This is a genomic window from Mycobacterium sp. ST-F2, assembly GCF_001905655.1.
Classification (GTDB): Bacteria; Actinomycetota; Actinomycetes; order Mycobacteriales; family Mycobacteriaceae; genus Mycobacterium.
Genome location: NZ_JMHT01000033.1, coordinates 1 through 46,794 on the forward strand (window position 1 = coordinate 1; position 46,794 = coordinate 46,794).

At 66.7% G+C, this 46,794-nt stretch carries 47 protein-coding genes, 1 other RNA gene and 1 pseudogene; 14 read left to right on the forward strand and 35 right to left on the reverse strand.

Features of this window, described 5'->3' with window-relative positions:
- Positions 1 to 669: pseudogene (locus EB75_RS13740) on the reverse strand (DDE-type integrase/transposase/recombinase); the annotation flags it as partial.
- Between the two features lie 203 nt (positions 670 to 872).
- Entirely contained in the window at positions 873 to 1,214 is a 342-nt protein-coding gene (locus EB75_RS13745) for a transposase (RefSeq protein ID WP_217267698.1), read from the reverse strand.
- 189 nt (positions 1,215 to 1,403) lie between these two features.
- Between EB75_RS13745 and EB75_RS13750 the strand changes: the two genes are divergently transcribed.
- Both EB75_RS13750 and EB75_RS13755 read left to right on the forward strand, forming a co-directional pair.
- The gene (locus EB75_RS13750) at positions 1,404 to 2,651 is read left to right on the forward strand and encodes an IS481 family transposase (RefSeq protein ID WP_073695948.1); all 1,248 of its coding nucleotides are present in this window, start codon (positions 1,404 to 1,406) and stop codon (positions 2,649 to 2,651) included.
- A gap of 132 nt (positions 2,652 to 2,783) precedes the next feature.
- Positions 2,784 to 4,022, forward strand: coding sequence for an HNH endonuclease (locus EB75_RS13755; RefSeq protein ID WP_073695949.1), 1,239 nt, complete (start codon positions 2,784 to 2,786; stop codon positions 4,020 to 4,022).
- A gap of 115 nt (positions 4,023 to 4,137) precedes the next feature.
- Here the strand turns inward: EB75_RS13755 and nuoN are convergent, their stop codons facing one another.
- From nuoN to EB75_RS13835, 16 genes are all read right to left on the reverse strand, one after another.
- Complete coding sequence (gene nuoN, locus EB75_RS13760) at positions 4,138 to 5,670, reverse strand: NADH-quinone oxidoreductase subunit NuoN (protein WP_073695986.1); 1,533 nt, start codon at positions 5,668 to 5,670, stop codon at positions 4,138 to 4,140.
- Between the two features lie 5 nt (positions 5,671 to 5,675).
- Positions 5,676 to 7,226 (reverse strand): NADH-quinone oxidoreductase subunit M, encoded by a 1,551-nt coding sequence (locus EB75_RS13765; protein WP_073695950.1) that lies wholly within the window; start codon positions 7,224 to 7,226, stop codon positions 5,676 to 5,678.
- On the reverse strand, positions 7,220 to 9,103 hold the full coding sequence (gene nuoL, locus EB75_RS13770) for an NADH-quinone oxidoreductase subunit L (protein WP_073695951.1): 1,884 nt from the start codon (positions 9,101 to 9,103) through the stop codon (positions 7,220 to 7,222). Before nuoL ends, EB75_RS13765 begins: the two co-directional genes overlap by 7 nt.
- A gap of 2 nt (positions 9,104 to 9,105) precedes the next feature.
- A complete protein-coding gene (nuoK, locus tag EB75_RS13775; RefSeq protein ID WP_073695952.1) occupies positions 9,106 to 9,405 on the reverse strand; it encodes an NADH-quinone oxidoreductase subunit NuoK in 300 nt (99 codons plus the stop codon).
- Positions 9,402 to 10,112: an NADH-quinone oxidoreductase subunit J gene (locus tag EB75_RS13780; protein WP_073695953.1), complete on the reverse strand. Its 711-nt coding sequence runs from the start codon at positions 10,110 to 10,112 to the stop codon at positions 9,402 to 9,404. The genes nuoK and EB75_RS13780 overlap by 4 nt, the downstream gene beginning before the upstream one ends.
- A complete protein-coding gene (gene nuoI / locus EB75_RS13785) occupies positions 10,109 to 10,711 on the reverse strand; it encodes an NADH-quinone oxidoreductase subunit NuoI (RefSeq protein ID WP_073695954.1) in 603 nt (200 codons plus the stop codon). Before nuoI ends, EB75_RS13780 begins: the two co-directional genes overlap by 4 nt.
- Positions 10,701 to 11,915: an NADH-quinone oxidoreductase subunit NuoH gene (gene nuoH / locus EB75_RS13790; protein WP_502689373.1), complete on the reverse strand. Its 1,215-nt coding sequence runs from the start codon at positions 11,913 to 11,915 to the stop codon at positions 10,701 to 10,703. The genes nuoI and nuoH overlap by 11 nt, the downstream gene beginning before the upstream one ends.
- Before the next feature lie 11 nt (positions 11,916 to 11,926).
- Positions 11,927 to 14,311, reverse strand: a complete 2,385-nt coding sequence (locus EB75_RS13795) for an NADH-quinone oxidoreductase subunit G (protein ID WP_073695956.1) — start codon at positions 14,309 to 14,311, stop codon at positions 11,927 to 11,929.
- On the reverse strand, positions 14,308 to 15,609 hold the full coding sequence (gene nuoF / locus EB75_RS13800) for an NADH-quinone oxidoreductase subunit NuoF (protein WP_073695957.1): 1,302 nt from the start codon (positions 15,607 to 15,609) through the stop codon (positions 14,308 to 14,310). Before nuoF ends, EB75_RS13795 begins: the two co-directional genes overlap by 4 nt.
- The gene (gene nuoE, locus EB75_RS13805) at positions 15,606 to 16,328 is read right to left on the reverse strand and encodes an NADH-quinone oxidoreductase subunit NuoE (RefSeq protein WP_073695958.1); all 723 of its coding nucleotides are present in this window, start codon (positions 16,326 to 16,328) and stop codon (positions 15,606 to 15,608) included. Before nuoE ends, nuoF begins: the two co-directional genes overlap by 4 nt.
- Positions 16,325 to 17,653, reverse strand: a complete 1,329-nt coding sequence (gene nuoD / locus EB75_RS13810) for an NADH dehydrogenase (quinone) subunit D (RefSeq protein ID WP_073695959.1) — start codon at positions 17,651 to 17,653, stop codon at positions 16,325 to 16,327. Before nuoD ends, nuoE begins: the two co-directional genes overlap by 4 nt.
- The gene (locus EB75_RS13815) at positions 17,653 to 18,327 is read right to left on the reverse strand and encodes an NADH-quinone oxidoreductase subunit C (RefSeq protein WP_073695960.1); all 675 of its coding nucleotides are present in this window, start codon (positions 18,325 to 18,327) and stop codon (positions 17,653 to 17,655) included. The genes nuoD and EB75_RS13815 overlap by 1 nt, the downstream gene beginning before the upstream one ends.
- Entirely contained in the window at positions 18,324 to 18,881 is a 558-nt protein-coding gene (locus tag EB75_RS13820; RefSeq protein WP_029119553.1) for a NuoB/complex I 20 kDa subunit family protein, read from the reverse strand. Before EB75_RS13820 ends, EB75_RS13815 begins: the two co-directional genes overlap by 4 nt.
- Before the next feature lie 11 nt (positions 18,882 to 18,892).
- Positions 18,893 to 19,267: an NADH-quinone oxidoreductase subunit A gene (locus tag EB75_RS13825; RefSeq protein ID WP_043400785.1), complete on the reverse strand. Its 375-nt coding sequence runs from the start codon at positions 19,265 to 19,267 to the stop codon at positions 18,893 to 18,895.
- A gap of 204 nt (positions 19,268 to 19,471) precedes the next feature.
- Positions 19,472 to 19,864: an Rv3143 family two-component system response regulator gene (locus tag EB75_RS13830; RefSeq protein WP_073695961.1), complete on the reverse strand. Its 393-nt coding sequence runs from the start codon at positions 19,862 to 19,864 to the stop codon at positions 19,472 to 19,474.
- Between the two features lie 4 nt (positions 19,865 to 19,868).
- Positions 19,869 to 21,209: a glycosyltransferase gene (locus EB75_RS13835; protein WP_073695962.1), complete on the reverse strand. Its 1,341-nt coding sequence runs from the start codon at positions 21,207 to 21,209 to the stop codon at positions 19,869 to 19,871.
- A 69-nt stretch (positions 21,210 to 21,278) separates the two neighbouring features.
- Here EB75_RS13835 and EB75_RS13840 point away from each other — a divergent pair, with 69 nt between their 5' ends.
- On the forward strand, positions 21,279 to 21,926 hold the full coding sequence (locus EB75_RS13840) for a TetR/AcrR family transcriptional regulator (RefSeq protein ID WP_073695963.1): 648 nt from the start codon (positions 21,279 to 21,281) through the stop codon (positions 21,924 to 21,926).
- Here EB75_RS13840 and EB75_RS29970 read toward each other — a convergent pair whose 3' ends face one another.
- From EB75_RS29970 to EB75_RS13890, 11 genes are all read right to left on the reverse strand, one after another.
- Positions 21,927 to 22,268 (reverse strand): DUF6285 domain-containing protein, encoded by a 342-nt coding sequence (locus tag EB75_RS29970; RefSeq protein WP_286150190.1) that lies wholly within the window; start codon positions 22,266 to 22,268, stop codon positions 21,927 to 21,929.
- Positions 22,265 to 23,236 (reverse strand): phosphotransferase family protein, encoded by a 972-nt coding sequence (locus tag EB75_RS13845; protein ID WP_286150191.1) that lies wholly within the window; start codon positions 23,234 to 23,236, stop codon positions 22,265 to 22,267. Before EB75_RS13845 ends, EB75_RS29970 begins: the two co-directional genes overlap by 4 nt.
- Positions 23,233 to 24,471, reverse strand: a complete 1,239-nt coding sequence (locus EB75_RS13850; RefSeq protein WP_073695964.1) for an acyl-CoA dehydrogenase family protein — start codon at positions 24,469 to 24,471, stop codon at positions 23,233 to 23,235. Before EB75_RS13850 ends, EB75_RS13845 begins: the two co-directional genes overlap by 4 nt.
- Positions 24,472 to 24,489: 18 nt before the next feature.
- The gene (locus EB75_RS13855) at positions 24,490 to 25,101 is read right to left on the reverse strand and encodes a TetR/AcrR family transcriptional regulator (protein WP_073695965.1); all 612 of its coding nucleotides are present in this window, start codon (positions 25,099 to 25,101) and stop codon (positions 24,490 to 24,492) included.
- 2 nt (positions 25,102 to 25,103) lie between these two features.
- Positions 25,104 to 26,009, reverse strand: a complete 906-nt coding sequence (locus EB75_RS13860) for a hydroxymethylglutaryl-CoA lyase (RefSeq protein ID WP_073695966.1) — start codon at positions 26,007 to 26,009, stop codon at positions 25,104 to 25,106.
- The gene (locus EB75_RS13865; RefSeq protein ID WP_073695967.1) at positions 26,006 to 27,211 is read right to left on the reverse strand and encodes a CaiB/BaiF CoA transferase family protein; all 1,206 of its coding nucleotides are present in this window, start codon (positions 27,209 to 27,211) and stop codon (positions 26,006 to 26,008) included. The genes EB75_RS13860 and EB75_RS13865 overlap by 4 nt, the downstream gene beginning before the upstream one ends.
- Positions 27,208 to 28,395, reverse strand: coding sequence for an alpha/beta hydrolase family protein (locus EB75_RS13870; RefSeq protein WP_073695968.1), 1,188 nt, complete (start codon positions 28,393 to 28,395; stop codon positions 27,208 to 27,210). Before EB75_RS13870 ends, EB75_RS13865 begins: the two co-directional genes overlap by 4 nt.
- Positions 28,395 to 29,486 (reverse strand): homogentisate 1,2-dioxygenase, encoded by a 1,092-nt coding sequence (locus tag EB75_RS13875; RefSeq protein ID WP_073695969.1) that lies wholly within the window; start codon positions 29,484 to 29,486, stop codon positions 28,395 to 28,397. Before EB75_RS13875 ends, EB75_RS13870 begins: the two co-directional genes overlap by 1 nt.
- Positions 29,487 to 29,573: 87 nt before the next feature.
- Positions 29,574 to 29,960 carry a nitroreductase/quinone reductase family protein gene (locus tag EB75_RS13880; RefSeq protein WP_073695970.1) on the reverse strand — a complete coding sequence of 129 codons (387 nt, stop codon included), beginning with the start codon at positions 29,958 to 29,960 and terminating at the stop codon, positions 29,574 to 29,576.
- Between the two features lie 26 nt (positions 29,961 to 29,986).
- On the reverse strand, positions 29,987 to 31,144 hold the full coding sequence (locus EB75_RS13885; RefSeq protein WP_073695971.1) for an acyl-CoA dehydrogenase family protein: 1,158 nt from the start codon (positions 31,142 to 31,144) through the stop codon (positions 29,987 to 29,989).
- Positions 31,145 to 31,178: 34 nt separating this feature from the next.
- Positions 31,179 to 31,769, reverse strand: coding sequence for a TetR/AcrR family transcriptional regulator (locus tag EB75_RS13890; RefSeq protein ID WP_073695972.1), 591 nt, complete (start codon positions 31,767 to 31,769; stop codon positions 31,179 to 31,181).
- A gap of 289 nt (positions 31,770 to 32,058) precedes the next feature.
- Between EB75_RS13890 and EB75_RS13895 the strand changes: the two genes are divergently transcribed.
- Positions 32,059 to 33,048: an esterase family protein gene (locus tag EB75_RS13895; RefSeq protein ID WP_073695973.1), complete on the forward strand. Its 990-nt coding sequence runs from the start codon at positions 32,059 to 32,061 to the stop codon at positions 33,046 to 33,048.
- 75 nt (positions 33,049 to 33,123) lie between these two features.
- Here the strand turns inward: EB75_RS13895 and EB75_RS13900 are convergent, their stop codons facing one another.
- From EB75_RS13900 to hisN, 3 genes are all read right to left on the reverse strand, one after another.
- The gene (locus tag EB75_RS13900; protein ID WP_073695974.1) at positions 33,124 to 34,335 is read right to left on the reverse strand and encodes an acyl-CoA dehydrogenase family protein; all 1,212 of its coding nucleotides are present in this window, start codon (positions 34,333 to 34,335) and stop codon (positions 33,124 to 33,126) included.
- Positions 34,336 to 34,381: 46 nt separating this feature from the next.
- Positions 34,382 to 35,788: an acyl-CoA dehydrogenase family protein gene (locus EB75_RS13905; RefSeq protein WP_073695975.1), complete on the reverse strand. Its 1,407-nt coding sequence runs from the start codon at positions 35,786 to 35,788 to the stop codon at positions 34,382 to 34,384.
- A 324-nt stretch (positions 35,789 to 36,112) separates the two neighbouring features.
- Entirely contained in the window at positions 36,113 to 36,922 is an 810-nt protein-coding gene (gene hisN / locus EB75_RS13910; RefSeq protein WP_073695976.1) for a histidinol-phosphatase, read from the reverse strand.
- Between the two features lie 23 nt (positions 36,923 to 36,945).
- Between hisN and EB75_RS13915 the strand changes: the two genes are divergently transcribed.
- A complete protein-coding gene (locus tag EB75_RS13915; protein ID WP_073695987.1) occupies positions 36,946 to 37,263 on the forward strand; it encodes a hypothetical protein in 318 nt (105 codons plus the stop codon).
- A gap of 37 nt (positions 37,264 to 37,300) precedes the next feature.
- Here the strand turns inward: EB75_RS13915 and EB75_RS13920 are convergent, their stop codons facing one another.
- Positions 37,301 to 38,689: an FAD-dependent oxidoreductase gene (locus EB75_RS13920; RefSeq protein ID WP_073695977.1), complete on the reverse strand. Its 1,389-nt coding sequence runs from the start codon at positions 38,687 to 38,689 to the stop codon at positions 37,301 to 37,303.
- A gap of 150 nt (positions 38,690 to 38,839) precedes the next feature.
- Between EB75_RS13920 and prfB the strand changes: the two genes are divergently transcribed.
- From prfB to EB75_RS13955, 7 genes are read left to right on the forward strand one after another with little or no spacing between them, the layout of a single operon-like run.
- The gene (prfB, locus tag EB75_RS13925; RefSeq protein ID WP_073695978.1) at positions 38,840 to 39,955 is read left to right on the forward strand and encodes a peptide chain release factor 2; all 1,116 of its coding nucleotides are present in this window, start codon (positions 38,840 to 38,842) and stop codon (positions 39,953 to 39,955) included.
- Positions 39,948 to 40,949 carry a mechanosensitive ion channel family protein gene (locus tag EB75_RS13930; RefSeq protein WP_073695979.1) on the forward strand — a complete coding sequence of 334 codons (1,002 nt, stop codon included), beginning with the start codon at positions 39,948 to 39,950 and terminating at the stop codon, positions 40,947 to 40,949. The genes prfB and EB75_RS13930 overlap by 8 nt, the downstream gene beginning before the upstream one ends.
- On the forward strand, positions 40,946 to 41,491 hold the full coding sequence (locus EB75_RS13935) for an Rv3103c family proline-rich protein (protein WP_073695980.1): 546 nt from the start codon (positions 40,946 to 40,948) through the stop codon (positions 41,489 to 41,491). Before EB75_RS13930 ends, EB75_RS13935 begins: the two co-directional genes overlap by 4 nt.
- Positions 41,492 to 41,545: 54 nt before the next feature.
- A complete protein-coding gene (ftsE, locus tag EB75_RS13940; protein WP_020102687.1) occupies positions 41,546 to 42,235 on the forward strand; it encodes a cell division ATP-binding protein FtsE in 690 nt (229 codons plus the stop codon).
- A complete protein-coding gene (ftsX, locus tag EB75_RS13945) occupies positions 42,236 to 43,132 on the forward strand; it encodes a permease-like cell division protein FtsX (RefSeq protein WP_073695981.1) in 897 nt (298 codons plus the stop codon). It abuts the gene before it with no gap.
- Positions 43,133 to 43,134: 2 nt separating this feature from the next.
- Positions 43,135 to 43,635, forward strand: a complete 501-nt coding sequence (gene smpB, locus EB75_RS13950; protein ID WP_073695982.1) for an SsrA-binding protein SmpB — start codon at positions 43,135 to 43,137, stop codon at positions 43,633 to 43,635.
- Positions 43,632 to 44,477, forward strand: a complete 846-nt coding sequence (locus EB75_RS13955) for an EamA family transporter (RefSeq protein WP_174557668.1) — start codon at positions 43,632 to 43,634, stop codon at positions 44,475 to 44,477. Before smpB ends, EB75_RS13955 begins: the two co-directional genes overlap by 4 nt.
- A gap of 8 nt (positions 44,478 to 44,485) precedes the next feature.
- Here the strand turns inward: EB75_RS13955 and EB75_RS13960 are convergent, their stop codons facing one another.
- On the reverse strand, positions 44,486 to 44,893 hold the full coding sequence (locus tag EB75_RS13960; protein WP_073695984.1) for a VOC family protein: 408 nt from the start codon (positions 44,891 to 44,893) through the stop codon (positions 44,486 to 44,488).
- Between the two features lie 20 nt (positions 44,894 to 44,913).
- Complete coding sequence (locus EB75_RS13965; protein WP_073695985.1) at positions 44,914 to 45,348, reverse strand: helix-turn-helix transcriptional regulator; 435 nt, start codon at positions 45,346 to 45,348, stop codon at positions 44,914 to 44,916.
- 83 nt (positions 45,349 to 45,431) lie between these two features.
- Here EB75_RS13965 and EB75_RS13970 point away from each other — a divergent pair, with 83 nt between their 5' ends.
- The gene (locus EB75_RS13970) at positions 45,432 to 46,286 is read left to right on the forward strand and encodes a maleylpyruvate isomerase family mycothiol-dependent enzyme (RefSeq protein WP_073695988.1); all 855 of its coding nucleotides are present in this window, start codon (positions 45,432 to 45,434) and stop codon (positions 46,284 to 46,286) included.
- A 92-nt stretch (positions 46,287 to 46,378) separates the two neighbouring features.
- Positions 46,379 to 46,750, forward strand: a transfer-messenger RNA (tmRNA) gene (ssrA, locus tag EB75_RS13975).
- Positions 46,751 to 46,794 lie beyond the last annotated feature (44 nt).

Genomic DNA, 46,794 nt, shown 5'->3' on the forward strand with positions numbered 1-46,794 from the left:
ACCGAGAGCGTCAACCCGTATAGCAGCGGCGGAAAACCTGGGGCGGTTCAGGGCGTCGCCGTCGCCGATGTAGCCGCGGTAGAGGTGTTCGTATTTGAGGGTGCCGAAGAACCGTTCGATGACGCCGTTGGTTTGTGGGGATTTGATTCGTGTTCGGACGTGGCGCAGTAGTGGGTCGTCCTGGTCGGTGAATAGCGCTTGGAAGTCTTTGCCGCGGTAGCAGGGCCCGTTATCGGTGACGATGGCGATTGGCGCGGGCGTCTGGCCGATGACGGTGTCCTCGGCGTCCAGGACGTCCATGAGGCCGCGATCGGCGCGCAGGTCGTCGAGTTCGAGGATGCGTTGGGCTTCTTCGATCGCCAGTTGCACGCAGCGCACGGCGTCGATGCCGCGGCTGGTGGGGGTGACGGTGATGGCCAGGCAGTACTTGGTGGCGTAGTCGATGACGGCACTGATCCGCCAGATGCCCCCGTTTGTGGTTTCGAATTCGGAGAAGTCGGTCTGCCAAACCCGGTTACGTTCGGTGGGCGGATCGCGGAACACTTTGCGTCGTAGCATTGCCCAGGATTTGCGGTCGGCCCGAAACCCTTGGGGTAGCAATAGGTCTCGTCGTTTGAGTGCGCGGTGCACCGAGGAGTTGGTGACCTGGTGCCCGTCGGCGCGCATCATCGCGGCGATCTTGCGGTAGCCCCACGCCGGCCACGCTTGAGCGTATTTGGCTGCCAGGGCCTCGATGCGATCGACTACCGGCGCCGGCCAGGGCCCCTTCGATGAGGCGCCGGCGCGCAGTCGGGCCAGCCGTCGGCGGTAGGTACGTTCGGGGATACCGGCTAGGGCAGCGAACCTCGAAACCGGCAGTCCCGCCGCCTCTCTCAGGGTTTCGAGGTCTTGGAAGGGACTCGATCGGCCAATGCTGCTCCGCGCTGCCAGATGCGCAATTGGACCGTTGCTTCGGCCAGCGCGAGTTTGAGTTGTTCGTTTTCGATCAGCAGCCGACGCTGCTCAGGGGTGCCCTTGGCGCCGGCTGGGCCGCTGGGAACCTCTTGCAGCCGCTGCGCTCCGGCTTCGAGGAACTGGTGCTTCCATTTGGTCACCAGCGTCGTGGACACCCCGGCACGGCGGGCCGCCTCAGCGCCGGTCATCTCGCCAGCGAGCACCGCCAGTACCAGGCGAGTCTTCTCCTCGGCGGGGATCTTCGTTCGTCGTGACCGCACCATCGCGAAACCTCTTCTGGCTGGGATTCTGATTTATCCACAGAGCACGATTCATTCACAATCTGTGCCTGCCAGAAAGTTTGAAGCAGTAGTGTTATGTCTCAGGACATCGGTGACAGTTCTGCATCAGGACATCGGTGACACTTCTGATGGTCTTGGTGGTGACACTTGGGCCCGCAGGCTCGGGCGGTGGCTGTTCATGAACCCATCGATCCTCGTGTCCGTCTCGCCATCGCGCAGTGGCCCGATGACGCGCCCCGTGGGGCGGTCTCGACATTCTGTGCCGAGCACGGCATTTCCCGGAAGTCGTTCTACGCCTTGCGTAAACGGGCCACCGAAGACGGGCAAGCCGCGGTACTCGAGCCCCGGACCCGACGGCCGAAGTCGAGCCCATCGACGCTCGCTGATGAGGTCAAAGAACAGGCCATCAACGTTCGTGCCGCACTCGAGCAGTCCGGGCTGGACCATGGGCCGATCAGTATGCACGAGAAGATGCGGGCGATGGGCCTAGAAGAGGTCCCGTCCACAGCGTCACTGGCACGGATCTTCCGTGACGCTGGTGTGGCCCGTCTGGAGCCGAAGAAGAAGCCTCGTTCGGCGTGGCGCCGGTTCGTCTACCCGGCCCCGAATGCGTGTTGGCAACTCGACGCCACTGGATACGTGCTCAGCGGTGGACGCACGTGTGTGATCTTCCAGCTCATCGACGACCATTCCCGCTTCGCGGTCGCCTCGCACGTGGCCTGGGGCGAGACCACCGAGGCAGCGATCACCGTGTTTGACAAGGCCGTCGCCGCTCACGGGGTGCCCCAACGACTGCTGTCCGACAACGGACTGGCACTCAATCCTTCGCGCCGCGGATTCGCCGGCCAACTCGTCAATCATGTTGCGGCACTGGGAGTTCAGGCCATCACCGGCAAACCCTACAAACCGACCACCCAAGGCAAAAACGAACGATTCCACCAAACGCTGTTCCGCTACCTGGACAAACAGCCCCTGGCCGAGAGCATCGAGGAGCTACAGGCCCAGGTCGACGCGTTCGACCGCATCTACAACACCGAGCGCCCGCATCAGGGGCTGCCCGGGCGCGTCACCCCGCTGACCGCGTGGGAAGCGACCGCCAAGGCCGACCCGCCCCGGCCCCAGCCCGAGCCGCCCCTGCTCATCGCAGCCGCAGTCAAACAGTTCCAGCCCGCGCCAGCGCTACCGGCCAGCACCAGCGTCAGGACGCTGACCACTGCCGGCACATTCATGCTCGCCGGGGTCATCTACAAAGTCGGCGGCCAATTCGGCCTCCACGAGGTCCTGGTCGCCACCGACGGCGACAAGATCATCGTCGCCGACCTCGACGGCGAAATCCTCATCGAGCACACCCGGCCCGAACCCGGAGTGACCTACGTCGGCAACGGAAAACCCCGAGGCCCGCGCCAAGACCGATGAAATGTCACCGATGTCCTGATACACCAACTGTCACCGATGTCCTGATGCAGAACTGTCACCGATGTCCTGATACATCACAGTTTGAAGCAGTAGAACCCTTGTTATTCGAACAGTTGTTCGATACACTTGGGTATGGGGATCACAGGGGAACTCACCACCAGCCTCGACATTCTCCGCGACTTGGTCGTCACCGACGCCATGACCGGGGATGAGGTGTTGGAGGCGCTGCGGGGTGTATTGACGGTACGGAATGTGGCCGACCATCTGGCGGCGGCGATGACTGGCACGGTGGATCGGTTGGGGGTGGCGGCCGGGCAGGGGCGTACGCCGCGGGAGTTGTTGATGACTCTGGGGTGTGCGCCTTCGGTGGCAGAGCGGCTGGTGCGGGTCGCGGGGGCATTGCCGCTGTTGCCGACCCTGGGCGCGCACGCTGCCGATGGGGCGATCTCGGGTGAGCATGTTGATGCGATCGTCAAGGGCATCAACCACATTCGGGCCCGCTCACCCGGCCCCGTGGACGAGGCCGCGCAATTCTCGCAGGTGACCGACCTGTTGGGCCAGTTCTTCTCCGGAGCCACTCCGGCGGCGATCGGGGAGCGGGCCCGCCGGTTGGGAAACCGGGTTGCCGCGGCCGAGGGCGGGTTGCCGGCGGCCGAGGACCGCTCCATCAACACCGTCGATCACCGCGTGACCAGCGACGGACGAGTACAGGTGCGTGCCGATCTGGATGCTGAAGTCGGCGCGAAATACGCGGCGGCGATGGAGGAACTGTCGGCCCCGCGGCCCGAACCGGATGGCAGCCCCGACGCCCGCTCCGCGGGGCGCCGGCGAGCTGATGCGCTGGAGACACTGTTGGATATCGCGGCCCGTGGTGGCGATGTCGCGTCCGCGCCGCGCACCCAGCTGTTGGTAACGGTGCCCGCAGATGCGCCGGACTTGGCGCAGTTGGAGTTCATGGGCTCCATCACCGCCATGACCCTGGAACGCCTCTGCTGCGACACCACCGTCACTACCGTGATCGTGGACGGTGAGCAGGTGCCGCTGGACATGGGACGGGAGAAACGCCTCTTCCCGCCTCATCTGCGCAAAGCGCTGTATCTGCGTGATCAGTGCTGCATCAAATGCGGGGCGCCGCCCGGGCGAACGCATGCGCATCACATCGTGCACTGGACCCATGACGGCGAGACGTCACTGAGCAACGGGTGCCTGTTGTGCCCGGCGTGCCACGCCAACATCCACCACGACGGGTGGGACGTCGTCATGGGCCTGGACAAACATCCCTGGCTCATCCCACCGGCCACCGTAGACCCGCACCGACGACCGATCCCGGCCTACAACCGTCGCACCATGCGACTTGATGCGGCCGCCTAGAGCGGCCTCAAAACTCTTGCGCACCTTGAAAACTCGATAGTGATAACCCATCGCGGGCTTGCTGCCTCGGCGGAGCTGAAGCAGCAAGCCCGCGCACCGGCGGTTGGTCGACAGCTCACCGCAGGAACTGACCCGCGTGGTTGGCCAGGTCCAGCACCGGTTGCGGCACGGCTCCGAGCGCCAGCGTCACAAAGGCGGTGAGCCCGATCATCGCGGTGCTCAGGCTGCCCGACTGCACTTCCGGGCCGTCCTCGACCGGATCGGTGAAGAACATCAGGACGATCACCCGGACGTAGAAGTACGCGGCGACGGCACTGACGATGACACCGATGACGACCAAGGATGCGGCGCCGCCCTCGGCCGCGGCCTTGAAGACCGCGAACTTGCTGACGAAGCCACTGGTCAGCGGAATGCCGGCGAAGGCCAGGAGGAACAGCGCGAACACCACGCCGAAGAACGGATGCCGTCGGCCCAGCCCGGCCCACCGGCGCAGGTCGCCTTCCTCGTCGCCGTCGGCGCGGCGCACCACGCTGACCACCGCGAAGGCCCCGAGCGTGCTGAATCCGTAGGCGAACAGGTAGAACAACGACGCCGAGAGCCCACTCTCGTTCAGTGCGACCACGCCGGTGAGGATGAAACCGGTATGTGCCACCGACGAATACGCCAGCATGCGCTTGACGTCGTTCTGCGCGATGGCGATCACCGTGCCCACCGCCATGGACAGCACCGCGATGACCGACAGCACCGGGCGCCAGTCGTTGGCGAGCGTGGGCAGTGCCACGTAGCAGACCCGCAGCAGGGCGCCGAAGGCGGCGATCTTGGTGGCCGACGCCATGAACGCCGTCACCGGCGTGGGTGCGCCTTGATAGACGTCGGGCACCCACGAATGGAACGGCACCGCACCGACTTTGAACAGCAGACCCACGCACAGCAGCGCGATGCCGATGAGCGCCAGGGAGGCAGGCCCGCGGCCGGCCGCGATTCCCGACAGTCTGAGACTGCCCGAATAGCCGTACAGCATCGCGGCGCCGAAGAGGAAGAAGGCCGACGAAAATGCGCCCAGCAGAAAGTACTTCAGCGACGCTTCCTGCGAGAGCAACCGGTTTCGCCGGGCCAGCCCGCACATCAGGTAGAGCGGCAGTGACAGCACCTCGAGCGCGACGAACATGGTCAGCAGGTCGTCGGACGCGCCGAACAGCATCATGCCGCCGAGCGCGAACATCGCGAGGGGGAAGACTTCAGTCTGGGTCACACCGGCCTTGAGCGCCACCTGCTCGGCGGCGCTGCCGGGCACCGTCGCGGCCTGCGGCGTGAACGCGGCCAACCCGCTGCCGTCCGAAACACGTTGCGCCATCAGCAGGGTTGCCAGCACGCTGACCCCGAGCAGGGTGCCCTGCAGGAACAGCGCCGGACGGTCGATAGCGATGGCCCCGAGGACCGCGGACCGACCGACCGGTGAATTCAGATGCAGGGCTTGGCAGACCACGGCGATCAAGGCCACCGCCTGGCCGCCGATACTGAGCACGACCTGGGCGCGGTAGCGTGCCGAGCGCGGGGCGAAGGCCTCCACCAGCACGCCTGCCAGTGCGATGCCGAACACGATGAGCATCGGCGACAGCAGGCCGTACTCGACAGACGGCGCGGGGATCGGCGTCACCGGGCGACCCCCTGGGCCGTGCTCGACGAGGTGTGTCCGACAGCGGGATTGATGATGTCCAGGGCGGGCTTGGGATAGACGCCCAGTACGAGCAGCAGGGCGACCAGGGGCACCACCACAGCCAGTTCACGTGGCACCAGGTCGCGCAGTGTGTCATTGCCGTCGGCCACGGGGCCCGTCATCATCCGCTGGTACATCCACAGGATGTAGAGCGCCGAGAGCACCAGGGCGGTGGCCGCCACGGCGGTGACGGCCGGATAGTGGATGAAGGTGCCGACCAAGACCAGGAATTCGCTGATGAACGGCGCCAGGCCGGGTAGTGACAGCGTCGCCAGACCGGCGACCAGGAACGTGCCGGCCAGGATCGGCGCGACGGTCTGCACACCGCCGTAATCCGCGATGGCCCGAGAACCCCGGCGGGACACCAGGAACCCGGCGATCAGGAACAGTGCGGCGGTCGAGATGCCGTGGTTCACCATGTACAGCGCGGCACCGGACTGCGCTTGCTCGGTCATCGCGAAGATGCCCAGGATGATGAAGCCGAAGTGCGATATCGACGTGTACGAGATCAGGCGCATGACGTCGGTCTGGCCGATGGCGACGATGGCTCCGTAGACGATGCCGATGACCGCGAGCGCAATGATCAACGGCCGGAACGTCGCTGCGGACTGCGGGAAGAGCTGCAGGCAGTACCGCAGCATGCCGAACGTGCCCACCTTGTCGACGACGGCCATCATCAGCACCGCGGTGGCGGGGGTGGCGTGCACGGCCGCGTCGGGCAGCCACCGGTGCAACGGCCACAGCGGCGCCTTCACCGCGAACGCGAACATGAAGCCACCGAACAGCGCGTTGGCCAGGCCCGGGCTGATGCTCAGGGTGCCGTTGCGTGCGGCGTCGGCAACGGCCCGGAAGTCGAACGTGCCGTGGGCGAATACGGGGGTGTTGGCGGTGGCCACATACAGCCCGATGACGGCCGCCAGCATGATCAGCCCGCCGAACAGGTTGTACAACAGGAACTTCACCGCCGCCTTGGAGGCCGCCGGCCGGTCCGCGCCGAAACCGCCGATGAGGAAGTACATCGGGATCAGCATGGCTTCGAAGAAGACGTAGAACAGCAGGATGTCCAGCGATACCAGGGAAATCAGCACCATCGACTCGACGGCGAGGATCAACGCGAAGTAGGCGTGCGTCGACTTTGCTTGCGCGCCGGCGTCGTTCGTGTCGCCGTCGTTCCACCCGGCGACGATCAACAGCGGCACCAGGATCGCGGTCAACGCCACCAGAACCAGTGCCACGCCGTCCACGCCGAGGATGTATCCGGTACCGAACGACGGTATCCACGGATGGTCTTCCACGAATTGGTAGTGCGCCCCGGCCGGGTCGAACCGCATGGCCAGCGCCAGCGCGATGACCAGTACCACCAGCGACACTGCGAGGGCGGCCCAGCGCGCGAAAGCCCGTGCCGCGGAAGGCAACAGGATCACTGCTGCGCCGCCGGCCATCGGGACGGCCCACAACGCCGTCAGCCACCACATTCCGGTCACCACACCCTCACCGTGAGAATGGCGGCCGCAATCAATGCCGCTCCGGCCAACATGGACAGTGCGTACGAGCGGGCGAACCCGTTCTGCCAGCGCCGCAGGTCCTGCGATCCGCTGCGTACCAACGCCGCCAGTTCGCGGGTGACGCCCTCGACGGCGACGTCGTCGAAGTCGACCAGGTCTTTGGTGAGCCGTCGGCCCGGCACCATCAGCGCCCGCTCGTTGAACGCATCGCCGTAGAGGTCGTTGCGCGCCGCGACCGTGAGTCCGGAGACGTTGACCGGCGCGGTGACGGGGATGGGTTGTAGCGCATACATCCGGTACGCGATCGCGACGCCCACGCCGACCACCGCCAGCGTGACCACGGTGAGCAGCCAGGCGGGGATGGCATGGTCAGGCTCCTGGTAACCGACGACCGGCTCCAGCCAGTGCTCGAGCCTGCCGCCTACGGCGAGCAGCGCGCCCGCGCCGATGGATCCCGCGGCGAGCAGCACCATGGGCCAGCCCATGACCGACGGTGATTCATGGGGATGCGTCTCGGCGCGCCAACGCTTTTCCCCGAAGAACGTCATCAGCATGACGCGGGTCATGTAGAACGCGGTGATCCCGGCGCCGAGGAGGGCTGCACCACCGAACAGCAGGCCCCTGGCACCGCCGGCCGCGAAGGCCGTCTCGATGATCGGGTCTTTCGAGAAGAACCCGGACAGCGGTGGAATACCGATGATCGCGAGATAGCCCATGCCGAACGTCGCGAACGTTACCGGCATGGCGGTCCGCAGCCCGCCGTAGCGACGCATGTCGGTCTCGTCGTCCATGGCGTGCATCACCGAACCGGCGCCGAGGAACAGTCCGGCCTTGAAGAAGCCGTGAGCGAGCAGATGCAGGATCGCGAGCGCATAGCCGGCCGGGCCGAGCCCCGCGGCCAGCATCATGTAGCCGATCTGGCTCATGGTCGACGCCGCAAGAGCTTTCTTGATGTCGTCCTTGGCGCAGCCGATCACGGCGCCGAACAGCAGCGTCACCGCACCGACGATGGCGACCGCCAGCCGGGCGTCAGCCGATTCGTTGAAGAGCGGCGCGGAACGCACCACCAGGTACACGCCGGCGGTGACCATGGTGGCCGCGTGGATGAGTGCCGACACCGGCGTCGGGCCTTCCATGGCGTCGCCGAGCCAGGACTGCAGCGGCACCTGGGCGGACTTGCCGCACGCCGCCAGCAGCAACAGCAGACCGATGAGAGTGGCAGTGGTCGCGGCGAGATGTGGCGCCTGTGCGAAAACACCCGTGTACGAGAGGGTTCCGGTGTGGGCGAACATGGCGGCCAGCGCCAGCGCCAGCCCGATGTCCCCGACGCGGTTGACGACGAACGCCTTCTTCGCTGCCGTCGCCGCCGACGGTTTGTGCGACCAGAACCCGATCAACAGGTATGACGCCAGGCCGACGCCTTCCCATCCGACGTACAGACCTAAGTAGTTGTCGGCCAGGACCAGCAGCAGCATGGCCGCCACGAACAGATTGAGATAGGCGAAAAAGCGGCGCCGCGCCGGGTCGTGCGCCATGTAGCCGATCGAATAGATGTGGATCAGCGCGCCGACTCCGGTGATCAGCAGGACGAAGCAGACCGACAACTGATCCAGGCGTAACCCGAAGTCGACCTGGAGTTGCGCGACCGGAACCCAGGAGAACAGCGTCTGGTGCACCATCCGGAAGTCGTTGGCACGCCCGGCCATTGCCACGAACTGCGTCGCGCCCACGAGGAAGGCGCCGACCACCGTGGCGCAGCCGAGGAGATGACCCCACGCGTCGGTGGCCTTGCCGCCGAGCAGCAGGATCGCCGCACCGGCCAGCGGCAGCGCGATCTGAAGCCACAGAGATGTCGTCATGGTCACTGCTTCAGCAGGCTCGCGGCGTCCACCGACGCCGACCGCCGGGTCCGGAAGATGGTCATGATGATCGCCAGGCCCACCACCACCTCACACGCAGCCACCACCATGGTGAAGAACGCCACCACCTGGCCGTCGAGTTCGCCGTGCATCCGGGAGAACGTGACGAACGCCAGATTGGCGGCATTGAGCATCAATTCGACGCACATGAACATGACGATGGCGTTGCGGCGCACCAGCACACCGGCCGCGCCGATGGTGAACAGCATCGCCGAGAGATACAGATAGTTGGTGGGATTCATGAGACGTTCCCATCGTTCGTGGAGACGCTGCGTCGCGGCAGGATGGCACTGACGGACATGTCGGCGTCCGAGCCGTCGGGCAGTTTCGCCGGGATGTCGACGGCGTTGTGCCGCGCGTACACCCCGGGGTTGGGTCGCGGCGTCGGATGCCCGCCGCCGGCGAACCGTTCGATCGCCAGCTCGCGCTGGGTCTTTCGGCGCTCGAATCGCTCGCGATGGGTCAGCACCATGGCACCCAGCGCGGCGGTGATGAGCAGTGCGCTGGTGGTCTCGAAGGCCCACAGGTAGCGGGTGAAGATGAGCGCCGCGAGGCCCTGGACGTTGCCGGCCCGGTTGGCGTGCTCCAAGCCGACGAAACTTGCACCGAGGCTGCCGATCCCGGCGATCACCGCGATCCCGAAGCCGATGCCGGCCACCATGGCGGCGATGCGTTGTCCCCGAATGGTTTCCACCAGCGAGTCCGCCGAGTCGACGCCGATCAGCATGAGGACGAACAGGAACAGCATCATGACCGCGCCGGTGTAGACCACCACCTGTACGACGCCGAGGAACAGGGCGTCCTGGGCGATGTAGAGGACGGCCAGACTGATCATGGTGCTGGCCAGGAACATGGCCGAGTACACCGCTTTGGGTGCGGCCACCATGGCGACGGCGCCCAGCACTGCGACCGTGCCGAGCACCCAGAACGTCACGGCTTCTCCGGTCACTTGGCCGCCTCGCGCCGGGTCAGGCCGTCCGCGGCGGGCCGCGAAAGACCTGACGCCGTGATGTTGCCGCGGTAGTAGTCCTCATCGGTGCTGCCTTCCGCCATCGCGTGCGGCGGTGGGGTCATGTCGGGTTTCAGCGGCGCCAGGAGCTTGTCCTTGCCGTAGATCAGGTCGGACCGGTTGTCGTCGGCCATCTCGTAGTCGTTGGTCATGGTGAGCGCACGGGTGGGGCAGGCCTCGATACACAGCCCGCAGCCGATGCACCGCAGATAGTTGATCTGGTACACGCGGCCGTACCGTTCGCCGGGCGAAAATCGTTGTGACTGTGTTATTTCCCCCGTCGCTTCGCTCGTCCCGTCCGTGTTGTCTGCACCCTCGACGAAGATCGCGTCAGCGGGGCACGCCCACGCGCACAGCTCGCAGCCGATGCACTTCTCGAGGCCGTCGTCGTAGCGGTTGAGTTGATGGCGGCCGTGATAGCGCGGTGCCACAGGGCCGGGCTGCTCGGGATACTGCTCGGTGACCGGTTTCTTGAACATGGTCCCGAAGGTGACGCCGAAGCCGGCGATGGCGTCGATGAATTTGGGCCTACCGGGCATGGTGAACCTCCTTGGCCGGGATGGGCGGCACCGGGAACGCGCCGGGCTGTGGTTCGACGGCCGGCACACGGGTGCGAGCCGACTTGCGCCGCACGGTATTCCACAGCGCACCGGCGATGGCGACCACGGCGATGGCGCCGGCGAAGGCCAGCACGACGGGCCAGCTGTCGTGCCCCTGCAGCCGCAGCGTCCGCACGATGCTGACGATCATGATCCACGCCAGAGAGATCGGGATGAGCACCTTCCAGCCCAGCGCCATGAACTGGTCGTAGCGCAGACGGGGGAGCGTGGCCCGCAGCCACATGAACAGGAAGAGGAAGGCCCACACCTTGCCGACGAACCACAGCAGCGGACACCAGCCGGTGTTGGCTCCGGGAATGAGACTCAGCGGCCATGGGGCCTGCCAACCACCGAGGAACAGCGTGGTGGCCAGCGCCGACACGGTGGTCATGTTGACGTACTCCGCGAGCATGAACATCGCGAACTTCAGCGACGAGTACTCGGTGTGGAATCCGCCGACGAGCTCGCCCTCGGCTTCGGGTAGGTCGAACGGTGCCCGGTTGGTTTCGCCGACCATGGAGACCACGTAGACCAGGAACGACGGCAGCAGCAGGAAGACGTACCAGCGGCCCTGCTGCGACGCGACGATCTGTGACGTCGACATGGTGCCGGCGTAGAGGAACACCGCGGCGAACGACAGCGCCATCGCGATCTCGTACGAGATGACCTGCGCGCTGGACCGCAGCCCACCGAGCAGGGGATACGTGGAGCCGGAGGCCCAGCCCGCCAACACGATTCCGTACACCCCGATCGAGGTAACGGCCAGGATGTACAGCACCGCGACCGGCAGGTCGGTCAACTGCAGCGGGGTCTCGTGGCCGAAGACGTGGACCAGTGGCCCCATCGGGATGACGGCGAACGCCATGATGGCGGGGATGACGGAGATGATCGGTGCCAGAAGGTAAATCGGTTTGTCGACCCCGGCGGGGACCAGCCCCTCTTTGAGGGCGAGTTTGACGCCGTCGGCGAGGCTCTGCAGCAATCCGAAGGGGCCCACCCGGTTCGGTCCGATGCGCATCTGCATCCAGCTGAGCACCCGGCGTTCGAGCAGGATCGCGACGAGCACCGTCAGCACCAGGAACACGAAGATGCCAAGGGCTTTGGCGAGCACCAGCCACCAAGGGTCGTGGCCGAAGGACGACAGGTCGGGGTAGTTCATGACGTGGTCCCGTCATTCGCCGCACTGATCGAGACGACCGCGCCGGGGGCGACGCCGAGTGTTCGATGCACGGTCGAGCCGGGGGAGTTGAGCGGCAGCCACACCACGCCGGTCGGCATGTCGGTGATCTCGAGCGGCAAGGTGATGCTGCCCTGCTCGGTGCTCACTGTGACCGTGTCGCCGGCACCGACGCTCGCGGCGGTATCAGGCGACAACCGCGCGACCACCGGGCGGGCGGTGGCTGCCAGATTCGGCTCGCCGTCCTGCATCCGGCCGTCATCCAGCAGCATCCGCCAGCCGGCGAGAACCGCCTGTCCGGGTCCCGGTACCGGGTTCGGGAGTGCGTCGAAATCCGGTGCGGCGGGCCGCGGTCCGGTCCAGCATCCCAGCCGGTTCATCTCGTCGCGCACCGCAGCGACGTCGCGCAGCCCGAGGTCGATGCAATGCTCGTCGGCGAGTGCGGCCAGCACCCCCATGTCCGCGCGGGTGGCCGGCGGCAGCGCCGCACCGAAAAGCCGGTGCCGCCCTTCCCAGTTGACGAAACTGCCGGCCTTCTCGACCACCGGCGCCACCGGAAACACCACATGCGCCAGGTCGGTGACCGCACTGCGACGCGTCTCCATGCTGACGACGAACTTCGCGGCACCCAGGGACCGCTGTGCCAGCTCAGGATCGGGAAGGTCGGCCAGCTCGACACCGGCGACCAGGACAGCTTCGAGGTCGCCGGTGGCTGCGGCGGCCAGGATCGCGGTGGTGTCGCGGCCCAGGGCTTCGGGCAGTTCGTCCACATGCCAGGCGACGGCAACCTCGGTACGTGACGGCAGATCCGTCACCAAGCGCCCGCCGGGCAACAGATTCGGGGCCGCGCCGGCCTCCAGCGCGCCGCGCTCACCGGCCCGCCGCGGCACCCAGCCGACGGCTGCGCCGGTGCGCTCGGCCAGCCGGGCGACGGCGGAGTAACCGCCCGGAACGCCGGCCAGCCGTTCACCGGTGAGGATGACCGAGCCGGGCGGCAACACCTCGATGGCGTCGAGAGCGCGGTGTTCGCGGCCGGGTGCGGCGGAGATGAGGGTGCCACCCATCTTCTCCAGGCCCCGGCTCGCAAAAGGCGCCACCGCAACAACTTTCAGGCCGTGCTTGCGGAAGGCCTTGCGTAGCCGCAGGTATACGATGGGTGATTCGTCTTCCGGCTCGAACGCGACCAGCAGCACGACGGGCGCTTTTTCCAGGTCGGCGTACGTCACCCGCATCGGCTGACCCGCGACGGCGGCTGCGAGGAACTGCGCTTCCTCGTCGCTGTGCACCCGGTTGCGGAAGTCGATGTCGTTGGTGCCCAGCACAATCCGCGCGTACTTGGCGTACGCATAGGCGTCTTCGGTGGTCAGCCGTCCACCGACCAGGACCCCGGTCCGCGGGCCGGCCGCCGCCAGGCCGCGCACCGCGACCGCAACCGCTTCGGGCCAGGACGCGGGACGCTGAGTGCCGTCGTCTTCCCGGATCAGCGGTGTGGTGATGCGGTCACCCTGCGTGGCGTACGCGAAGGCCCAGCGGCCCTTGTCGCAGTTCCACTCCTCGTTGACCTCAGGATCGTCACCGGCCAAGCGGCGCAGCACCTTTCCGCGCCGGTGATCGGTGCGCTGCGCGCAGCCCGACGCGCAGTGTTCGCACACACTGGGCGAGGAGACCAGGTCGAACGGGCGGGCCCGGAACCGGTACGCAGTGCCGGTCAGCGCACCCACGGGACAGATCTGCACGGTGTTACCGGAGAAGTACGAGTCGAACGGATCCTCCCCGCCGATCCCCACCTGCTGGAGCGCACCGCGTTCCAGGAGTTCGATGAACGGATCACCGGCCACCTGATTCGAGAACCGGGTGCAGCGCGCGCACAGTACACAACGTTCGCGATCCAGCAGGACCTGAGCCGACAGGTTGATGGGCTTGGGGTAGGTGCGCTTGACATCCTGGAAGCGAGAATCGGTGCGGCCGTTGGACATCGCCTGGTTCTGCAGAGGGCATTCGCCGCCCTTGTCGCAGACGGGGCAGTCGAGCGGATGGTTGATCAGCAACAGTTCCATCACGCCGTGCTGGGCCTTGTCGGCCGCCTCGGAGGTCATCTGGGTGCGTACCACCATGTCGGGGCTGACCGTGGTGGTGCACGACGCCAACGGTTTGCGTTGACCTTCGACCTCCACGAGGCACTGCCGGCAGGCGCCGACCGGGTCCAGCAGGGGGTGGTCGCAGAACCGGGGAATCTGCACCCCGATGAGCTCGGCCGCACGAATCACCAACGTGCCCTTGGGCACACTGATCTGCTGGTCGTCGATGGTCAGCGTGACCATCTCGACCGCGGCCGCGTCCTTCGCCGGCTCAGTGACCGTCACGCGCCCGCTCCTTCCGTGGCGAAGACCGTGGCGGCGTGCGGATCGAAGGGGCAGCCGCCGGTGAGGTGGGCGACGTACTCGTCGCGGAAGTACTTGAGCGAGGACGTGATCGGGCTGGCCGCACCGTCGCCGAGGGCACAGAACGACTTGCCGAGGATGGCGTCGGAGATGTCGAGCAGCTTGTCGAGGTCGGAGGCATCGGCCTGGCCGTTCTCCAGCCGGGCATAGATCTGGGCCAGCCAGTAGGTGCCCTCGCGGCACGGCGTGCACTTGCCGCACGATTCGTGCGCGTAGAACTGGGTCCACCGCCGCACCGCACGCACCACGCACGTCGTCTCGTCGAAGATTTGCAGCGCCTTGGTGCCCAGCATCGAGCCGACCCCGGCCATGCCTTCGTAGTCCAGCGGGATGTCCAGGTGTTCGGGTGTGAGCATCGGCGTCGACGATCCACCCGGCGTCCAGAACTTCAACTGGTGCCCGGCCCGCACCCCGCCGGCGTACTCCAGGAGTTCCCGCAACGAAATCCCCAGGGGCGCCTCGTATTGCCCCGGCCGTGTGACATGACCGGACAGTGAGTACAACGTGAAGCCCGGTGACTTCTCCGATCCCATCGACCGGAACCAGTCGACGCCCCGGCGGATCACCGACGGCACGCTGGCGATCGACTCGACGTTGTTGACCACGGTCGGGCAGGCGTACAGGCCGGCGACCGCGGGAAACGGCGGCCGCAACCGGGGCTGGCCGCGCCGGCCCTCCAAGGAGTCGAGCAGCGCGGTCTCCTCGCCGCAGATGTACGCGCCCGCCCCGGCGTGGACCACCAGATCGAGGTCGAAGCCGGTGCCGGCGATGTCGGTGCCGAGGTAGCCGTTCGCGTAGGCCTCGGCCACGGCGCCCTGCAGCCGGCGCAGGACCGGCACCACCTCACCGCGCAGGTAGATGAACGCGTGCCGGGCCCCGATGGCGTACGACGCGATGATCGCGCCCTCCACCAACGCATGCGGTGACGCCATCATCAACGGAATGTCTTTGCAGGTGCCCGGTTCGGATTCGTCGGCGTTGACCACCAGGTAGTGCGGGCGGCCGTCGTCGGGCGAGATGAACGACCACTTGGTCCCGGTCGGAAAACCCGCGCCGCCGCGGCCCCGCAGTCCCGAATCCTTCACCAGCGCAATGACTTCGGCGGGCTGCATCCGTAGCACCGCGCGCAGCGCCTGGTAGCCGCCCTGCCGGACGTAACTCTGCAGCGTCCACGACTGCGGTTGATCCCAATGTCTGCTCAGCACCGACGCCAGGGTCATTCCGGCGCCTCCATCCCGCGCTCCTGCGCGACGCGCAACCCGGCCAGCGTGGCGGCGCCCGGCTCGGAGTCGTTGCTGCCGGGGCGTTCGTCGGGGAACCCGGCCAGGATGCGCGCGGTCTCCTTGAACGTGCACAGCGGTGCGCCGCGGGTCGGGGTCACCGGGGTGCCGGCCCGCAGCGCGTCGACGAGATCGCGTGCAGATCCGGGGGTTTGGTTGTCGAAGAACTCCCAGTTCACCATCACCACCGGGGCGTAGTCGCAGGCGGCGTTGCACTCGATGTGCTCCAGTGTGACCCGGCCGTCGGCGGTCGTCTCGCCGGCGCCGAGCCCCAGGTGTTCTTCCAGGGTCTCCAGGATGGCGTCGCCGCCCATGATCGCGCAGAGTGTGTTGGTGCAGACGCCGACCAGGTATTCGCCTGTCGGCGTGCGGCGGTACATCGAATAGAACGTCGCCACCGCGGTGACTTCGGCGGTACTGAGGTCCAGTTGCGCTGCGCAGAAGGAGATTCCGGCGGGCGTCAGGTAGCCGTCCTCGGATTGGACAAGGTGCAGCAGTGGCAGCAGCGCGGACCGCGCGCTGGGATAGCGGGCGATGATCGCCGCCGCATCGGTGGTCAGCCGCTGCGTCACCTCGTCCGAATAGGACTGCGGCCCTTGGCCGATGGGCGGTCCCGGCTCGTCAGGGCGCGGTCCGAGGCGGAGTTCGATGGCCGTCACCTGTCCACGCCTCCCATCACCGGATCGATCGACGCCACCGCTGCGATGGCGTCGGCGACCATGGATCCCTCGCACATCACCGACACCGCCTGCAGATTCGTGAACGACGGGTCGCGGTAGTGCACCCGGTACGGCCTGGTGCCGCCGTCGGAGACCATGTGCACGCCCAGCTCGCCGCGCGGCGACTCGACCGCGACGTACACCTGCCCGGCCGGCACCCGGATGCCTTCGGTGACCAGTTTGAAGTGGTGGATCAGTGCCTCCATCGACGAGCCCATGATCTTGGCGATGTGCTCCTTCGAATTGCCCAGACCGTCCGGGCCGACCTTCAGGTCGGCGGGCCAGGCCAGCTTCTTGTCGGTGATCATCACGGGACCGGGCCCCGTCCGACCCAGCCTTTCCACGCACTGCTCGATGATCTTGATGGACTCCCGCATCTCGCGGACGCGAATCATGTAGCGGCCGTAGGCGTCACACTGGTCATCGGTGATGACGTCGAAGTCGTAGGACTCGTATCCGCAGTACGGCTGCGATTTGCGCAGGTCATGTGGCAGCCCTGTCGACCGCAGCACCGGGCCGGTGATGCCCAGCGCCATGCATCCGGTCAGGTCCAGGTAGCCGACGCCCTGGGTACGCGCCTTCCAGATGTAATTCTCGTTGAGCAGGTTCTCCATGTCGCGCAACCGTTTCGGCAACAGTTGCAGCAGTTCCCGCAGCTGAGGCAGCGCGCCGTCGGGCAGGTCGGCGGCGAGCCCGCCGGGACGGATGTAGGCGTGGTTCATCCGCAGGCCGGTGATGGTCTCGAAGATCGACAGCACCAGTTCGCGTTCCCGGAACCCGAAGAACATCGCCGACATGGAGCCCAGTTCCATGCCGCCGGTGGCCAGCGCGACCAGGTGGGACGAGATCCGGTTGAGCTCCATGAGCATGACCCGGATGACGTTGGCGCGCTCCGGGATGTCGTCGGTGACGCCGAGCAGTTTCTCCACGCCGAGGCAGTACGCCGTCTCGTTGAAGAACGGGGACAGGTAGTCCATGCGGGTCACGAAGGTGACGCCCTGCGTCCAGGTCCGGTACTCGAGGTTCTTCTCGATTCCGGTGTGCAGGTAGCCGATTCCGCACCGGGCTTCGGTGATGGTCTCGCCGTCGATCTCCAGGATCAGCCGCAGGACACCGTGCGTCGACGGATGCTGCGGCCCCATGTTGACCACGATGCGCTCGCCGGCGACAGCACTCTCGCGCGCTGCGGCCACGACGTCGGCCCAGTCTTGACCGCCGACGGTGACCACACGTTCGCGGCCATCGGCTTCGTTGTCGACAGTCATCAGTTGTAGGCCCGCCGCTCGTCCGGTGGTGGGATTTTCGCGCCGTGGTACTCGACCGGGATACCGCCGAGCGGGTAGTCCTTGCGCTGCGGATGGCCCACCCAGTCGTCGGGCATCTCGATGCGGGTCAGTGCGGGATGGCCATCGAAGATGAGGCCGAAGAAGTCGTAGGTCTCCCGCTCGTGCCAGTCGGTGGTCGGATACACCGAATACAGCGATGGCACATGCGGATCGGCGTCCGGGGCGCACACCTCGACACGGATGCGACGGTTGTGGGTGATGGACATCAGCGGGTAGACGGCGTGCAGCTCGCGGCCGGTGTCCTCCGGGTAGTGGACTCCGGAAACGCCCAGGCACAGTTCGAATCTCAGCTCGTCGCGCAGCGTCTGCGCCACCGCCACCAGGTGCTCGCGGCGCACCTCGAGCGTCAGCTCGTCACGGAACACCACGATGCGTTCGATCGCGGCGGCGAACTGGTCCTGGCCGAGCGCGGCCGCCAACGTGTCGACGACGTCATCGAAGTAGCCACCGTACGGGGGTGGCGAACTGCCGGGCAGCGCCACTTCCTGCACCAACCGGCCGTAACCCGACGTGTCGCCGCTGCCGCGTACACCGAACATGCCGCGCCGCGTCCCGATCACCTCGGGCCCCCTCTGGTCGGGCGTGTCGGTCATGACCGCAACAGTCCCTTCAGTTCGATGGTGGGCCGCGCCTGCAGCGCTGCTTCCTCGGCCGCGGCGATGGCCTCGGCCCGGTTGACGCCCAGAGGCATCTCCTGAATCTTGGCGTGCAGCTTGAGAATTGCGTTGAGCAGCATCTCGGGCCGGGGCGGACACCCCGGCAGATAGATGTCGACGGGCACGATGTGGTCGACGCCCTGCACCACCGCGTAGTTGTTGAACATGCCACCGGAGGACGCGCACACGCCCATGGCCAGCACCCATTTGGGCTCGGCCATCTGGTCATACACCTGACGCAGCACCGGTGCCATCTTCTGGCTGACGCGGCCCGCGACGATCATCAGATCAGCCTGGCGCGGCGTGGCGGAAAACCGTTCCATGCCGAAGCGCGCGATGTCGAAACGGGGGCCGGCGGTGGCCATCATCTCGATGGCGCAGCAGGCCAGCCCGAACGTAGCGGGCCAGAGCGACCCCTTGCGGACATATCCCGCGACCTTCTCGACGGTGGACAGCAGGATGCCGCCGGGCAGGCGTTCTTCGAGTCCCATGGATCCAGTCCTCAGTCCCAGCTCAGCCCGCCACGGCGCCAGATGTACGCATAGGCGACGAACACGGTCAGCATGAACAGCAGCATCTCCACCACCGCGAATACCCCGAGCGATTCGAAGGAAACGGCCCAGGGATACAGAAAGACGATCTCGATATCGAAGACGATGAACAGCATGGCGGTCAGGTAGTACTTCACCGGGAAGCGCTGACCCGTCGTCTCATGTCCCGGGGAGCCCGGCGCCATCGGTTCGATGCCGCATTCGTAGGCCTCCAGCTTCGCCCGGTTGTACCGGCGGGGACCGATGACCAGTGCGATTCCGACCGAACCCACCGCGAACGCGGCGGCGATCGCGCCGAGTACCAGGATGGGGATGTAGACGTTCATGCGTGCGCCATGCCCTCTGTGGCTCCCTCGTCGAGCTGTCGATGTGAGCTGGCCCACAGCTTAGCCTGGTTAACGGAACGGCCGCCGCATTTTGGCTAGGATCATGATCAGTTCCTGGACGTTGCCTACGCTATTGACGACACACCGCCGCTGGCGCGAAGAGTGAACGGCCGCAGGCCATTTCGTGCTGGTTAACGCAGCGTTTCAGCGCTGCGGAGACAGCACCGCCACCACTGCCTCGCCCAGCCGGATCGGGTCGATCGGGTGGGGAACCGCCGCCTCTGCGCGCGACCAGGAGGCCAGCCAGGCGTCGTCGGGGCGGCCGGTGAGCACCACGATCGGCGGGCAGTTCGCGACCTCGTCCTTGAGCTGCTTGGCCAGGCCCATCCCGCCGGCGGGGGTGGCCTCACCGTCGAGGATGGCCAGGTCGATCCCGCCGGCGTCGACCGAACTGACCACGACTGGTGCTGTCGCGACGTCGAGGTAGGTCAGGTCCGGCAGGTCGGGATGAATGCGGCGGCCCAGCGCAGTGCGCACCTGATCGCGCGTATTGGGATTGTCGCTGTACACCAGGATCTTCAGGGCGGGATCGGCCACCTGCTCAGGCTACGACCGAATTACCTTCGGGCGAGCCGTTTCGTGGCCGATCCACGGGTGTACTTGGCGGGCAAGGCGATTGCGTCAGCGTATCGACGACCGTCGCCAGGCCGGCGAATCCCGGGGCAGCGGCGATGTCAGCGGCGATGCGCCGGCTGGCCAGCCGGTAGCGGGGTTCGTTCAGCACCGCGTGGATGGCGCGGCGCAGCGCGCGCGGGCTGGGGTGTTCGCTGCGGATCCGGCGCCCGACGCCCGACCAGGCCACTCGGGCGCCGACCTCGGGTTTGTCTTCTTTGCCGCCGGTGGCGACGATCGGTACGCCGTGACGCATCGCGTAGTGGACACCGCCGTAGCCGCCGTTGGTGACGTAAACCGATGTGCGAGGCAGGAGTTCGTCATAGGGGAGAAAGACTGCCGCGCGGGCGTTCGCCGGCAGCGGCGGCAGGGTGTCCAGCGGCCGGCCTCCCGTGGCCACCACCACGAGGACGTCGTCGTCGGCCAGGGCCTCCAGAGTGGGCGTAATGGTCTGGGAGTAATCGAGGTTGGCGACCGTGCCTTGCGTGACATGGACGACGGGCCGGGAGCCGTCGAGATCGGCCCACCAGTCCGGCAGGGGAAACTGCGAGCTGTGCCCGGTCAGTGGTCCGATGAAATGCAGGGTCTCGGGCGCGTCCGACAGCGGGTATTCGAAAGACGGCACGCTGAACTGGACGTAGGCGTCGGCCCGGCGGCACCAGTCGGTCATGGCCCCCGGCATGTCCCTGCCGTGCAGCTGACGGTGAATCTCGTTGCTTGCCCGATTCGGCTGACGCAGCACGTGACGGGTCACCGCACTCAGCACTGCATTGCGCGGCCGGTTCAGGACGCGGGCGGGTGCCAAGCCAGCGCCGAATGGCGCCGTGTCGCGGCTTGCGATCCACAGCGGCAGGACCCCACCCACCACGACGGGCGGGCGGGAGGCCCGCGGGTGTCCGAGGAGGTACGCGGCGCCGAGGAAAGCCGGATCCACCACGACGGCGTCGACGCGCTTGGTGGCAATTGCCTCGACCACCGCCTCGTACTGGGCTCTGGAGGGGCCGACGAAGAACCGCTCGATATCGAACGCGACTGCCTTGACGCCCCTCAGCTGGGCGCGTTCTGGAACGTCGCCCAGGACGGATTCATCGAGGTCGGCTTCGGCCGGTAGGGGGAGGAAGGATGCGCCTGCGGCGGTGACTTTGTCCGCGAACCGTGTACCGGTGAGGAATCGCACGTCGTCACCCCGACCGGCGAAGCCCTGGGCTGCGGCCAGCAGCGGATTGACGTGTCCCTGCCCGGGCGTGCTGGCGATGAGGATCGAGGACACTGTGCCTCCTGATGCTATTTCTGCCTATGTCACGTAGTATTCATTACCGTGCCACCCAAGTCAATAGCGATGAAGTCGACCCGGACGTATCAGTCCGCGCTCCGCCGTGAGCAGGCCGAGGCAACCAGAAACCGCATTCTGCAGACGGCCGCCGAGCTGTTCGCTGCCGACGGTTATGCCCGCACCACCTTGGCAGCTATTGCGGCCGCGGCAGGAGTCTCGGCGGAAACCGTTCAGGGACAAGGACCCAAGGCGGCGCTGCTGATCGCCGCCATTGAATACGCGGCGGTGGGCGCGGTCGGTGAAGACAATGTGCTGAACCTCGACATCGGCCGCGCGTTGGTCGCCATCGACGACCCGGCGCACGCGCTGGACGCCCTCGTTGCGGGGGTGGTTGATCTCAACGGGCGTGTCGCGCGCCTGCATCTGGCGCTGATCGGCGGAGCCAATTCAGAGCCGAAGCTGCACGAGTATCTGGCGGAGTCGTTCGTCGGCATCACTGCGCAGGCGCGCCGGATCCTCGGGGTCTACCGTGAGCGTGGCTGGCTCCGCGATGACGTTTCGTTCGACGAGATCGTGGAAACGATGACGGTCCTGGTCAGCGTCGAGACGTACCTCCACATCACCGACCGCGGCGGCCGCAGTGTCGACCATTACCGGCGATGGCTGCGCCGTATGCTTGCGAACACGGTATTCGTTGTGCCGCAGGGGAACTGACTACTCCTGCTCGTAGCCCGGGTGGGCCACGTCGAGCCGGTGCCGCACGAGGTTCCGCAGCACGGATTCGAGCTCAGGGCTGCGGTGGTCGAAGTCACCGTGGCGAATGGCTGTGGCGAGTTGCTGCTCGTCGGCGAAGCCCAACAGGCTGGGTTCCGCACTGTCCTGTCGCAGTTCCCGTTCGACGATCCGCAACGCGTTGGCAGCGACGCGGGCATGGAAGTTGACGGCGCCGGCGTCGGCGAGCCGACTATTTGGTCCAGTGGCGTCGCGTACTTCTTTCTCCAGGAACTCGGCCACCGCAGCGACCAATTCTGCGGCGGTGGGACGGTAGTGGCTCATCGCGCCTCCAACAGGCCGAGCAGGTCCCATTCGGTTTCGCACACCCGGCGGCCGATGGTCGCGAGCTCCACAGACCGGGTCTGTCCCGAGAGGTGGCGCTCGGCCTGGTACCGGCAGATGATGCCCCAGCGCAAGGTCGCCGACACCAGCCACCAATGAAAGGTCTTGCGGTCCACGGTGATCGCGCCGGCGCGCTCATAGGCGGCGAGAAAGTCTTCGATGCTGCCGAGGCCGCCCGCGTCCAGCGCGCGTGGCGCACCGAAGCGCCAGGCCCGAACGCAGAACCAGGCCAGGTCCTCGACGCGCGAGCCGAGGTGGGTGAGCTCCCAATCCAGCACCGCCGCCAGTCGGCTGCCGTCGACGATCAGGTTGCCCATCCGGAAGTCGCCGTGCACCAGCACCGGATCACCGACGTCCGCCGGCTGATTACGCTCCAACCAGCGGAACGCCCATTCGAAAGTGGCTGTGGTGTCGCCGATCTCATCGAGCTCGCGTCGCCACGAGTCCAGCTGGTCCTCACTCGACAATCCGATGCCGGTGGGATCGGCGCGGTGGATGGAAGCCAGAGCTTCGGCGCATTGCTGGAGAAGAGTGGCCCGGCCCAAGTCGTCGAGTGCCCGCTGAATCTTGCGGACGATGGTCTCGCCGGCCACGAAATCACACACCAGGAACGGATTGCCCAGGGCCTCAGCCGAATTGCTGGCGGCCAGCACCTGCGGAACCGGAGCGCCTGCGGCAGCGGCCCGGGACAGCGCGGCGGCCTCCAGTTCCATTCCGGCGTGGATCTCGTCGGGCGGCCCGACCCGCAGAATCAGCCGGCGGGAGCCGGTGGCGGTGGTCGCCGAGAACGCCCATGTCGCGCGGCTGGCCCCGCCGGTCAGCTCCCGCAGGTTCTCGACATCGACGTCACCGAGGCTGGGTTTGAGCGCCGCGGCGAGCGCTCGGGCCAATTCTGGGGCGTCGATCACTTGCGCCCGAACTTCAGCATCCGTTGCGCCACCCGGCGAATCTGAATCTCCTCGGCGCCTTCGGTGATCCGGTAGCGGCGGTGGTGCCGGTAGATGTGCTCGAACGGTTCGTGCCGGCTGTAACCGATGCCGCCGTGGATTTGCATGGCCCGGTCCGCAGCCTCACACACCAACCGGTTGGCGCGGTAGTTGGCCATCGACACCTTGTCGGAGACCTCCATGTGGTGGTCGCGATCCAAATGCCAGGCGGCGTAATACACCAGCAGCCGGACCATCTGGGCCTCGGTCTGCAGCTCGGCCAGCGGCCACTGCACGGCCTGGTTCACCGCAAGCGGCTTGCCGAACACCACGCGCTCGCCGGCGTACTGCGCGGCACGGTCGATGCAGTACTGCGCGGCGCCCAGACTGCTGGCGGCCTGCCGAATGCGGTTCTCGTGCAGGAACGTCTGGCCGACCTCCAAGCCGTGGTCCACCTCGCCGAGCACCGCATCATCCGGAACCCGAACATCTTTCAGCTCGACCTCGCCGTGATCGCTCGGCATGTTGAACGTCCACCAGTAGTAGGGGACGGTGAATCCCGGGGCGTCGGTGGGGACCAGGAACGCCGTGATGCCGACCGCTTGACCGGGCTCACCCGAGGTGCGGGCGAAAATCAGGTCGTGGGTCGCGCGGTGCACTCCCGTGTTCCAGCGTTTGCGGCCGTTGATGATCCAGCCGTCTCCGTCCCGGACCGCGGTGGTCTCCAGCCAGGTGGCGTCACTGCCATGATCGGGTTCGGTGAGCCCGAACGCCATGGACTGCTCACCGGTGATCATGGCCTCGACCCACTCGGCTTGCTGTGTCGCGGTGCCGAACCGGCTCATCATGATGACCTGCGGGAAGTTCCCGACGATCGACGACTCGTCCTGCAGGTCGTTGTGCAGCCCGAGGCCCTTGTTTGCCAGGTGTTCCCGGATGACGGCCATGTCCAGGTTGGTGCCGTCGCGGCCGCCGAACTCACTGGGCAGGCCGTACCGCAGCCAACCCGCGGCGTCGGCGCGGCGGCGCATCTCGTCGAGCAGGTCCTCCCATGCCCTGGTGGGCACACCGCCGTTCTCCAGGTCGGTGCGGGCGAATTCGCGACGTCGGTCGAAGTACTGCAGGTTCTCCCGTTCCAGTGGCTTGATCTCTGCCTCGATGAAGGCGTCCATCTCGGCCAACAGGCCCGGAAGATGTTCCGGTACAGCGAAATCCACGGTGATCTCTACTTTCGGTCAGAAGCCGTACAGGGTTTTCTTCCAGATTGTCGACAATGTGGCAATGGCGTCCTCATCGCTGATCTGCAGCCCGGAGCCCGGGTTGCCGACCACCACGACGGTGAAGTTCTCGAACAGCAGCGAAATCGCCGCGGCGATGTGTTCGGGATTGAGGCCCTGCGCGTAGCCCTGGTCTGCGGCGTGGCGCACCGAGTCGGCGACCATGTCCATGCCGAATCGGCGGAATTCGTTCTGCACCTTGGCGAATCGGGGCTGCGTGGCACCCAGCTGGGCGACGGCGATCATGATGCCGATGTTCTGCTTGAAGAGGTTCCAGTACCCCGTCACGACGGTGGTGAAGTACTCGGTGTCCTCGGGGGACTCCGGTAGCGGCACACTCATGCCCGACGGGGTGACGATGTCGTGCAGGAACGACTCGGCCAGCGCGGCCAGCAGGTCTTCCTTGTCGTCGAAGTAGCGGTAGAACACCGCCGACGACTTGCCTGCGGCCGAGGTGATGTCGGCGAGTGTCGTGCCATGAAAACCGCGCTCGGCGAACAGTTTCCGCGCGGCCAGTGCGATGGCCTCGCGGGTCTGGCGGCCCTTGGCGGTCAGGATGTCGGCAGGCATGCTCAGCCGAGCAGCCGGTCGCCGGCACGCAGGAGTGCGCTGGGCAGTTCGTGGCCGACGACGCGCTGTGCCACTGCGGCCGCCTCGATGGCCAGGTCCAGGCTGATGCCGGTCTCGATGCCGCTGTCCCGCAACAGGTAGACCAGATCCTCGGTGGCGATGTTGCCGGTGGCGCCCGGTGCGAATGGGCAGCCGCCCAGTCCGCCGACGGAGGCGTCGAGTCGGGTCACGCCGGCTTGCACCGCCGCGTACGCGCTGGCCAGGCCGGAGCCCCGGGTGTTGTGGAAATGGGCGCCGAGCGGCAGGTCGCCGATCACCGGCCGGACCCGCGTGATCAGATCGGTGACGCGCCGTGGGGTGGTGGTCCCGATGGTGTCGGCGATGGCGACCCGATCTGCCCCGAATTCCCCTGCTGCTGCCGCGATTTCGATCACCCGCCCTGGGTCGGTCGGCCCGTCGAACGGGCAGTCCCAGGCAGTGGCGATGATGACCTCGGCACTCGCGCCGCTGTCGTGGGCCAGACCGACGATGTCGGCGATCAGTGCCGTGGAGTCAGCCGTCGACCGTCCGACGTTCGCCTGGCTGTGGCTGTCGGCGGCGGACACGACGTATTCGAGGGACCGCATGCCGGCGGCCAGCGCGCGGCCCGCCCCACCCGGCCCGGCCACCAGTGCCGAGAATTCGATATCCGGAAATGTGGCCAGTGCCGCAGCCACCTCGGGAGCGTCGGCCAGCGCGGGCACCTTCGACGGCGACACGAAGGCCGTCGCCTCGACTTCCCGCACGCCGGTGGCGACGATGGCTTCGAGCAGTTCGAGCTTGGCGGACAACGGGATCGGGTCTTCGAGCTGAAGGCCGTCGCGCAGGCAGACCTCACGGATGGTGACGTAGGTGGGGAGGTCGGTCACAACACGCCCTCCTCGCGCAGCGCCGCCAACTGCGCGGCGTCGAGACCGAGGAGCCTGCCGTACACCTCGTTGTTGTCCTGGCCCGGCCGCGCCGACCCACCGTTGCGGATGGTGCCCGGGGTCTCCGACAGCACCGGAACGACGCCGGGACCCTTCACGTTGCGCTGCACCCGCTCGTCCCAGTGGTCGGCAATCATGTTGCGTGCCTGCAACTGCGGGTCCTGCACCACCTCGGCGACGGTGTTGATGGGCCCGCTGATCACCCCGGCATCCGACAATGTGGCGATGATGTCCTGGGGCTCACGCTGCGCGGCCCAGTCGCCGATGAGCTTGTCGAGCTCGTCCTGGTTGCGGCCGCGCGACAGATGGTCGACGAACCGCTCGTCGGTCGCCAGCTCGGGGCGGCCCATGGCCTGGCACAGCCGCCGGAACACGGTGTCCTGGTTGGCCGCGATCACCACCCAGCTGCCGTTTGCGCTCTGATAGATGTTCGACGGCGCGATGCCTTCCAGCCGAGTGCCGGACGGCCCGCGGACCACACCGCCGACGTCGTAGTCGGGAATCGTGGATTCCTGGATGGCCAAACAACTTTCGGTGAGTGCCGTATCCACGACCTGACCCTCACCCGTGACACTGCGCCGGTACAGCGCGGCCAGTGCACCTTGCGCGGCGAACATCCCGGCAAGGCTGTCGCCCAACGACAGGGCCAGCCGCGGGGGAGGACCGCCCGGGAAGCCGTTCATGTGCCGGAGCCCGCTGGCGGCCTCGGCGACCGACGCGTAGCCGGCCTTCCCGGCGTCCGGCCCGGTCTGCCCGTAGCCCGACACTCGCACCAGGATGATGCCCCGATTACGTTCGCGCAGAACGTCGTAGCCCAGGTTCCACTTCTCCAGGGTGCCCGGCCGGAAGTTCTCCACGATCACATCGGACTGCTCGACCAGATCGAGGAACAGCTCCCGTCCGCGTTCGGTGCGCAGGTCGAGCGTTACGGCTTTCTTGTTGCGCGCGTGGACCGTCCAGAAGAACCGGTGCCCGTCGAGTTCGGCCTGACCCCACGTCCGCAGCGGATCGGGGGACGACGGCAACTCGATCTTGAGCACCTCGGCGCCCATGTCGCCCAGCAGCCGCCCAGCGAACGGCCCCGAGATCAGGGTGCCGAGTTCGAGGACTCTGATGCCGTCGAGAGCACCGGTAGCGCTCATGCGGAGAATCCCTGCCGGTGCAGCCAATCGGTGCAGATGCCGACTGCCTGACGCAGGGTGCCGCGCTGATCCGGGCCGGAGTAGTAGTGGTTGGCGCCGGGAATCTCGTGCATCTCCTTGTCCGGATGCCCGATGGCCTCGTACAGCCGCCGCGTGTGGCTGGGGGTGCAGGCGTCGTCGGCGAGGTTGCCGATCACCAGCGTCGGCACCGCGATGTCCGGACCCGCCTTGACGGCGTCACCGTTGGCGTCGTCGTAACTCCACTGCGACAGCCAGCTGCGCAACGTACAGAATCGGGCGAGGCCGACGGGGCTCATGTTCACCACTCGAGGATCCCCCAGATAGCACTGTCCCGGGGTGCGTTCGTTGGGATCGACCGTTGGATCGAGCCAGCGCGGGTCGGCCATGGTGCCGTGGACGACGAACGCGAACTCGTCATCGGGTCGTCCCGCTGCCTTGAGTTCCGCGAGTTTATCCTTGACCCACTTGGTGATTCGCCGGTTTCGGGCGACCTGCGCGTCGTGGTACCGCTGCAGGAACTCCGGGGTATAGGGCGGCTGGTTCGGGTTGTCCGGGTTGTAGAGATCGAGTTCCGGATCGCGCTGTGACGGGTCGTTCTCGTCGAGGATCGACGCGTCCATCCACTCGGTCATGGTCCCGTGGCGACTGATGTGGGCGGCCAGCAGCATCAGACCGTCCGCCGGGATCAGGCCCAGCTTGGTCAGATCCGGCCCGTCGCCGGACGGGCTCGCCGTGACGGTCGGGTGCTGAGCCTGCTGCTGGTAGAACACCGACAACGACCCGCCGCCGCTCCACCCGGCCAGCACCACCTTGTCGTAGCCCAGCCGGTTCTTGGCGTCCTTGATGCACTCACCGAGGTCCTCGACCACCTTCTCCATCAGCAACGCCGAGTCGGTGCCGCGGAACCGGCTGTTGCAGTAGATGACGTGATGGCCGGCGCGCGCCAGGGCGTTGATCATCGGCAGATACGCACCGCCGCCGATGGGGTGCATGAACACCAGGACGGTGTCGCTCGGTTTGGCCTTCGGTTTCAGCAGATAGCTCTCCAGCACCACGAGTTCGGCGACGCCGCCGTACACGTCGCGGACCGCCGAGTTGTTCTGGTAGGCAACCAGATACGGAATGCGGTCGTAGTTGTGCTTCAGGGGTGCTTCGGTGGTCATCAGTGTTGCCCCAGGTCATTGGCGAGGATTTCGGCGGATGGTGTGAGACGTCGGCGGGTGTCGATGGCGATCACCGACCAGTCGACGCGGTCGTATTGGTCGAACTTGCGACGGGCACGCTCCCGCGCGGCTTCCGGCGCGCCGTGGTGAACCCCTTGCGGCGCATGGGAAATCAGGCCGGGCGGCATCGGGATGCCGTACAGCGAGCCGGCGTGGAAGAACGCGATCTCGTCGTAGTCGACGTTGCGGTGGTACCAGGGGGTGCGCTCGGTGCCCGGCACGCTCTCGGCCGGCTTGGGCAGGAAGTTCATCACGTAGACCCCGGTCGCCTGCATGAACAGGTGCACCGTCGGCGGCAGGTGCACGCTCTCGGAGGTGATGACGGTGTAGTCCTCGATGTTGAACGTGAACGGGAAGTTGTCGCCGCGCCACCCCTCTACATCGAGCGGATTGTGTTGGTAGAAAAGCGAAGTGGGGCCACCTTCGTGGTAGAGGCGCACCTCATATTCGTCACGACCGTCGTCGTCTATCGCCTCCGGTTCGGGGATGGTGACCTGCGCCGGATCGAACGGGAAGTGCCGTCCCAGTGTGCCGGCCGGCGGCACCCGGAAGTCGTCGGTGGCCTGGATCATCAGCCAGGTGGACTCGTCATCCGGCACCTGCCGGAACGTGCAGGCCTTCGGGATGTAGACCCAGTCACCCTCGCGGTAGCGCAGCGGCCCGAACTCAGTCTCCAGCAGTCCGGAACCCTTGTGTACGAACAGGAGTAGATCGCCGTCGACGTACCGGACGAAGAACGGCATCTCCACATTCCGCCGGCTGAGCAGCACCTGGCAGTCGGCGTTGGAGAACAGGAGCAGGGGAGCGCCTGCCGCGTCGGTCGCATCCGGCGGCTTCAGCTCGGACGACAGCACGTCTGTCGGCCGCAGCGGGCCGACGGTCCGGTAGGCGGTCGGGTCGTTGCGCCGGTACATGTTGGCGGTGCGGCCGACGAAGCCGCCGCGCCCGAGTTCGTCGTCCTTGAGGCCGTCCAGGTCGGCGTGAACCCGCTTGGGAGTCTTGCCTTTTCGCAGGTGGACGAACGATTCCATGCTTGCTCCTGTACGTGGCTGGAACTAAAAGTGACGTTAGTTTCACTTATGGACGGATGTCAATGACCCGACGGAGATTGGCGGGGCCTAACCGTCCAGGTCGACGCGCACGGTCAGCAGGTTGGTGCCGAACGTACGTACCCCGAAGCTGTTGAACTGCGGCAATTCGCGAAGTCGCGCGGCCGCGTCATCGTCGGGTACCAGGTGTGCAGTCCCGCTGTGCCACCTGCCCCGCAACCGCACCCGAACCCGGGGATCAGCCTGGATGTTGCGGATGTACTGGGACTGCTCACCGAATTCCGAGACGAACCAGAACTGCCCGTCGACGATCTTGCCGCCCAGCGGGGTGCGACGGGGTTCGCCGGACTTGCGTCCGGTGGTCTCGAGCAGAGTCTGAAACGGCAACCGCCGCATGACGGGATTGGCGATCCGCTTCTGGAAGAAGTTGGTGAAAGCGGGCTGCGAGTTTGGCATCTGGCTATTTCACACCCTCGTGTTCATCAGATCATCGACGTGCGCGGGATCGTCATCCCGAGCGTGAGTGCGCCGGCCAGTTCGCGACTGGTGTCGTAGTCGAACACCACGTGCCCGGCCAGTACGTCGACGTCGCGCTTGAACCGCTGCAGCGCGCTGGACAGGAAGTGGATGCTGGCCCCGCCGGCACCCATCAGATCTCCGATCACCGCCCGCGATTCGGCGACGATGTGCGCGGCCGCCAACCGGGCCTGCGCGCGTACGGGCTTCTCGACGGCATCGCCGGAGACGACGATCTCTTGGATCTCGCCGACCGTGTCGTCGAGCAGTCCACGCAGCGACCGCAGCCGCACGTGCGCTCCGGCCAGGTGCGCCTGGGCGATCGGCTTGTCCTTCTGTACGACGCCTTCGTAGGGCAGCACCCGCTCGGCCAGCCGCTGCGCGTAGATCTCGGTGACCCGCTCGGCGCTACCCAGGGCGGGCATGGCCGCGAGCAGGGCCAGTGCCGGCACCATCGGCCACCGGTAGGTGGCGCTGTCGTGCAGTCCCGCGCCGGGTGCGGTGCCGGCATAGATATCGGTCACCTTGACCAGGCGGTGTCCGGGCACGAACACATCGGTGACGACGACGTCGTTCGATCCGGTGGCCCGCATGCCATCGGTGTGCCAGACGTCGTCGACGGTGACGTCGCTGATCGGCAGGAGTGCCAGGGCGGGATAGATGCCGTCATCGGGCCCGCAGAGCGCGGCGACGATGATCCAGTTGCCGTGCATCACGCCCGTGGCCCAGGACCAGCGCCCGGAAAGCCGGATGCCGCCGTCGGCCGGCAATCCGCGACCGGTCGGCGCCAGTGGCGCCGGTGCGAGGAACGGGCGGTTGTTGAACGCCTCCTGCTGGGCCTGCTCGCCGAACAGCGCCAGCATCCAGTTGTGCAGCGTCAGGAATCCGATGGTCCAGGCGCTCGAGGTGCAGCCGTGGGCGAGTCGGCGCACCGGATCGAGGATGTCAGGAAACGGCGCCTGCTGCCCGCCGAAACGGGCCGGCACGAGGAGATCGGTGAATCCGGACGCGATCAGGTCGCTGACCGTGTCGTCGGGGAGCCGCCGAAGTTTTTCGGCCTCGGCGGCGCGTTCGCCGAGTGCGGTCACGAATCCATCGGTGATCCCGGTCTGCGTGCTCAACATGAGCCGGACCGTACCATACCTTTTGGTATGGAAGTCAGGTCGCGAGCATCAGGTCGAGAAACCGCTCGCTGCGGGCCGACAGTCGCGGATGCGGGGCATCTCCCGACAGGTGCAGGAAGCCGATGCCGACGGCGAATGTGGCTTCGGCGCGCAGTTCGGCGTCGTCTTCGTCGAAGCCGTGGTCTTCGTAGGCGCGCCGCACCGCTGCCAGGATCCGCCGGTCCGCTGCGCGCACGCTTTCGGCGACGGCCGGGTCGGAGCGGGCCCACTCGCGCATCGCGCGTTCCAGCGTCCAGTGTCTGGGGCTGACCAGCGAATTCATCATCTGGGCCAGTCGGTCCCGCGGGGGCAGCGATCCGATCTCTTCGATGCGACTGCGGTCCGCGTCGCGCAGTTCACCCCAGCCCTGAATCAGCGCCGCCCGATAGGCGGCGATGTTGTCGAAATGCCAGTAGAAGCTGCCCTTGGTGACTGCCAATCGGGCGCACAACCGGTCGATCTTCAGTGCCTTGAGGCCCTCTTCGGCCAGGATCGCGTACCCGGCCGCGAGCCAGTCATCGATGCCCAAGCGGCTGCCCGATCGGGTGCCCGGCAGCCCGTCGACATCGTCCGGATCGCTCGTCACAAACGGCAGCCTACGGCCGGGTGAACACCCCGTACCTCTACGACAGGGTGGTAGCTGAACGGTACGAAGTCCGCAACAACCTGGTCTCAAGCGGGATTCGGGGGTTCCTCGGCATGTCGCATGCGTGTTTTACTGCCCACAGACAACTGAATCTATCGGTGCGTTCAGTTCCCGTACCAGGCTGAGCCGCCGCACACGGCCGCGAGAAATCGCGGCCGTGCCACCAACGCCGTCTGATCGCGTGGAGTGGGCACGATACCCGGTACCTGATACTGAAATGGGATTGTGAATGTTCGTTGACAAGCTTCGCGGCCGCTGGGCGCGCAGGGTCGCCGGCGCCGTCTCGGCCGCCGCCTTGCTCCCGGGTCTCATCGGACTTGCCGGCCAGACAGCAACCGCCGGCGCGTTCTCGCGGCCCGGTCTGCCGGTCGAATACCTCCAGGTGCCGTCGCCGTCCATGGGCCGCGACATCAAGGTGCAGTTCCAGAGCGGTGGCAACGGGTCGCCGGCGGTGTACCTGCTCGACGGTCTGCGCGCGCAGGACGACTACAACGGCTGGGACATCAACACGGCCGCCTTCGAGTGGTACCTCAACTCCGGCCTGTCGATCGTCATGCCGGTCGGCGGCCAGTCCAGCTTCTACACGGACTGGTACAAGCCGGCGTGCGGCAAGTCCGGTTGCTCCACGTACAAGTGGGAGACCTTCCTGACCTCGGAGCTGCCGCAGTGGCTGCAGGCCAACCGCGAGGTCAAGCCCACCGGTAGCGCCGCGGTCGGCCTGTCGATGGCCGGCTCGTCGTCCATGACCCTGGCCATCTGGCACCCCGAGCAGTTCATCTACGCCGGTTCGATGTCGGGCTTCCTCAACCCGTCCGAGGGCTGGTGGCCGTTCCTGATCAACGTCTCCATGGGTGACGCCGGTGGCTACAAGGCCGACGACATGTGGGGCTCGACGGGCGACCCGAACAATGCCTGGCAGCGCAACGACCCGATGGTCAACATCCCGCGCCTCGTCGCCAACAACACCCGCCTGTGGGTCTACTGCGGTAACGGCAACCCGAGCGAGCTCGGTGGCGACAACGTCCCGGCCAAGTTCCTCGAGGGCCTGACCATCCGGACCAACCGCACCTTCCAGGACAACTACCTGGCCGCGGGCGGCAACAACGGCGTGTTCAACTTCCCCGACAGCGGCACCCACGACTGGGGCTACTGGGGTCAGCAGCTGCAGGCCATGAAGCCTGACCTGCAGCGCGTGCTGGGCGCCAACGCGTCGTCCTAGTCGACACTCAACAAGCAAACAGGCCCCGGGAGCAATCCCGGGGCCTGTTTGCTTGTGACGGTTACCGGAGGCTGGTCACTTGAGCTGTGCGGACGACAGACCCAGCAGGCGGCGTGCCACCACGAGCTGCTGAATCTGCTGCGTGCCCTCGAAGATGTCGAGAATCTTCGAGTCGCGGGCCCACTTCTCCAGCAGGGTCGACTCGGAATAGCCGGTGGTGCCGGCCAATTCGACGGCCTTGAGGGTGACGTCGGTGCCCATGCGGCCGGCCTTGGCCTTGCTCATGGACGCTTCCTTGGAGTTCGGGATCTTGTTGTCGGCCTGCCAGGCCGCGCGCAGCGACAGCAGGTAGGCGGCCTCCCAATCGGACTCCATCCGCAGGAACTCGGCGGCCGGGGCACTCTGCGCATGTGCCGGCTTGTCGTACGAGATCTCGATGCCCGCGTCGGTCAGGATGGCCCGCAGCTCCTCCAGAGCGGCGCGGCCGACGCCGATCGCCATGGCGGCCACCATCGGACGGGTGTTGTCGAAGGTCTCCATGACCCCGCCAAAGCCCTTGTCCACCTTGACCTCTGGATCACCGAGCAGGTAATCCTTCGGGATCCGGCAGTTGTCGAAGCGGATGACCGCGGTGTCGGAGGCCTTGATGCCCAGCTTGTGCTCGAGGCGCTCGACGATGACGCCGGGGTGCTCACGCGGCACGACGAACGACTTGATGGCAGCGCGGCCGAGCGACTTGTCGACCGTCGCCCACACCACGATGTGGGTGGCGCGCGAACCGGCGGTGACGAAGATCTTCTCGCCGTTGATGACGTACTCGTCGCCGTCGAGCACCGCGGTGGTCGTGACGGCCGCCGAGTCCGAGCCGAAGCTGGGTTCGGTGATGGCCATGGCGGCCCACACCTTGCCCCACTTGGACAGCTGCTCCTTGGTGGCCACCGCGGAGATCGCGGCGTTGCCCAGGCCCTGGTAGGGCACGGTCAGCAGCAGGGCGACGTCACCCCAGCTGACCTCGAGGGCGTTCAGCAGCGCAGACATGTTGGCGCCGTTGACGTTTGCGTGCTTGCTCTTGGATTCGTTGGCCGAGAAGCCGGCACCGGCCACCGAGACGGTGTTCGATTCCTGCACGCCCTCGAACAGGCTCGCCAGGGTGTCGAGCTCGGACGGGTAGGCGTGCTCGGCCAGGTCGTACTTGCGGGAGATCGGGCGGAGCATCTCGGCGGCGCCCTGATGACCCTTTTCCGCCACAGCCTTCAGCTTGCGGGGCAGTTCCAAATTGATTGCCATGATTGGTCTTTCGGATGAGTGGGAAGAGTGGGGACTACCGGGCGGACTACAGGACGACGACACCCTCGGCGACGCCGAGAGCCCGCAGATCGCGGTACCAGCGCTCAACCGGGTGTTCCTTGGTGTAGCCGTGGCCGCCGAGCAGCTGGACGCCGTCGAGGCCGATCTGCATGCCCTTGTCAGCGGCGAACCGCTTGGCCAGTGCACCTTCGCGCAGGAAGGTCATGCCCTGCTCGGCGCGCGACGCACCGCGCCACACGATGAGCCGCAGGCCGTCGAGTTCGATGGCGATGTTGGCGCACATGAACGCGACCGCCTGGCGGTTGGCGATCGGCTCGCCGAACGCCTCGCGCTCCTTGACGTAGGGCACCACGTAGTCGAGCACAGCGTGCGAGGTGCCGACTGCCAGTGCGGCCCAACCCAATCGGGACAGGGCGATGGCCTCGGAGTAGTCGTTGTCGGTCGCCTCGTCCTCGCCGAGCCGGTTCGCCAGCGGCACCGCGACGTTGTCCAGCTCGATCTTGCCCAGTGCCGCGGCGCGGATGCCCATGCTCGGGTCGGCGGTGATGGACAGGCCCTCGGAGCCCGACTCGACGATGAACAGCGCCGGCTTGCCGTCGAGCTGGGCGCCGATGATGAACAGCTCGGCATCGGCGGCGGCCGGGACCAGCGACTTGACGCCGTTGAGGCGGTAGCCACTGGGGGTGCGGATCGCGGTGGTCCGCAGCGCGGTCGGATCGAACAGCGCGTGCGGCTCGGCGATGGCGACGCAGGCCTGCGGGACGTTCTCGCCGGCGAACGACGGCAGGTAGGTGGCCTGCTGACCGGCGCTGCCCCAGCGGGTCAGCGCCGAGGCGACGCCGCCCGGGGCCAGGATCGGCAGGGCCAGACCCATGTCGCCGTAGGCGAGGGCCTCGGCCACCAGCGCGGTGGTGACGGTGCTCTGGGTGGCGGCGATGCCGTCGAACTCCTCGGGCACGTTGATCGCGGTGATGCCGAGTTCGGCGGACTTGGCGATCAGGTCGGCCGGGTAGGTCGCAGCCGCGTCGGCGTCATGAGCGGCCGGCCGCAGGATCTCCTCGGAGAACTCGCGGACCGTGTCGACGATCATTTGCTGGTCTTCGTCCGGATTCAGGTCGAAGTAGTCGGAGCCGCCCGGCTTCAGGCGGGTCGGCGCGCCGTTGATGCCGGGGATGCGCTTGAACTGACGGCCTGCGGCGCCGGCGGTGGAGAACGCCGTCTTGATGCCGTACTTCAGGCCGCGGTTCATGGGCTCGCGCAGGTTGTACTTGTCGAGGAATTCCTGGCCGACAAAAGGTGTGATCAGCGCCAGACCGATGTCGGTCGCTGTCCGCTTGTGCCGTTGCAGGCCGATGGCGCTCTCCGGGCCCTTGCGCACCGGGCGCTGTGCGGAGCCGGCAGATGTGCCGTTCTGGGGAAGGGTGTTGGTCATTTCGACAGCCTCGCGTCGTTGGGGCAGTGCGTTATGACCGTATCTTACTCCTGAGTAAGGTACGACGCTCGTGTTACTAAGTTCACATTTGCCGGACGTCCTGTGTCGCGAAGGCCCACGCGGTCCAAATCGGGGTGCGCGACGTGAAACCCCGGATTTACCAGGAGTTTTCGCCGCCCCATCAGGAGTCGCATCTGCAACGTGAGCACCAGGCCGTCCGCCCCGATACGACTCTGGGATGCGATATCGCCGGTGATATCGCATCCCAGAGGAGGGTGCGTCCACAGCCGGGTCGGCGCACCATGGCGCGGCCCGCGGCTGCTTTCAGGAGAGGGCGGCCAGCACCTTGTCGTGCAGCAACCCGTTGGTTGCGACGGCGCTACCGCCGTGCGGGCCGGACGCGCCGGCGAGGTTGGTGAACGTTCCGCCGGCCTCCCGGATGACAACGTCGAGCGCCGCCAGATCCCAGAGCTTGACCTCCGGTTCGACGGCGATGTCCACGGCGCCCTCGGCCAGCAGGCAGTACGACCAGAAGTCGCCGTAGGCCCGGGTCCGCCACACCGCATCGGTCAGTGCGACGAAGGCCTCGCGCCGGTCATCCCAGCCGGTGGTCAGATCCGAGTAGGACAGACTCGCCGCGTCGAGCGCGTCGACACCCGATACCGAGATGGGCCGCGTCCGCCCGCCGAACGAACTGAACGCACCTTCGCCGGTGCCGGCCCACCACCGCCGCCCGAGCGCCGGGGCACTGACGACGCCGACGACGGGCACGCCGTCCTCCAGGAGGGCGATCAACGTTGCCCACACCGGGACCCCGCGGACGAAGTTCTTGGTGCCGTCGATGGGGTCGATCACCCACTGCCGGCCCGCGAAAACCGCTGTGCCACCGTATTCTTCGCCGAGCAGCGCGTCGTCCGGCCGAGCCGCGGACAGCGTTTCGCGCAGCACCCGCTCGACGGACTGGTCGGCGTCGGTCACCGGGGTCAGGTCCGGTTTGGTCTCGATCCGCAGATCCAGCGCGCCGAAGCGGTCCAACGTCACGGCGTCGGCCTGGTCGGCCAGGGCCAAGGCCAAAGTGACGTCGTCTCGGCGGGACGCGCAATCCGCTGCGCTACTTGCTTGGGTGGTACTCATGCGTGCAGTCCTACCATGAGTACGTGTGGGAATTCGTCGTGCTCATTGTCTTGCTGGGAGCGCTCGTACTGTTGGCCGCGCCGTTCCTGCGGCGGACGCGTAGCGGGGAAAGCGGGACCTTGCTGATCACCGGCGTCAGTCCACGGCCCGACGCGACGGGCGAGCAGTTCGTCACCGTCGCCGGAGTCATCAACGGCCCAAGCGTGAATGAGCACGAGGTGTACGGCCGCATGGCGATCGACGTGGCCAACTGGCCCTCGGTGGGCCAACTGGTTCCCGTCGTCTACTCGCCGAAGAACCCCGACAACTGGAACTTCGCGCCGCAGGCGCCTCCGGTGTAGCTCCTCAGCGTGGCCGATGGGCTGATCCGCAAGCTCCTCAGCCGTGGGCGACCCGCAGCATCTCCGCCACGTCGGTCAGCTTCACCCGCGGGCGGTTCTGGCCCTCGCCGGCTGACCTCTCGTGCGCGTCGATCAGGCGCCAGTGGTCGCCCGTGACCACGGCCGGCTGCCGGGAAGCGAACCACTCCGCCAGATCCTCGCTGTGCGTGGCCCCGAAATCGGCCAGCTCGGCGCCGCAGATGTCCTCGATCAGGGTGTTGACGGTGTCCTGCGAGTCCTTCTTGTTGCTGCCGATGACGCCCGACGGCCCGCGCTTGATCCAGCCGACGACGTACTCGTTGCGACTGCCCTCGACCCGGCCGTCGGTGTGCGGGATGGTCGCGGCGCGCTCGTCGAACGGCAGGCCGGCCGTCGGAACGCCGCGGTAGCCCACGGCCCGCACGATCAGCTGTGCGGGCAGCTCCTCGCGGTGGCCGCTGTCCTTGGCGACGATGCGGCCGCCGTCGTCGACCAACTCGTTGTGGCCCAACACAATTGACTCGACGCGTCCGGCGCCCTTGATCTCGATGGGCGAGGTCTGGAACTTGAACACGATGCGGCGCTCGCGCCCCAGCACCCCACGTTCGGCGTAGCCGCGCAGAATCTTGATGTTCTGCCGCACCGTCTTGCCGGCGGCCTCCAGCTCCGCTTCGGTGATGCCGTCGACATCGGCCGGATCGACGACCACGTCGACGTCGGCCATCGCCGCCAGGTCACCGAGCTCGCGCAGCTCCAGCGTCGTGAATGGGGCCTGCAGCGGGCCGCGCCGGCCGATGATCACGACCTCGCGGACGCCGCGGGCGCCGAGGGCCGTCAGCGCGTGGTCGGCGATGTCGGTGTTCGCCAGCTCGCCCGGATCGCTGACCAGGATGCGGGCCACGTCCAGGGCCACGTTGCCGTTGCCGACCACCACGGCCCGGTCCTGCGTCACGTCGGGGTTCATGGCCGCGAAATGCGGATGCGCGTTGTACCAACCGACGAAGTCGACGGCGGCCACGCTGCCTTCCAGTTCCTCGCCGGGGATGCCGAGGGGCCGGTCGGACTGGGCACCGATGGCGTAGATGACGGCGTCATACCGTTCGGCCAACTCCGTGGCCTGCACATGCTCGCCCACGGTGATGTTGCCGAAGAAGCGGAACCGCGGGTCGTCGGCGATCTTGTCGAACTGCGCCGACACCGTCTTGATCTTCGGATGGTCGGGCGCCACGCCGGAACGGACCAGTCCCCACGGGGTGGGCAGCATCTCGAGCATGTCGATACGCACGTCGATCGGTTCTTCTGAATCGGCCGCAGCGGCGGCCTTGGCATCGGCGAATTTCAGCAGTGACGCGGCAGCGAAAAACCCTGACGGGCCGGATCCGACAACCGCCACGTGGTAAGGGCGCATATGTATTGGTTTGCCTTCTTGTTCTGCCCGGTGCGCGCAAGGGGCTGTCGCGACGCGGCCGAGCGGCTTACACGGCGATGCTAAACCGGTCTAAGCGATCAGGGCTTGCAATGTGAAAGTCCGTCTCACTGATCGGTACCCTCATCCTTTGTGGACCTCGACCGTCAAGCCGACATTGCCGCCCTCGACAGCACTCTGACCACTGTGGAGCGGGTGCTCGACGTCGACGGTCTGCGCGCGCGGATCGCCAATCTCGAACAGGAAGCCTCCGACCCCAAGTTGTGGGACGACCAGGCCAACGCCCAGAAGGTGACCAGCAGCCTCTCGCATGCCCAGGGCGAGCTGCGCCGGGTCGAAGAGCTGCGGGGACGGGTCGAGGACCTGCCGGTGCTGTACGAGCTGGCCGAGGAGGAAGAGGGCGCCGCGAAAGCCGACGCCGTGGCAGACGCCGACGCCGAATTGGCCAAGCTCCGTGAAGACATCGAGGCGCTCGAGGTTCGAACGCTGCTGTCGGGGGAATACGACGAGCGGGAAGCTGTCGTCACCATTCGCTCCGGCGCCGGTGGCGTCGACGCTGCCGACTGGGCCGAGATGTTGATGCGCATGTACATCCGCTGGGCCGAGAAGCACGGGTATCCGGTCGAGGTCTTCGACACGTCGTACGCAGAGGAGGCGGGCATCAAGAGCGCGACCTTCGCGGTGCACACGCCGTTCGCGTACGGCACCCTGTCGGTCGAGCAGGGCACGCACCGCCTCGTGCGGATCAGCCCGTTCGACAACCAGAGCCGCCGCCAGACGTCGTTCGCCGACGTCGAGGTGCTGCCGGTTGTCGAGACCGCCGACTCCATCGACATCCCCGAAGGTGACATCCGCGTCGACGTCTACCGGTCGAGCGGTCCGGGTGGTCAGTCCGTGAACACCACCGACTCGGCGGTCCGGCTGACGCACATCCCGACGGGCATCGTCGTGACCTGTCAGAACGAGAAATCGCAGCTGCAGAACAAGGTTTCCGCGATGCGGGTGCTCAGCGCCAAGCTGCTGGAACGCAAGCGCCAGGAAGAGCGTGCCGAGATGGACGCGCTCAAGGGCGACGGCGGCAGCTCCTGGGGCAATCAGATGCGCTCGTACGTGCTGCACCCCTACCAGATGGTGAAAGACCTGCGCACCGAGTTCGAGGTCGGCAACCCGGCCTCGGTTCTCGACGGCGACATCGACGGCTTCCTGGAGGCCGGGATCCGCTGGCGCAACCGAAAAGAAGATGACTAACTTTTTCTCTGTCTTTGTCGCGAGCCAACCGCAATCGCTCGGTTGGTGGGCCCAGCGGTGGCACGAATTCTGGCGCGGCTCGATCGGTGAGTGGATCATCACCCGCGGCCTGCGGATCGTCATGCTCGTCATCGCGGCGATGCTCATCGCGCGGTTCGTCGGCTGGCTGACCCACCGGATCACCGCCCGCATCGACGAGCGTTTTCAGGAGAGCGACGCGCTGGTCCGGTCGGAGACCACCAAGCACCGGCAAGCCGTCGCCTCGGTGATCTCGTGGGTGACCATCGCCCTGGTGTCGGTGATCGTGCTGGTCGACGTCATCGAAATCCTCGGCATCCCCATCGGCTCCCTCGTCGCGCCCGCAGCTGTGCTGGGCGCCGCGCTGGGTTTCGGCGCACAGCGCATCGTGCAGGACCTGCTGGCCGGGTTCTTCATCATCACCGAGAAGCAGTACGGCTTCGGTGACCTGGTGTCGCTCACCGTCACCGGTATCAACACACCGGCCGAAGGCACGGTCGAAGACGTCACGCTCCGCGTCACCAAGCTGCGCTCCAGCGACGGTGAGGTGTACACGATCCCGAACGGGCAGATCGCCAAGACCGTCAACCTGTCCAAGGACTGGGCGCGCGCCGTCGTGGACATCCCGGTGCCCACGACCGCGGACCTCGGCAAGGTCAACGACGTGCTGGGCCGGGTCTGCGAACGCGCGATGGAGGACATCCAGTTGCGCACCTTGCTGCTCGACAAGCCCCAGCTGATGGGCGTGGAGAGCATCGAACTCGACACCGTGAACCTGCGGATGGTGGCCCGGACCTTGCCCGGCAAGCAGTTCGAGGTCGGCCGGCGCTTGCGGGTCATGGTCGTTTCGGCGCTGGGCCGCGCCGGCATCGAGAGCCCGCACGACAACGAGCCCGAGGTCGAGGCCATGGTGCATCCGGCCACCGTCGCCGGCGCCGAGGACAAGACGCAGGGGCCGGGGGACGAGCAACGATGAACGCGCTGTCCCGTATCGCGGCCAAACACGCCGACCGCGCCTGGCCCGCGTACATCCTGGGCCGGGTCCGGACGTCCACGGTGGGCCTGATCGTGGCCTTCTTCGTGGCGTACTGGCTGCACCAGACCTACGCGCCGCCACCGCCGGCGCCGACACCGCCGCCCGCGGTCGTGCCCCCGGGTTTCGTCCCCAATCCCGAGTACACCTGGGTGCCGCGCACCGATGTGAACACCCGCCCCCGGACGACGAGCCGGCCGACGCCGACCGAGACCACCACCGAGACGACCGACACGACGACCAGCTCGACCACGTCCGGCACGAGCACCTCCAGCACGTCGGCGCCGCCCACCACGACGGTCATCACCCCGGCACCGGGAATCCTGCCGCCCGTCACACTGCCGGTCCTGCCCGGTCAGGCCCCGGCTCCCACTCCGGCTCCGGCGCCCGCGCCGCCGCCCGGCCCGCTGCCGGCCGCAGCACCGCCCGGCGGCCCGGTCACGACCACCACGATTTCGCCCGGTGCGGCACCGGCGGCGAGCTAGCGGCATCAGCCTCATCCGTCACACTTCAACGTCCGACTACACTGGCGTGCCGTGATGATCACCCTCGACCACGTGAGTAAGAACTACAAGTCTTCGGCACGCCCAGCCCTGGACAACGTGTCGCTCAAGATCGACAAGGGTGAGTTCGTCTTCCTCATCGGTCCGTCCGGCTCCGGCAAGTCGACGTTCATGCGTCTGCTGCTCGGTGCCGAGGTGCCGACCTCGGGTGACATCCGCGTCTCGAAGTTCCACGTCAACAAGCTGCCCAGCCGGCACATCCCGAGCCTGCGCCAGGTGCTCGGCTGCGTGTTCCAGGATTTCCGGCTGCTGCAGCAGAAGACGGTGTTCGAGAACGTGGCCTTCGCGCTCGAGGTGATCGGCAAGCGCCCGGACACCATCAACCGCATCGTGCCCGACGTGCTGGAGATGGTGGGCCTGTCGGGCAAGGCCAACCGGCTGCCCGGTGAGCTGTCCGGTGGCGAGCAGCAGCGCGTGGCGATCGCGCGGGCGTTCGTCAACCGCCCGCTGGTGCTGTTGGCCGACGAACCCACCGGCAACTTGGACCCCGAGACGAGCAACGACATCATGGACCTGCTGGAGCGGATCAACCGCACCGGTACGACGGTCGTGATGGCCACCCACGACCATCACATCGTCGACTCGATGCGTCAGCGCGTCATCGAACTCGAACTCGGCCGCCTCATCCGCGATGAGCAGAGCGGCGTCTACGGAATGGATCGCTAAGTGCGCTTCGGCTTTCTTGTCAATGAAGTCCTGACCGGATTTCGTCGCAACGTCACCATGACCGTTGCCATGATCCTGACGACCGCCATCTCCATCGGCTTGTTCGGTGGTGGTCTGCTGATCGTCCGGCTGGCCGACCAGTCCAAGCAGATCTACCTGGACCGCGTGGAGAGCCAGGTCTTCCTGACCGACGACATCTCGTCCAATGACCCCAACTGTGACGCCGACCCGTGCAAGTCGCTGCGCAAGCTGATCGACGACCGCAAGGACGTCAAGTCGGTGCGGTACATGAACCGGGACCAGGCGTACGACGACGCCGTCCGCCGGATTCCGGCTTTCAAGGACTATGCGAGCAAGAAGGCGTTCCCGGCGTCGTTCGTTGTCAAGCTCGACAATCCCGAGCAGCACAAGGGATTTGAGGACGCGCTACGCGGACGTCCCGGTGTGCGTCAGGTGACCGACCAGAAGGAACTGGTCGACAGGCTCTTCGGCATCCTCGGCGGCATCAGCAACGCGGCATTCGCGGTGGCGCTGGTGCAGGCGGTCGCTGCAGTTCTGTTGATCGCCAACATGGTTCAGGTTGCCGCCTACACCCGCCGTACCGAGATCGGCATCATGCGACTGGTCGGTGCCACGCGCTGGTACACGCAGCTGCCGTTCCTGGTGGAGGCGATGCTGGCCGCGACCATCGGTGTGGTGGGCGCCGTCATCGGCTTGATCGTGGTGCGGGCCATGTTCCTCGAGGACGTGCTCAACCAGTTCTATCAAGCCGGTCTGATCGCCAAGGTCGACTACGCCGACGTTCTCTTCTATTGCGCGCCAATCATGTTGGCCCTGGGCCTGACGATGTCGGGCGTCACGGCCTACGCGACGCTGCGCGCGTACATCCGGCGGTAGCGGTGGCAAAGAAGAAGGACGCGACCAAGGACAAGTCGGGTAATAACTCGGTGGTCGCAACCAACCGCAAAGCGCGGCACAACTATTCGATCATCGACACCTACGAGGCCGGGATCGTCCTGGTCGGCACCGAAGTGAAGAGTCTGCGTGAGGGCTTGGCGTCGCTGGCCGACGCCTTCGCCACCGTCGACGACGGCGAAGTGTGGATCCGTAATCTGCACATCGCCGAGTACCACCACGGCACGTGGACCAACCACGCTCCGCGGCGCAACCGAAAGCTGTTGCTGCACCGGAAGCAGATCGACACGTTGGTCGGCAAACTGCGCGACGGCAACTTCACACTGGTGCCGCTGAAGATGTACTTCTCCGACGGCCGCGTCAAGGTCGAATTGGCGCTGGCCCGCGGTAAAGAGGCACACGACAAGCGCCAGGACATCGCGAAGCGCGACGCGCAGCGCGAGATCAGCCGCGAGATGGGCCGACGCCTCAAGGGCAGGAACTGACCGGGGTCCTGCTCGCGCTGCTGGCGGCGCTGGGCTATGGCATCAGCGATTTCGTCGGCGGCATCGCGTCCCGGCGCGTCGCGGCGCTACGGGTGGTGCTGGTGTCGTACCCCGTCGCCGGCGTGCTGCTGACGGTGATGGCATGCGTTGTCGGCGGCCAGGTTTCGTCGGACGCAGTGCTGTGGGGCGTGTTGTGCGGCGTCTTGCAGGCGTTCGGAATCTGGTGGTTCTACGCCGCGTTGGGTTCTGGACCCATATCCGTCGTCTCACCGTTGACCGCGATCCTGGTGTCGGCGGGACCGATTGCCGTCGGCGTCGCCATGGGGGAGCGGCCCAGCGGGCTGGCGATCGCCGGGATCGCGCTGGCCCTGGTCGCGGTGGCACTGGTCAGTGCCCAGGCCACCGATGAGGACGAGACCCCGCACCGTTTCACCGCCAAGGTCGCCTGGCTGACCGTCGGCTCAGGACTTACTTTCGGGCTCAGCTTCGCCGTGATCCATCAGGTGCCGCACGACGCGAAGCTCTGGCCGTTGGTGTTCGCGCGCTTCGCGGCCACCGCGGTGGTGATGGTCGCCGCGGTGGCGACCCGCAATTTCGCTCTGCCACGCGGACTTCCGCTGAAGCTGGGCCTGGTCGCGGCGGCGCTCGACGTCATCGCGAACGTGGGGATGCTGCTGGCGCTGCAGGCCTCGATGCTGTCGTTGGCGAGCGTGCTGATCTCGCTCTATCCCGCGGCGACCGTCGCCCTGGCCATGGTGGTGCTCAAAGAGCGGGTTCGGGCCTGGCAGGCCGTCGGCATGGCGCTGGCGCTTGCCTCGGTCGCGATGATCGCCGCGGGGTAGTGGGCTGACTAGAGCTGGTTGATCCGGATCAGGTTGCCGGACGGGTCGCGAAATGCGCAGTCGCGCACGCCGTAATCCTGGTCGGTCGGTTCCTGCAGGACGTCGGCTCCGGAGGCCTCCAGGCGGGCGAACAGCGTATCCAGGTCGTCGGTGGCCAGGGTGATCGCGCCGTACGAACCCTTGGCGATGAGCTCCAGAATGGTGCGACGCTCGTCGTCGGTGATGCCGGGGTCGGCGGCCGGCGGGTGCAGCACGATCGACGTGCCCGGCTGTCCGGGCGGGCCGACGGTGATCCACCGCATGTCTTGGTAGCCAACGTCTTTGCGGACCTCGAAGCCGAGGTCGTCGCGGTAGAACTTGAGCGCGGCTTCGGCGTCGGTGTGTGGCAGGAATGCGTAGTGAATCGAGATGTCCATGCCCGTCACGCTAATGGCGGTCAGTGCGGCGGCGCTTCTTGATTCCTGATCGGTCTGGTGACCTGCCGGGCCAGGCAGGCGGGAATGCCGTCGGCCGCCTGCGAATGGTCGCGGCGATACACGCTGGGCGCGACCCCGACCAGCTCGGTGAACCGCGTGCTGAACGTGCCCAGTGACGAAAAGCCAACGGCGAAGCACACATCCGTGACGCTGAGGTCGCCCCGGCGCAGCAGGGTCATGGCCCGTTCGATGCGGCGCGTCATCAGGTACGAGTAGGGCGACTCGCCGTAGATGCGCCGGAACTCCCGGCTCAAGTGGCCGGCCGACATGTGCGCGCCGCGGGCCAGGTCCTCGACATTGAGCGGCTTGGCGTACTCGCGGTCGATCCGGTCCCGCACTTTGCGGATCACCGCGATGTCCCGGAGGCGTTGCGCCTCTTGTGCGTCGTCCCCCATGGGGCCATCGTGTCATGACCAGTGATTGGGACGCATCGGACGATTCGCCATCCGGCGCGGTTCGGCCGTCGTACGGTCAGTCCGTGAGCAGCTCAACGCGTCCCGTCACTGTCCTGGAGAAGTCCGATGTTCTGCCCGCCCTGTTCGGGGTGTGGGACGACCTGGACAAGCTGTTGTCCACGATCTCCGAGGCGGAGCTGCTGACCACGCAGACCGAGCTGCCCGGCTGGCACGTCCGGGATGTCGTCGCGCACATCATCGGGACCGAGCTGATGCTCAAGGGTGAGCCGGTGCCGGAGGCCGACATCGACGTGTCCGAACTGGACCACGTGCACAACCCCATCGGCGTGATGAACGAATGCTGGACGCGGTCGTTCAGCGCGCTCTCGGCAGCCGAGCTGCGGGAGAAGTTCCGCGCCGTTACAGACGACCGGCGGGCCACCCTCAACGCGATGTCGGACGAGGAGTGGAACACGCCCACGATGACGCCGGCAGGACAGGACAGCGTGGGCCGCTTCATGCGGATCCGGACGTTCGACTCCTGGATGCACGAGCAGGACATCCGCGAGTCCGTCGCGCGCCCGGCGCCGGACGCGGCACTGCAGAAGCCGGAGGCGCAGGTGTCGCTCGATGAGATCGAGACGATGATGGGCTTCGTCGTCGCCAAGCGTGGGGGAGCGCCCGACGGATCGCGCGTCGCGATCGAACTGACCGGACCCATGGCGCGCACCATCCGCGTCGCGGTCGACGGCCGCGCGGCCGTGGTGCCCGACTTCGGCGGCGCGGAGCCGACCACGGTGATCCGGATGGACGGCTGGCAGTTCACCCGGCTGTGCGGTGGACGTCCGCTGGGCGCGGTGCGGCCGGTCGTCATCGAGTTCGAGGGTGACGCCGAGGTCGGCCGGCGCATCGTGGAGAACCTGGGTTACGTCATCTGACCTGGTACTTTGGCGGTGGTCCGATATTCGGTGGAGCTTGTCGGAGCTACCGGTATGATGGAGTGTCCTGCCGAAAGTCGGCGGGGGTGCGAGGGGCTGAACGGTTTCGACTTCGCGCATCGAATCAAGGGAAGCGTGCCGGTGCAGGCAAGAGACCACCGTAAGCGTCGTTGTAACCAATTAAGCGCCGATTCTCATCAGCGCGACTACGCCCTCGCTGCCTAAGTAGCGACCGCGTGTCTGTCAGACCGGGAGCGCCCTCGGCCCGGACCCTGGCATCGACTAGAGGGACCCACCCACGGGGCCGGTCGCGGGGCCCGTGGGGACATCAAACAGCGACTGGGATCGTCATCTCGGCTTGTTCGCGTGACCGGGAGATCCAAGTAGAGGCATAGCGGACTGCGCACGGAGAAGTCTTGAGGGAATGCCGTAGGACCCGGGTTCAATTCCCGGCAGCTCCACGAATGGAACACAGATAACTTCATATTTGAGACCTCTTTGCCGGCAC

Coding starts and splice junctions, on each gene's coding strand:
- EB75_RS13755 (WP_073695949.1), top strand. CDS start 2,784: ATGGGGATCACAGGGGAACTCACCACCAGCCTCGACATTCTCCGCGAC.
- nuoL (WP_073695951.1), bottom strand. CDS start 9,103: ATGACGACATCTCTGTGGCTTCAGATCGCGCTGCCGCTGGCCGGTGCG.
- nuoK (WP_073695952.1), bottom strand. CDS start 9,405: ATGAATCCCACCAACTATCTGTATCTCTCGGCGATGCTGTTCACCATC.
- nuoI (WP_073695954.1), bottom strand. CDS start 10,711: ATGCCCGGTAGGCCCAAATTCATCGACGCCATCGCCGGCTTCGGCGTC.
- nuoF (WP_073695957.1), bottom strand. CDS start 15,609: ATGACCCTGGCGTCGGTGCTGAGCAGACATTGGGATCAACCGCAGTCG.
- nuoD (WP_073695959.1), bottom strand. CDS start 17,653: ATGACTGTCGACAACGAAGCCGATGGCCGCGAACGTGTGGTCACCGTC.
- EB75_RS13815 (WP_073695960.1), bottom strand. CDS start 18,327: ATGACCGACACGCCCGACCAGAGGGGGCCCGAGGTGATCGGGACGCGG.
- EB75_RS13820 (WP_029119553.1), bottom strand. CDS start 18,881: ATGGGACTCGAAGAACGCCTGCCCGGCGGCATCCTGCTGTCCACCGTC.
- EB75_RS13825 (WP_043400785.1), bottom strand. CDS start 19,267: ATGAACGTCTACATCCCCATCCTGGTACTCGGCGCGATCGCCGCCGCG.
- EB75_RS13840 (WP_073695963.1), top strand. CDS start 21,279: ATGAAGTCGACCCGGACGTATCAGTCCGCGCTCCGCCGTGAGCAGGCC.
- EB75_RS29970 (WP_286150190.1), bottom strand. CDS start 22,268: ATGAGCCACTACCGTCCCACCGCCGCAGAATTGGTCGCTGCGGTGGCC.
- EB75_RS13855 (WP_073695965.1), bottom strand. CDS start 25,101: ATGCCTGCCGACATCCTGACCGCCAAGGGCCGCCAGACCCGCGAGGCC.
- EB75_RS13865 (WP_073695967.1), bottom strand. CDS start 27,211: ATGAGCGCTACCGGTGCTCTCGACGGCATCAGAGTCCTCGAACTCGGC.
- EB75_RS13870 (WP_073695968.1), bottom strand. CDS start 28,395: ATGACCACCGAAGCACCCCTGAAGCACAACTACGACCGCATTCCGTAT.
- EB75_RS13875 (WP_073695969.1), bottom strand. CDS start 29,486: ATGGAATCGTTCGTCCACCTGCGAAAAGGCAAGACTCCCAAGCGGGTT.
- EB75_RS13880 (WP_073695970.1), bottom strand. CDS start 29,960: ATGCCAAACTCGCAGCCCGCTTTCACCAACTTCTTCCAGAAGCGGATC.
- EB75_RS13885 (WP_073695971.1), bottom strand. CDS start 31,144: ATGTTGAGCACGCAGACCGGGATCACCGATGGATTCGTGACCGCACTC.
- EB75_RS13895 (WP_073695973.1), top strand. CDS start 32,059: ATGTTCGTTGACAAGCTTCGCGGCCGCTGGGCGCGCAGGGTCGCCGGC.
- EB75_RS13900 (WP_073695974.1), bottom strand. CDS start 34,335: ATGGCAATCAATTTGGAACTGCCCCGCAAGCTGAAGGCTGTGGCGGAA.
- EB75_RS13905 (WP_073695975.1), bottom strand. CDS start 35,788: ATGACCAACACCCTTCCCCAGAACGGCACATCTGCCGGCTCCGCACAG.
- hisN (WP_073695976.1), bottom strand. CDS start 36,922: ATGAGTACCACCCAAGCAAGTAGCGCAGCGGATTGCGCGTCCCGCCGA.
- EB75_RS13920 (WP_073695977.1), bottom strand. CDS start 38,689: ATGCGCCCTTACCACGTGGCGGTTGTCGGATCCGGCCCGTCAGGGTTT.
- EB75_RS13930 (WP_073695979.1), top strand. CDS start 39,948: ATGACTAACTTTTTCTCTGTCTTTGTCGCGAGCCAACCGCAATCGCTC.
- EB75_RS13935 (WP_073695980.1), top strand. CDS start 40,946: ATGAACGCGCTGTCCCGTATCGCGGCCAAACACGCCGACCGCGCCTGG.
- ftsE (WP_020102687.1), top strand. CDS start 41,546: ATGATCACCCTCGACCACGTGAGTAAGAACTACAAGTCTTCGGCACGC.
- EB75_RS13960 (WP_073695984.1), bottom strand. CDS start 44,893: ATGGACATCTCGATTCACTACGCATTCCTGCCACACACCGACGCCGAA.
- EB75_RS13965 (WP_073695985.1), bottom strand. CDS start 45,348: ATGGGGGACGACGCACAAGAGGCGCAACGCCTCCGGGACATCGCGGTG.